Source organism: Saccharophagus sp. K07 (assembly GCF_014336955.1).
In the GTDB taxonomy this organism is placed as follows: domain Bacteria; phylum Pseudomonadota; class Gammaproteobacteria; order Pseudomonadales; family Cellvibrionaceae; genus UBA5868.
In genome coordinates, this window is record NZ_QRAI01000001.1 from 692,059 (window position 1) to 748,890 (window position 56,832).

The following is a 56,832-nucleotide window of genomic DNA, read 5'->3' on the forward strand; positions in this document are numbered from 1 at the left end:
GGCGCGCGTCTATCCGAATGGCGAAGCCGACGTTAACCACTTCCACGAAGCCGGCGGCATGTCTTACTTGGTGTACGAACTGCGTCGTGGCGGCTTGTTGAATGAAGATGTAGTTACTGTAATGGGTGACCAGGGGCTCGCCAGCTACGAGAAAGCGCCCAAACTCAACAGCGCGGGTGAGGCAGTCTGGGAAGATGTGATTTCTGCTTCGAATAATACCGACGTATTGCGCAGCTTTGATCAGCCTTTCTCACCCGAAGGCGGCTTGCGTCTGATGCGCGGCAACCTCGGTCAGGGCGTTATCAAGGTTTCCGCCGTTGCGCCACAAAACCGCGTTGTCGAGGCGCCTTGTATTGTGTTCGAAACACAAGAAGAGTTGATCGATGCGTTTAAACGCGGTGAGCTGGAAAAAGATTTTGTCGCCGTGGTGCGTTTCCAAGGGCCTGCTGCCAATGGCATGCCGGAACTGCACAAGATGACTCCTCCGCTCGGCCTGCTGCAAGACCGGGGCTACAAAGTTGCGCTGGTAACAGATGGTCGTATGTCGGGTGCATCCGGAAAAGTGCCTGCTGCGATCCACATTTCACCGGAAGCCTGCAAAGGTGGCGCGCTCGGCAAGCTGAAAACTGGTGACGTCATTCGTTTCGATGCCGATCAAGGCATCCTGGATGTGCTGGTTGATCCTGCTGAACTGGCTGCCCGACCTGCCGCTCAACTCAAGCGCGAACCGCAAAACCTGGGACGCAGCCTGTTTGGCGGCTTCCGCGAGCTCGCCGGAGTTTCCGAAGAGGGCGCATCCGTTTTTAATTCATTCATCGATTTCAATAAGGAATCTCTGTGAATATCACACGCGAATTTTTGCAACCCATCGGCGTTATGCCGGTGATCGTGTTGGACAGTGTTGATCATGCCGTTCCAGTCGCTGAAGCGCTGTATAAAGGTGGAATCAAAGCGGTAGAGATTACCCTGCGCACGCCAGTGGCTCTCGAGTGCATCAAGGTCATTAAAAAAGAATGCCCACATTTGATAGTCGGTTCCGGCACTGTGATCAATGAGAAAAACGTTGAAGAGTGTGCTGATGTTGGGGTGGATTTTGCGGTTTCTCCCGGAATGACACCTGCATTGGTGCGCAAAGCGCAGGAGTGCGGCGTCAAACTGCTTCCTGGAGTGGCGACGTGCTCTGAAATCCTGACGGGAATGGAGTTGGGGCTGAGCTGTTTTAAATTGTTCCCGGCAACCGCTGTGGGCGGTTTACCCCTGCTGAAGTCCATTAATGGTCCTTTGCCGCAAGCGACTTTCTGCCCGACCGGTGGCCTGACGATCGACGATTTTGATCAGTATTTGGCGCTGCCGAACGTGGCGTGCGTCGGTGGGTCTTGGTTGGTGCCTAAGGCTGCGGTGGACGCCAAAAACTGGCAGGCCATTACGGACATAGCTGCCAAAACCATGGCGAAAGTTCAGCTTTAATCTCCTCTTAAACACTCAAAGGCCAGGCTTGTTCTGGCCTTTTTATTTCCCCTTCCTTCCTCTAAATGAACTTGGGTATCTCACCCAACTGGCGGGACATCAGCATCAATTCCTGCATAACTTCAGCAAGACTGAAAGAGGTGCCACTGCGCAGCTCCTGGCGAATTTTGTGAATCATCAAAGAGCCTTCTTTGATGGGGTTCTCTGGGGTAGGGGCATTGCGCGGAGCAGAGCTCAACACCAGAAATCCCCGGTGACTGAGCACAACCTGGTCCAGCGCTTCCTGGCGAACCGCTTGGTCATAGCGCAGATAATCTGCACTCGCGAGCCACATCATGGTGTGAAAGCACGCCTGATGTCGCGGACTGTGCAGGCCGAACTCATCCGGCGTGTCCGGGCCGCAGATATCTTCGACGTATAAGGTGATCTTCTTGGGAAATTGACCGTAGAGCGCAACCAAAATTTTGGCTGCGTCCCGGTAGAAGTCATCGATGTGAATGTCCGACAAAACGATCTCGCTATCTTGCGTAACGTTGCAGGAATTGACCGAGGCGGTCGATGGCTTTGGTCAGTTCGTCCACTACAGGCAAGAACACTATGCGTGCATGGTCCGGCTCTGGCCAGTTGAATGCAGTTCCTTGAACCAGCAACACTTTATGCTGAATCAGGAAGTCGAGAATCAGCTGCTGGTCGTCGTCAAACTTGTAATAGTTCCGATCGATTTTCGGGAACATGTAGAGAGCCCCTTTAGGTTTGACGCAGCTCACCCCGGGAATGGAATTCAGGGCAGACCAGGCGGCGTTGCGCTGCTCCAGCAAGCGCCCGCCGGGCAGGATCAGTTCATTGATACTCTGATAGCCGCCTAGAGCTGTTTGGACTGCATACATGGCCGGAACGTTGGCGCACAAACGCATGGAAGACAGCATCTCGACACCCTTGATGTATTCCCGAGCCAGATGCTTGGCGCCGCTGAATACCAGCCAGCCAGAACGGAAGCCGGCGAGACGATAGGTTTTGGAAAGGCCGTTAAAGCTGACGCAGAGCACGTCCTGAGCCAAGCGGCCCATAGGAATGAATTTGGCGTCGTCGTAAACGATCTTGCTGTAGATCTCATCAGAAAAGATCACCAACTTGTGTTCTTGCGCGACTTTCACGATTTCTTTCAACAAGTCTTCGCTATATACCGCGCCAGTGGGGTTGTTGGGGTTGATTAAAACGATTGCGCGGGTTCTGCTGGTGACCTTGCTGCGAATGTCGTTGATGTCGGGAAACCAGTCGGATTGCTCATCGCATAGATAGTGCACAGGCTTGCCGCCAGCCAGAGTGACGGCCGCAGTCCACAGAGGGTAGTCCGGAGCGGGTACCAGCACTTCGTCATCGTTATTCAGCAGAGCTTGGCAGGCCATGACAATAAGTTCGCTCACGCCATTGCCCAGGAAGATATCGTCAATCTCGACGCCGGGGATTCCCAGGCTCTGGCATTCCTGCATGATCGCTTTGCGCGCGGGAAACAGGCCTTTGGACGCGGTATAGCCTTGGGCAGCGCGGAGGTTCAGGATAACGTCGGCGATGATTTCGTCCGGCGCGTCAAAGCCAAAAGGAGCGGGGTTGCCGATGTTGAGCTTGAGGATGCGATGGCCTTCCTCTTCAAGACGGGTAGCGTGATCTAACACTGGGCCGCGAATGTCATAACACACGCCATCCAGTTTTCTGGATTTATCGATGAGTTGCATTGTCAAGTGGTTACCTTTTTAATCCGATGTTCCGGGCGAGCATGTTCGCCCTTTGCCGATAATGAGTTCTGGCCTGGTGTGCGCCGGAAGGAGACGGCAATTTTCGGAAAACGAAATGACCCGTCAGAATCAGGGGCGCGTCGATTCAAGTCATTGATATCAAGATTAGCAGGTGAGCGATTATGTCAGATAGCACTGTAAAAAACGATGAGCGTTGGCGCGAGGAATTGAGCCCTGAGGAGTATCGGATCTGCCGTGGCAAAGGCACTGAGCGACCCTTTACTGGCGAATATTGGGACTGCAAAAAAAGTGGTGTTTATCGCTGCCGCTGTTGCGGAGAACCGCTGTTCTCATCCCGTACCAAGTACGACTCTGGCTCCGGCTGGCCGAGCTTTTATCAGCCCATAAATCCTCAGTCAGTGGCGGAAGAGCGCGATCTCAGTCATGGGATGATCCGCACTGAGATTCTTTGTGAAAAATGCGGCGCCCACCTCGGCCATGTCTTTCCGGATGGCCCTGAGCCAACGGGGTTGCGCTACTGCGTCAATTCCGCGTCTCTCAGATTGGATGAGGATGCGGAAGCATAAGAGGCGGGGCCAAAGTGCCCCTCAATCATAGATCTGCTTCTTCTTCCAGTTCTGCTGCTCTTGCGCGAACTTGTCCCATTCACTATTGATTGCAGATGAATCTGCTTCCTCAGCGGAGTTCTCCTCTGTTGCAGGAGATTCATTGACCAGACGCTCCAACTCGCTGCGGGTCGCGCGCAGTTGTGCGATTTGATTGTCCAGCCGACCGCCGTTGCGCTCTTTGAGAGCCAGCTTCAACGCGAGTTCGACATAATGTAACGCCAAACGGGGTTTGCCTTTATCGCGCGCCAGACGGCTTTGCAGCGCGTATGAGTCGAGTGTCAGCTGAATAACCAGCTGGCGGATCGTGTTGCGGTAGGCTTCCGCTTGTGAGCCGGTCAGCTGTTTTTTTCCTTCCAGTTGAAAAACGTACTTGTAGAGCTCCTCCAGGCTGGTTTTGATCTCACGAGCCTGCTTGGGGTTTTCGATAGGGGAGGAGGGCTGGTTTTGTTGTAGGCGCTGAGTCTCCGCCATTTGCTGGACGATCGTTTTTAAGTCCTCTTTATGGCCGGGATGATTAGGTTCCATTTTGGACAGCTGATCCAGGAGTTGCGCGAGGCTCTTTTGAACCAGAAGGGTCAGCTCCTTCGGCAAAAAGCCGGGAGGAAAGCCGCTCAACATAAATTTGAAATTGCGGATGCGACTTTTCAGCGCCAGCAGGAGGCGTTCTTTCTGCTGCTTCTTTTGCGACACGGTTTGCGCAATAAATGCGTAGCAAACCAAGCCAGCCAGAAGGACGACAATTGCGATAATAACGGGGACGGAAGACATGTGTGCGCACCAAATACTCTCATAAAGGCTAGCAGCCCTGACCGCGGATGCAACTTGGCTGGCCGAAGGTTTGGGTTCGATCTCCACGTACCTCTGGCAGAGATTTTAAGGTCGGACCTATGTTCTTGATTTAATGGTGTTTAATTTTTCATCAGCAAAAAACAGATCAAAAGAAATTAATAAAAATTTTTTTATAAAAGTGTTGACAGCTTTCTGGGTCACCAATAGAATGCGCCCCACTTCTGGCGACAACGCAAAATGTTGAAAAGCCTGAAGAAAATAGGTCCCCATCGTCTAGAGGCCTAGGACACCGCCCTTTCACGGCAGTAACAGGGGTTCGAATCCCCTTGGGGACGCCAATTTTGCGGGAATAGCTCAGTTGGTAGAGCACGACCTTGCCAAGGTCGGGGTCGCGAGTTCGAGTCTCGTTTCCCGCTCCAAACATAAAAAAGGCAGCCAGAAAGGCTGCCTTTTTTATTTCTGTATTTTCAGTTTTGCAAATTCCTCTTCATCAGCATTTATAAAAACCAAATCTTTCGCACCACTGCTTTTTTGCGGTTGCAGCATTCGTTTTATCGGATTTTATTTTTGTCGAGCCAAATTTGATAAAGTGGCATCCCTCGTTTGCAGGCTGGAATTTATCCCCATGACGATACAGTCGACTGCTCTGTCCATTCGCGCTTTGAGCAAGGTTTACGGAAATGGCAAAGCTGCCCTTAGCGGTGTAGATCTGGATGTAATGCCGGGAGATTTTTTTGCGCTGCTCGGCCCCAACGGTGCTGGAAAATCCACCATTATCGGCATTATTTCCTCTCTGGTTCGCAAAACGTCCGGATCTGTCTCTATCTTCGGTCACGATATAGATGCGAATTTTTCCGTTGCGAAGCAGCATCTCGGGGTGGTTCCACAGGAATTCAATTTCAGCGTGTTTGAGAAGGTCCAGCAAATCGTCGTGAATCAGGCGGGTTTCTACGGTGTGCCGCGCAAAGAAGCTTTGCAGACCACTGATCAGCTCCTGCATCAATTAAATTTGTGGGATAAGCGCAACGAGCCTGCCAGGAACCTTTCCGGCGGTATGAAGCGCCGTCTTATGATCGCGCGTGCGCTGGTTCATAAGCCGAAGCTGCTTATTCTCGATGAGCCTACTGCGGGAGTGGATATAGAGCTGCGCCGCTCCATGTGGGAATTTTTGACGGAAATTAATCAAGCTGGAACCACTATCATCCTGACGACGCATTATCTGGAAGAGGCTGAGAATTTGTGCCGCAATGTCGCCATTATCAATAAAGGCGAGATTATCGAGAATACCAGCGTAAAAAATTTATTGAAGCAATTGAACCGCGAAGTATTTGTCCTCGATGTGCGAGATGAGCTAATGGCATGTCCCGAGGTGGAAAATTATCAATTGCGCTTGCGCGACGCTCACAGTCTGGAAGTGGAGGTGGAAAAAGGTAAGCCCTTAAATGATTTGTTTGCGCAGCTCGCTGCAAAAAATGTTGCGGTCGTGAGCATGCGCAACAAAGTCAACCGCTTGGAGGAATTGTTTGTGACGCTCGTGAAAAATCACGAGAAGCGGGATGGTGCCGGAGGTCGCGTATGAAGATTCAGCATCAGTGGGTGGCCTTTTATACGATCCTCCGCAAAGAAGTCACGCGCTTTTTACGTATTTGGGTGCAAACTCTTATTCCGCCTGTGATTACCATGGGACTCTATTTCGTGATTTTCGGTCATTTGATCGGCGAGCGGATTGGTCAGATGGGCGGTTTTGATTACATGTCATTTGTTGTTCCCGGTTTGGTCATGATGGCGGTAATCAATAATTCTTACGCCAATGTCGTTTCGTCATTTTTTAGTGCGAAATTTCATCGCAGTATTGAAGAATTGTTGGTGAGTCCCACTCCTAGCCACATTATTCTTCTCGGCTATGTCGCTGGTGGTATTCTGCGCGGTTTGGCGGTAGGCGCTATAGTGACTTTCGTTTCGACGTTTTTTACCAACTTTATTATTGAAAATCCCTTGTTGACGATTTTGGTGATTTTTTTGACCTCAGCATTATTTTCGGTTGCGGGTCTTATCAATGCGATTTTTGCCAATTCGTTTGACGATATATCCATTATTCCGACGTTCTTATTAACTCCCTTGACCTATTTCGGCGGCGTTTTTTATTCGATAAGTTTGTTGCCGGAATTTTGGCAGGGTGTATCTCAATTAAATCCAATTCTTTATATGGTTAATGCCTTCCGTTTTGGGTTTTTGGGGGTGTCGGACGTCAATGTGGGCTTGGCGATTGGCGGTATCGCAGGGATGTTGGTGATTGCCTACATCTTTGCTTGGTATTTGTTGCACAAAGGGCGGAAATTGCGTTCCTGAGGTTCGGTATATGAATGATCAATTAAGTGAATTGAAACTTGGGAAGCAACAAGCCTATCCCGATCATTATGATGCGGGGTTGCTGCAACCCATTCCTCGCGCTTTGTCGCGCAGTCACCTCAACCGACAGTCGTTTTATGGTTCTGATATCTGGACAGGTTATGAGCTGAGCTGGCTTTGCCCCGGCGGCAAGCCGCAGGTCTGCATCGCAGAATTCTCGATTCCTGCGAATAGTCCAAATCTGATTGAATCAAAATCATTCAAATATTATTTGAATTCATTTAATCAGACTGAAATTGCTTCTAAAGACGAGTTGCTGAAAACAATGGAGCGCGATTTGTCGGCGGTTGCCGGCGCGCCTGTTGCAATACGGCTGTATGGGCTGGAGGAATACCGAAAACGCGCTGAGGTAGCGCCGGAAGCGGTTTTATTGGACGATATAGAAATACAAGTAAACGGCTATCAACCAGATGCAAATTTACTGCGACCCGTCGATGGCGAATTCGACGGGATTTGGTGCAGTCATTTATTGAAGAGTAATTGCCCGGTCACCGGTCAACCGGATTGGGCATCGATTTGGATACGATGGCGGGGCAGAGCGCTCGATCAGGCTGCGCTTTTGCAATATATCGTCGGCTATCGCCAGCACCAGGATTTCCATGAAAATTGCGTCGAGCGTATTTATGTGGATCTGGAAGCTGCGGGGAGTCCGAGTGAGCTGTGGGTCTACGCTCGCTACACAAGAAGAGGTGGGTTGGATATCAATCCATTCCGCAGTTCGCATCCTATGGATGCGCCTGTATGGCTTGCCCCGCGGCAATAGCGGGGCGATTAATGGATGATTTTTTCGCGCAGTTTTTCAGACGCTTTTTGTAACGCATCCAAGATGCGTTCTTTGTCGTAGTTGCGGATTTTTTCCAAGTCTAGATGCATGGAAAATCCATCTGCATTTTCTTCAAACCAGCTCTGATCTTTGCCTAGGTCTTTACGAAAATCGATGACCTGGTGCACCCGGACGGGCTGGCTAAAACCTTTTACGGAAATCTCACCCTTATCCCGACACAGAACCACATCCTTTACCAGCGCCCAGGAGTCGTGGGAAATAAGAATCTCCCCGGGGTCAGCCGCGGATTCCAAGCGTGAAGCCAGGTTTACATGGGTGCCGAGCACTGTGTAATCCATGTAATGGCTGGTACCGAAAGATCCCACGGTGCAAAAACCTGTGTTGATACCCATGCGAATCAGCAAAGGTTTTTTGATGCCTTGGTTATACCAGCGCTGTTGCAGCTCTTTCATTTTCTTACGCATCTCGATCGCCATGGAGACGGCGCGCAAACAATCCGCTTTGACACCCTCACTCTGTGAATCGCCGAAAATCACCATAATGGCATCGCCCATGAATTTATCGATGGTGCCTTTGTGCTTATTGGCAATGCGGGCCATTTCAGTGAGGTAGGAATTCAGCAGCTCAGTGAGCGTCTCTGCCTCTAGCTCTTCCGAGAGCGAGCTAAAGCCCTGAATATCAGAAAAAAAGATAGTGACGCGTTTGCGCTCAGTGGTAAGAGCTTTCTCCCTTCCGTCGTTAATTGCTTTCCAGACTGTCGGCGTCAAATAGCGGGACAGTTTATAAGTCCGCAGTTTGTACATGGTGTGCTCGTTGGAGAGCTTTTTGATGTGCATCTCCATCTTGCGGATCTTTTTGTGGGCGTAGAGTGCATAGGCGCAAAAGTAGGTGAAGATGCCGACAAGGCTGATGCTGCTGATTTCCAGTTTGTCGGAAAAAACCCACTTGGGCTCGCGAATAAAGATGCTGAGAATAATGCCGGAGATCAGGGCAGTATTATCAATCGCCCACTTGCGAATACCGCCATTGATCAAGCTGTTGAACTGGACCATGGTGATAAAAAGGATGGTCGGCAACAGATTGAATTCAGACAGGCTCAAGACTATGCCGATAACCCCGGCATCGGCAGTCATAAAGCGGTCGAACGCTTTGCTTTGATTGATGGCGCGACGCTTGATAAACCAATAACTGAAAAAGGTGTACAGAAATACACAGGCGGTTATGGCCGCCACCAGCCAATCGATTTGCTGCCAGTTGATTTTGGCTAACGCGGTGCCCGCCGCAGCTAGGCAAATCAAAGCCCGAATATCATGCTGGCGCAAGGAAAAGTCTTGTGTATCCTCTGTTTTGGAGCCAGAGGCATCGTTCATAGATATACCTTGTTCTTACATAAATATTGTTTTGTAGTAGCTCTTTGCTGGACCGGAATGCGCTTCCGGACGGCCAGATTTCCATAAATGCGCGGCCATATTGGAGTACTCAAGGTCTTTTTTCACTGTTTGCTGATGGTGCCGCCCACCCGCTTTACCTAGATGCGGCTCCCATTCTCTTATTCTTGTTGGTTGTGCATTAAACGATTTTTGTTCCATAAAGTCCATGACCCCCGCTGAAGCGAAGCTTATCCTTTGATTTTAGGCTCCGGCTTTATAGGAGGAGGCCTGGCAATGAATGCTGTTGATGACCTGTCGATCGCATCCTAAGTCTTTGATAATGCAATTATGTTTTAGAGTGGCATAATGCATCACCTGGTGGCTAGCGCATCAAAAAAAATCTTGGTTCGACGATTGCCTTTGCCTCCTTACTTGTGTAAAGTTTGCCGCCTTTGCAGGACGGCCCCTACGCCATCAATCCTGCACAAATATTAGGTGAGGTGTCCGAGTGGTCGAAGGAGCACGCCTGGAAAGTGTGTAAGTCGAAAGGCTTCGAGGGTTCGAATCCCTCCCTCACCGCCAAACAAAAAAGCCCCAGATTTGGGGCTTTTTTTTTGAGCGCGGTGAGGGAGGGTGAGAACCCTCGCGGTTCGACCAATCGTCTGGAACGATTGGGACCGACCAATGGGAGCCCGAAGGGCAAAGCGCAGGAGCGCTTTGGTCCATCCCGACCCCGGACATGCCACATTCGGCGAAAGAAGCTGTTTGCCTTCCAGTACCGACAAAAAAGCCCCAGATTTGGGGCTTTTTTTTTGAGCGCGGTGAGGGAGGGTGAGAACCCTCGTGGTTCGACCAATCGTCTGGAACGATTGGGACCGACCAACGGGAGCCCGAAGGGCAAAGCGCAGGAGCGCTTTGGTCCATCCCTCCTCGGACCTGCCACATTCGGCGAAAGAAGCTGTTTGCCTTCCAGTACCGACAAAAAAGCCCCAGATTTGGGGCTTTTTTTTTGAGCGCGGTGAGGGAGGGTGAGAACCCTCGCGGTTCGACCAATCGTCTGGAACGATTGGGACCGACCAACGGGAGCCCGAAGGGCAAAGCGCAGGAGCGCTTTGGTCCATCCCTCCTCGGACCTGCCACATTCGGCGAAAGAAACTGTTTGCCTTCCAGCACCGACAAAAAAGCCCCAGATTTGGGGCTTTTTTTTGAGCGCGGTGAGGGAGGGTGAGAACCCTCGCGGTTCGACCAATCGTCAGGAACGATTGGGACCGACCAACGGGAGCCCGAAGGGCAAAGCGCAGGAAGCGCTTTGGTCCATCCCTCCCCGAATGTGGCCACGTTTTTGCGAAAAGCTTGTTTTAGGCTTTCCCTCACCCTAACCCTCCCAGAGGGTGAGGGGATTTGGTCCACCCTCTGGGACAATTGGTGCGCCCAAGAGGGTGCCAAACAAAAAGCCCCTTATGGGGCTTTTTGTAGAGGCGCGAAGGTAATAAGGGGGCTTCAGTCCCTATGCCGCCCAATCTGCTCCAAATCCTCCTCGGATACCGTTTCCCCCGGAATCCTATGCCCCTCAGAAGCCCATTCCCCCAAATCAATCAGCTTGCAGCGGCGCGAACAAAAAGGCCGCTCCGGGAACGCAGGAGTCATTAATACTTCTTTTTTGCAGGTAGGGCATTTGACGGAAAGAGTTTTGATAGTCATGGATCTAGCCGGAAAAATTCATCATCTGGAGGTAGTGCTGCAACAGGGTATCGCCCCATATAAAAGCAATAAAACCAGCGACCGCCAAGTAGGGGCCAAAGGGCAGAGGTTTGGCTTTGTCGCGGCCCATAAGTGCTATAGCTCCCAGGCCAAGCAGGGCACCTACGGCGGAGGAAAGCAGAATAATCAGTGGCAGATATTGCCAACCCATCCAGGCTCCCAGTGCAGCAAGAAGCTTGAAGTCTCCGTACCCCATGCCTTCTTTACCAGTAATCAGTTTAAACGCCCAATACACCAGCCATAGTGACAAATAGCCAGCAATAGCCCCTATAACGGAGCTTTCCAGATCGGTATAGGTGTTAAAAAGATTGGCAATTATGCCCAGCCACATAAGTGGCAGAGTGATGGAGTCGGGTAGCAGGTAATGATCGGCATCGATCATGGTCAGGCAGATCAATGACCACAAAAACACAAACCCAAACAAGGTTTCAGTGGTTGCCCCAAAATGCCAGAAAACCAGTGCTCCGAGTGCAGCTGTGGTGGCTTCTATGATGGGATAGCGAGGGGAAATCTTTGTTTTGCAATTAGCGCAAGCGCCCTTTAAAAACACATAGCTTAAAACAGGAATATTTTGCCAGGGCTTTATCGGTGTATTGCACTTAGGGCAACGGGAATTGGGATAGGCAAGATTAAATTTTTCTGCTTTTTGTTCGGATTTTTTTGCTGCTGGATGACCTTGTTCGCGCAGGTATTCATCGCACTCCTGCTTCCAGTCGTTTTGCATCATCACCGGCAGGCGATAAATCACGACATTCAGAAAACTGCCGACGGCAAGCCCCAAAAAAACAACGCCAATCCATATTGTGATTGGCGCTGCTGCGTAGAATTCGGCAAAAGACATTAAACAACTTGACCCAATTGGAAGATTGGAAGGTACATGGCCACCATTAGGCCTCCCACCAAAATGCCCAAGACTGCCATGATCATGGGTTCGAGAAGAGATGTCAGGCTATCCACCAAATTATCAACCGCTTCTTCGTAGTAGGTTGCAACCTTGTCCAGCATTTCGTCCAAGGAACCGGACTCTTCGCCGATAGTGGTCATCTGTAGCAACATAGAAGGAAACATTTTTGTTTGCCGTAGAGCGACATTTAGCTGCGTACCTGTTGCTACTTCATCTCTCACGCGCAAGACGGCAGATTCATAAATTGCATTGCCGGTGGCGCCTGCGACTGATTCCAATGCATCAATTAAAGGTACGCCTGCAGCAAAGGTAGTTGAAAGAGTGCGGGAAAAACGAGCAACAATCGATTGGTAGACAATTTGTCCTATTACTGGAATGCGTAGAACCAGCCTGTCTAGTAGTACAGCAAATGATTTGTTTCTTTGTTTGAGTCTCTTGAAAATGAATCCCGCAGCAATGACAACCACTAACGCGCGGAGCCAATGTTCTTGTGCGATGTTAGACAATCCAAGAACGAATAAAGTAAACGCAGGAAGATCTGCGCCAAAGCTGCTGAATGTTTCGGCGAACTGAGGGACAACCTTAACCAACAAAATGCCGGTAACAACTATAGCGACCACAATAACTGCAATCGGATAAGTCATCGCCTTTTTAATTTTCGCCTTTAAACGTTCAGTCTTTTCTTTATAGGTAGCAATTCGATCCAGCATGGTTTCCAAAGAGCCTGATTGCTCACCGGATTCAACCAAGTTGCAAAACAGATCGTCAAAATATTTGGGGTGCTTGCGCAAGGAAAGAGCAAAACCTGAGCCTGCTGCGACATCTTCGCGAATAGATCGAATCAATTCTGCCAAGGCTGGATTGTCAACACCATCTGCCACAATGTCGAAACTCTGCACCAGAGGCACACCAGCTTTCATCATGGTTGCCATCTGTCGGGTAAATATGGCGATATCCAGCGGTTTGATTTTCTTTTTGCCGCCAAACAAGGGTTTTGGTTTTTTGCGCACATTTTGCACGCGAATACCTTGCTTGAGCAGTTGCGCCTTAACGATCGCGGAACTGGTGCCGGTTATTTCTCCCTCTACCTTTTTGCCTTTTTTATCGACGCCTTTGTAGAGAAATACATCTGGAGCGTGTGTCGCCATACGTTAATCCTTGGTTACGCGGTTGGCTTCTTCTAGGCTTGTGAGGCCAATGGCCGCTTTGCGCAGTGCTGCTGTGCGCAAGTCAAAAAAGCCCTCGCGCTTGGCTGCTTCCGCAATTTGGATTGAATTTCCACCTTCCATTATAATCCGCGAAATTTCCGGCGTGATGCGAACTACCTCATAGACGCCGACCCGTCCCTTGTATCCATTTACGCATTTATCGCATCCCACAGGGTGGAATAGCGTCAGTTCCTCGCGCGGAATGCCGATATCAAAAAAGCCCTCCTCGCGCAGAATTTCTTCGGGAATATCGCGCGCTTCTTTTTTGCAGTGCGGGCATAAGCGCCGTGCCAGCCGCTGGGCAATGATCAGGCTCACAGTGGTAGCTACGTTAAAGGTGGGAACCCCCATGTTCAGCAAGCGGGTGAGGGTTTCCGGCGCGCTATTGGTGTGAAGTGTAGACAACACCAAGTGACCCGTCTGCGCGGCCTTGATAGCAATTTCTGCAGTTTCCAAGTCCCGAATCTCGCCCACCATCACAATATCCGGGTCTTGACGCAGGAAAGAGCGCAAGGCTTCTGCGAAAGTAAGGCCCACTTTGGTATTGACGTTAACCTGGTTGATCCCCTCAAGGTTGATTTCCACTGGGTCTTCCGCAGTGGAAATATTGCGCTCGGGAGTGTTGAGAATGTTGAGACCGGTATAAAGAGAAACGGTTTTTCCGGAACCTGTAGGGCCAGTAACCAGAATCATACCTTGTGGTTGCGCCAAGGCATCCAGGTACATCTTCTTCTGGAAATCCTCGTATCCCAGTGCGTCGATACCCAATTTTGCACTGGACGGGTCGAGAATCCGCAATACGATCTTTTCCCCAAAGAGCGTCGGCAGTGAGTTCACGCGGAAGTCAATGGCGCGTGTTTTGGAGATTTTCATCTTGATGCGACCGTCTTGGGGGACGCGCCGCTCGGAGATGTCCATTTGGGACATAACTTTTAGACGGGCTGCCAAACGAATAGCCAAGTTGGCTGGTGGCCGGGCCATTTCCTGCAAAATGCCGTCAATGCGGAATCTGACGCGGTAACTCTTCTCGTAAGGCTCAAAATGGATATCCGATGCCCCCATTTTGATTGCGTCCAGTAAAACTTTATTGACGAAGCGAACAATCGGAGCCTCGTCAACATCTGAAGAGTCATCGGCTTTGGCTTTGGAATCTTCTACTGCCTCAATGTCCAGTCCTTCCAGCCCTTCTTCATCCAATCCTCCGAGGGCATCTCCCAGGCTTTCTTCTGCAGCGTTTAGATATGCATCAATGCGAGGAAGAAGCTTGTCAGCCTCTACCAGAATGGCTTCTGTGGTCAGTCCGGTGTTGAACTTGATTTCATCCAAGGCGTGAAGATTGGTGGGATCCACTACTGCCACAAACAGGCGGTTACCACGTTTAAATAATGGTAACGCGTTGTGCTTTGAGACAAGTTTAGGATCAACCAGTTTGTTGGGGATATTAGCCTGGGGGATTGCGTTTAGATCAAAGACAGGAGTACCGAATTCGTCAGATGCCGCTTGGCAAATGGCCTTCGCGCTGACCTTACCGATCAGCTCAAACGGCAGCGGGTGGCCATTTTTCTGTGCATTGAGAATGGCCTGGCGAGCAAAATCTTCGTCGATAAGGCCGTCGCGCACCAAACGTCGGGCGAGGCCGCTGATAGTCACATTAGGGCTGCTCATGAAGCTTAATTCGGGGTTAGTAGACTGTGTTATTGCTTATTATAGTCGGGTCAGGCATTTCAACAGTTTTATTGCGTTTAGTCCAGCGCCTAGCGGAACTGGCGAAACCCGCCTTGGGTGACGCTAAATGTCACAATTTGCCTTGTTGTGTTGATGCTGAAACCGAATGCGCGCCAGTTTATGAAGAGATTTCTCGGGAAAATGATTAAATATCAAAGGGTTGCGCTCTTGGCATACGCTTTGTATCCCCTCGGTCACCATCCAACAAGGTTGAGGATTACCTCCATGAAAAAGCAACAAGGTTTTACATTAATTGAATTGATGATTGTGGTTGCAATCATTGGTATTTTGGCAGCCGTTGCGTTGCCAGCTTATGAAAACTACACGCGTAAAGCGCGGTTGTCGGAAGTTGTGCTTGCAGCAAGCGCTTGCCGCACTACTGTAACTGAGCGATATCAAACCGCTACTGCTGCTCCGGGCGCAGGCAATTGGGGTTGTGAGTCTGCAAGTGGTACGACTCAGTTTGTGAGTGGGGTTTCAACCAATGCGCACGGTGCTATTCGTGTTCAGGTAGATAATATCCACTCGAGTATTGATGGCGCTTACATCTATCTTGAGCCTTTAAAAGCTGATGGTACTGCAATGGTAACTACCACAGATTTGGGTGATGCGGTTCACCAATGGCAATGCGGTGGCTCTAGCGCAGCTTTGTTGGCGCTGCTCCCAGGTTCATGCTCTCATAATTACGCAACAACACCACCTACTGGAACGTTTGCTCCATAATTTTTGATTTTTTGAATAAAAAGGGCGCTTAGCGCCCTTTTTTTTTGGTGATTCTTTATGAGAATGCTCTATATAGTTTCTGGTTCGGTAATGATCTTGGCATGGGTTATTCCAGATCACTATTTGCCCTGGAGGGCATTTTATAACGAATTTTTTTCTTTTCTTGCCTTTCTTTTTCTTTGGGGTTCGCAGATTGCTAACAGGAAATATATTTCCTGTTTTGTGTTTGTAGGCATAATCGTACTCGCTTTCATTTTTATTCAATACGGCCTTGGCATTTACTTTTTTCGCTCCGATGCTGTGATGGCCGGAATTTATATCGGCTCCGCGCTATTGGCGTATCAGCTTGGATTGTCACTTAAGCGAAACAGCGAGATATTTTGGCTGGCAGTTGTTTTAGCTGTAGGGGGAGGAATAAATGCCCTGATTGGTATCGCACAATGGTTGCAAGTTGAGTCCTTCTGGACCATCCCGCAGTCTGGGGGGCGGTCTGAGGGGAATTTGGGGCAGGCTAATAATTATGCAACCTTGTTGGTTTGGGCATTGGTGGCAAACATCTATTTGTTTTTGAATCGCGCAACATCTTTTGCATTTTTCTTGTTTTTGGGTTTTTTGCTAATTGCAGGGATTTTGGTGTCAGAATCTCGAACGCCTATTGTTCAGCTTTGTTTTGTTTTTGTTTGGTTGTTTTGGGGGTGTAGAGGTTTTGTTTCTATAGACGAACGAATTAAAGCGAGTGTTCCGATCGTTATATATGGGGTTGCCTATCTGTTTTACCCAATGCTGGATGCGGTGTGGAATTTTTCGGATCCGGAAGGCGTCAGATTGGTTACTGGAAGCTACGGAAAACGAGTGGCGATATGGCTAAGTTTAGCTCCTGCAGTTTTGAATTCACCACCTCTTGGATATGGAGTTGGGCAGGTCAGTGTGGCGCAGTTTTCATATTTAAATGAATTTGCCGAAACAGTAGAGATGGTTGAGCATAGCCATAATTTAATAATTGATATGGTGGTATGGTTTGGACCGGTTTTGGGTGGGGGGCTTGCTCTTTTTATTTTGATCTGGATTGCCCGGCGGTATTTTCAGAGAATATCCGGGAATGAATGGTTTCTGTTGGCGATTATTGCTGTGGTGCTTATTCATTCCATGCTCGAGTACCCTATCGAATATGCATATTTTCTTTTGCCTGTCGCTTTTGTTCTTGGGCTTGCAGACAGAAATAAGGTGAAACTTGCTGAAATTGCGGTCGGCAGATTTTTTTATAGCGGAACCTTGCTGGTTCTAATGATCGTTGGTGCAGGAGTGATATGGCGAGAATATAGGGTTTTGGAAGAGGATCATAGGCTGATGCGTGGGCAGAATTTTGGCCTGCCTATAGATGGGAAGATTAATTTGTCCCAATCGGTCGCTGTTATAGATGGTGAAAGAGAATATATTCAATTCGCGAGAAAAAAAGCGCACGCGGATATGTCAGAAACAGATTTGCTTTGGATGAAGATGGTGGTGTATCGATATCCCTTCCCTGTTTTGATTTACAGGTATAGTGTGGCGCTTGCTTTAAATAACAGGGAGGCCGAAGGATATCTGGAGCTGCAAAAAATCAAACACCTATATGGAGAAACACTCTATGAATATTACAAGTATTTTATGGAGGGTTCTGTTGCTGCTGGTCGGGAGGTTTGAGTAAGTCATTGGAAATATTGATTGTCTGCGGGTTAGTACTTTTCTCTTAGTCTAGATAGCGACTACGGATGCCGCCCCGTGGAAGAGTAATTTCCCCAAGGAATTCTTCTGTTGGTGTCTGAATACGCTTGACATTGTCAAGCCGATTGGTAAGATGGCGGCCCTCCGCATGGGGGTCCTCCGAAGTATGGCTAGGTAGCTCAGCTGGTTAGAGCACGGCACTCATAATGCCGGGGTCGCGAGTTCAAGTCTCGCCCTAGCCACCATCACTTAAGACTTTCCGTCATAGCCCATTTGAAATCTTCAAAGCTATTAGCATTTTTAATTGCTGTGGGACCGTATTGCATTCTTGCGCTTTGTTAGAAAGCTTTAGTTGTTCTCCGCTTTAACCCTCGCCTCCCTCTGATTAACCCTATTCCAAATAAACTCAACCAAATGGACCAGGATATACCCCGTAACCAATCCCAATATATTGGCCACCATATCTCTAGGGTCGAAGTGGCGGCCGGGGGAGAGCCATTGGCCGAATTCCATGGCGATGGAGTAGGGGATTAGCAGGAGTAGAAGAACGACAAGTTTGAGGCGACCCATTAGGGCTACGCAGGCGGACAGCATTAGGAGAAGGTTGCCCATAAAGTGCAAGGATTTGTCGGATGTGGCAACGCCTTTGACGTATTCGGCGGGCATCAGGGCAAATGTGGAAAATACGGCTAGCGCTATGAGGAATTGGCCGATACGGATGCAAAAAAACAGGCGGCTTTTCAGGAAGCGGTCGATAAAGCTGATCATGATCTAGTTGGGAATCCGTATTGCGAAACCGGCGCCGCCCAGTTTGGACCGAAAGATGTCGATACTTCCACCGTAGCTGCTCAAGATATCCACCGCTACTGCAAGCCCAATGCCCTGGCCGGGTGTGGCGGTATCTGCACGCGTTCCGCGAGTCAAAATCGTTTGCTGCACCTCGGCGTTGACTCCCGGACCGTCGTCCTCGACGATCACCGCAAGTTCCCGACCTTGCTGTTGTGCAGAAATGGCCACGGAGTGTCGCCCGTACTTGCAAGCGTTGTCAATCAAGTTGCCGAGCAGCTCCATCAGGTCTGCCTCGTCGCCGTGAAAGTGGAGGTTGTCCGGAATCTTCTGGCTGAACTGCACCCCTTTGGTTTGATAGACCTTCTGCAGCGCACGCACCAGCCTCTCAATTAGGGGTTTTACAGGTACTGTGCTGGAGTGACTCGCTTGGGTTACTTGAGCGCTGGCGCGGCGCAATTGATGATCGACGATGGTGGACATACGGGACACTTGTTCGTCGACAATCTGGGCCAGAGCTTCAGGGCTGAGGTTTTGGTTATTTTCCAGATGACCGCGAATAACTGCCAAAGGTGTTTTGAGACTATGGGCGAGGTCTGACAAGGTGTTGCGATAGCGTTCCCGCTGGGCGCGCTCACTGCGCAACACACTGTTGAGGTTGTCGGTAACCGGTTGGATTTCGGCGGGGTAGGTGCCTGGCAGTTGTTCCAGGCCTTCCTCTACCCGCTTTAGGTCGGCGGCGAGTTTGCGCAGAGGGGATAGGCCCCACTTGGCGATTAGCGTTTGCACCAGGGCCAATAACAAGGCCATGCCGCCGAGCCATTTCCATAATCGTTTCTGGTAGGCCTCGAGCTCGTTGATCATGGGCTCCCGGCTGTGCATAGCGACAAAGCGATAGCCGTGTTCCTTGTTGTTGATATCCCAAACCGTGTCGTAACTGACAGCGTAGTATTCGCGCCCGTCGATCAGCGTGCTGAAGAACTGCATTCGGCCTGGGCTGAAATTGGTGGTCGGTGTGGGCAGGCTCTCAGGGGCAATCAGTTCGCTGGAAAGTGAACGCCATTGAAGGGCGCCTTGGGAGTTCACCACCCAACCCATCAAGCCTGAATTCACCGCGCTGTAGCGGGGTTCGCTCAGTTCTGTGGGCAGTTTTAAGCCTTTTTCGCTCGGTTCAGCGGCTCCGAGAAGGATATAGATTTGCCCGCTCAGTGCGTCGCGCTCGGCGGTACGCAGGCTTCTCTGATAGGCGTGATTGAGCATGGTTGCGCTGAACCCCAGCAGGAGCGGGAGCAGCAGCGCAGAGGCGAGGAAAAGTCGGGCGGTAAGTGATGTGGTGCGGGCGAACAGAGATTAATTTCCTTGTGCCTTGGCCATTGCCTGGAAGTCCGGATTGAAGCGGTAGCCCCGCCCACGCATGGTGGTAATCAGTTGCAAGCTGCCATCTGGATCGAGCTTTTTGCGCAGGCGACCGATAAATACTTCGATGACGTTGCTATCGCGTTCGAAATCCTGCTGATAAAGGTGTTCCGTAAGAACCGTCTTGGAAATGGCTTCGCCTGCGTGTACCGCCAGATACTCCAAAGTGTTGTATTCGTAGCTGGTGAGCTCAACGATTTCACCATTGCGGCTGACAGTTTTGGCGGCGGTGTCGATGACGATGGGGCCGAATTCCAGACGCGGAGAGGCATGCCCCGAGGCGCGGCGGATCAAGGCATTCACGCGGGCGCGCAGTTCTTCATTATGGAAGGGTTTGACCAGATAATCGTCTGCACCAGCTTCCAGACCTTCCACCTTGTCTTGCCAGTTGCCTCGGGCGGTCAGGATAAGAATCGGGTATTGCTTACCAACCCCGCGAGCTTTTTTGATCAGCTCTATGCCGTCCAGGAAAGGGAGGCCTATATCAATAATGGCCAGGTCGTAGTCGTATTCCTGGGCGAAATACAGTCCCTCGCGACCGTCAGCAGCCTGATCCACTGCGAAGCCTTGCTGCGTAAGAAAGTCCACCAGCTGCTTGCGAATTGATTCTTCATCTTCCACTACCAGCAAACGCATAGCCTGCTCCTTGATGATATGGGTTAGATAATTCTGCCGCTGTTGCCGTCCACGGTGACGATTTTGATTCGCCCACCATCCAGTAACAGCTTGACACGATAAATGGTTTTGCCGTCGGAGTTGACCTCTTCAACGGTCAGCACCCGGCCGCCGTGAGCGGAGCGCGCAATATCGGCAGCTTTCGATTTGTCCGTGCGGCCTTGCCCTTGGGCATACTGCATGGGCCCTTGGGTGTACTGCCTGGGTCCTTGGGCGTACGGCATGGATTCGCGCATGTGCTTGGGCGCTGCCCAGGAAAACACGGGCATCACTGCCAGTGACAGTAAAAAAGAGGCCAGCCTTCTCTTGGTTGTACTGATCATCATGTAGAAACCGAGTTAAGTCTCGTCATACGGGATTATGAAAGGCGTTTGCAGTAGAGCAAAGCCGCGCTTGCCAATGGACCGCATTGCCTTTTTTCTGTTCAGTTGTGGCGGACCTAGTTGTTTTGGTGATATGGCTTGGATGAAGACTAGGCTCGTTAACCTGAATATAGGCTGAAGTGTTTACTTGCTGCATTAGCCTATCGTGTTATCTGACTTTTTATCGGATTGCCCCTGTCTATTGATTATTGAGCTACAGCTGTTCGCTCAGCCAGTTTTGAATCGCCTCATAGCTCAAAAAGTGCTTGGCCGGTTGGTGGCTTTCTTCGTGCTGCTTTGTATTGGTATAGCGGAAACGAATGCACCGCATTCCAGCTGCTGTAGCGGATTTTTCGCCGTTATCGCTGTCTTCTATCGCGAGGCAATGCTCAACTGGCACGCCCAGGCGGTGGGCGGCGAGTTGGTAAACATCTGGGGCAGGTTTGTTTTGGGCGACATCATCCTTGCAAACCACCGTCTGAAAATATTCGCTCAATCCGTGAAACTGAATGCTGTGGGTAACTTCGTCTCTGCTCGCTCCGGTGGCGACAGCCAGTGGGATGTTGCGCAGGCGGAGGTGGCGCAGCAGGGCATCCGCACCGGGCATTAAAGGAAACCCCTGTTGTGTCAAGAAGGACTGCAGGTGTTTTTGTTTGCTCGAGAGTAGTGCGCCGGGCTCTATATCAAGGTTAAACTTAGCGGCTAACCACGTGGCGGAGTATATCGAGGGCATGCCCGACAAGTGGCGGCTGTATTCCTCTTCGGACAGATCGACTTTGTGATGCCGCAAGACGGCTTGCCAGCATTGCAAATGTACCGGTTCTGAGTTCACAAGCGTGCCATCGTGATCGAATATGACGGCGCGAATAGGAAGACTGGGCATGATCAATCAAGCTCGGTAAGTCGTGTAGAGGTTCAGCCGCGCGAAAACAGGCCATATTACACAGGCGAAACCGAGCGTTACAAATCTTGTCATCAGCTTATCTCGCCTTTTGTGCAACCTTTGCTGCCCGCTGTATTCGGTATCTGCTTTGCTGTTTTGGGATGACGAGGCATAAAAATAATCATATGAAATCCTGTCACATCATCATTTTGCCCCTTCTGGTCTTGTCGTTTACCGGCTGTGCTCAGAAGCGATTAATTGAGGCTCTGCAGGCGTCGCAGCAGACCTCTGAACAGCGAATCCTTGTCCAGGAGGAGCAGTTGGCGACGCAGCGTCAACAGATATCCTATCTGGAAGAGCGCAATTTGGACCTTGCCGATGCGCTCTTCGATCTCCAGCAGGAAATCGAAAATCTCAAATTCAGCCAAAAACACCAATCTTCTCAGGCCAAATCCATTTCCCCAAAACCTTCTCAAGCCACCTCAGAAAAACCTGCAATGCAAGAGCCGCAGGTGGATGAGTCGGGCAAGGTGATTCTCGGCACGGTAGAGTGGGTTTGGTTCGATGTCATGGGTGGTAGCGTTGAGGCCCAGCTCGACGATAAACTCCGGTCCTCCTCTATTTATGCCAGCAATATTCAGTTGTTTGAGCGCGACGGCGACCAATGGGTTCGTTTTCAGCTGGCGCCAGCTTCCTCGGACGACACCGGGGCAGGGCCGTACGAGTCTCCGCTATTGCGCAAAGTTCGTGTGCGTCCTGCCAACGGCGATGACCCTGAGAGCAGGCCGATTGTACGGCTGAAAGTGAAGTTGGGAACTTTGATCGAGGACACCGAATTTACCCTGGTCAACCGAGATACCGCCGAATCCCCCGTCGTTCTGGGCCGCTCCTTCCTGCGTGACATAGCTGTTGTCGATGAAAAACGCCAGCACACGCAACGCAAGCATTCCGAGAATTCCTCCCTATGAGTAAATCCGTCTCTTCCACCCGGGTTCCGCTGTACGTTTTGGTGCTCGGATTAATAGGTGCGGGCCTGTTTTTGACGTTCTATCGCCATTACACGTTTGACGTTCCGTGGTTGCCGGATGCCAAACGGCAGATCTGGTCCATCGAAGCCAAAGTCGAGTTTGAAGCGCTTGGACAACCGGTAAAGCTATCCCTGGCAGTACCGGATAATCAACCTGGGTTTGAGCGTGTATCTGAGCACACGGCGAGCCCCGGTTACGGCCTAGCGTTCGTAGACGAAGGTGTGAAGCGGCGCGCCGAGTGGTCCATTCGCGAAGCAAAGGGCCGGCAGACCTTGTATTACCAGGTCGATATGCTCTTTGACGAAGACTCTTTCAATGTCACCGAAGGTGTGCCCCCGGTTATAGAAACCGTAACCTATGCCGGACCGGAGCAGACCGCGGTAACCCAGCTACTGCAGCGAGCGCGGGCGCGTTCGGCGGATGCGTTCACTATGACGCGCGAGCTGATTGCGGAATTCAACAACGAAACCCAGTTGGCGCAGCTGCTGGTGCAGCAGAAGTCGCGCGAACGGCGTTTGGTGGAGATGTTGAACCTCGCCGGTATTCCGGCGCGAGTCGTACAGACCCTGTTTTTGGAAGACGGCCGACGGCGCCAGACCTTGGTGAGCTATCTGCAAGTATTCTCCGGAGACCAATACGCCTTGTTCGATCCGCAAACGGGTCAGCAGGGGCAGATGGAGAATCAGTTGCTGTGGGAGCAGAACTCAAGCTCATTGCTGGATTTGGTTGGTGGGCGTGATTCTGCGGTCACCTTTTCGATCATTAGTCAGGAAGTGCCGGCTTCCCGCATCTATCAGGAAAAAGTGGCCCACCTGAAAAACGCCATGGACTTCTCCATTCACAGTCTGCCGCTGGAAGAGCAGGCCATGTTCAAAGGCATTCTGCTGATTCCTGTGGGTGTTCTAGTGGTCGTAATCATGCGCATTCTGGTCGGTATCCGCACTTCGGGTACGTTTATGCCGGTGCTGATTGCGCTGGCGTTTATCCAGACGAGTTTGATTACCGGATTGGTCGGCTTTTTTCTGATCGTTGGCGTCGGTCTGATGATCAGGTCTTATTTGTCGCGCCATAACCTGCTGCTGGTGGCGAGGATATCCGCAGTAATCATCTCGGTCATTGTCATTATTGCGGCATTCTCCGTACTGGCTTATGGCTTGGGATTGGCGGAAGGACTAAAAGTCACCTTCTTCCCTATGATCATCCTGTCATGGACTATCGAGCGCATGTCCATTTTGTGGGAAGAAGAGGGCGCCAAAGAGGTGTTTATCCAGGGCGGTGGATCTCTTTTGGTGGCCGTCTTGGCCTATCTGGTGATGATCAATCCAATCGTCCGCCATCTGATGTTCAACTTTATCGGTCTGCAATTTGTCTTTATGGCGCTGGTGCTGATGTGCGGTAATTACACCGGCTACCGCCTGAGCGAGTTGCGCCGTTTCAAACATCTGGTCCAAGAGCGCTGATATGAATCTGCTGCAGTACTGGCGCGAACGCACCGTCTACGGCCGCTTGGCAGGGAAGGGCATCTTGGGCATGAACTGCCGCAATATCCGCTACATCTCCCGCTATAACCCGCGTACCTTGTATCCATTGGTGGACGATAAGCTCAAAACCAAAACCCTGGCACTGGAGCACGGCGTCAATGTGCCGGATCTGATCGGCGTGATCGACAACCAACACGACGTGCGCAAAATCGCCAAAATGACAGACGGCATTCCGGGCTTTTGCATCAAACCGGCGAAAGGCTCGGGCGGCAAAGGGATTCTGGTGATCGATCGAGTAGTAGACGGGGTCTACTACAAAACCAATGGCCAACCGATTTCGCTGCAGGATATCCAGCGCCATATCTCGAATATCCTGGCTGGTTTGTTCTCTCTCGGCGGTAAAACCGATTTTGCCTTGGTGGAATCCTTGATCAAGGTGGATGACGCGTTTCGCCAGTTTACCCACGAAGGGGTGCCGGATTTGCGCGTGATTGTGTTTCGCGGCTTTCCGGTGATGTCCATGATGCGGTTGTCCTGCGCGTCGTCCAAGGGCAAGGCCAATTTGCACCAGGGGGCGGTAGGCGTAGGTATCTCGATGGATACTGGCGGCGCGGTGCGCGCAGTGCAAAGTGGCCGGCCGGTAACGCATCACCCGGATACCAAACAGCCATTGAGTGAGCTGGTGGTCCCGCAGTGGATCGGCATGCTCGAACTCGCTTGCGCTTGCTACGACATGACGGGTTTGGGGTATCTGGGCGTCGATTTGGTGCTCGATAAAAACCGCGGGCCATTGTTGCTGGAGCTTAACGCCCGACCGGGATTATCGATCCAGGTTGCCAATAACGCGGGCCTTTTGCCGCGTTTGCGGCGCATCGAAAGCATAAAAAAGCCGGAAAAGTTCCCAATCGTTGAACGCGTCGCATATTCTCGCACTCATTTCGCTGCACAATCTGACCTTTGAGCGCCGCTGCTCGCCAATCTTTGGACACTGATGTCCGTTCAAATTTTGATCTAACAAGCCGAGCGCCCGCCTGATATAATGCCCGGCTCTTTTTTGTTCACTGCGAATACGCCGTCGATCTCATGAATGTACAGGACTATATGAATTTGGTCGGGCAACAAGCCCGATCTGCCTCCCGCCTGCTGGCAACTGCTAGTACTGCAAGCAAAAACGCTGCGTTAAATGCTATTGCGGAGCAACTCACCAAATCGCGCGCGCAGTTGGCGGAAGCCAATGCGACAGATTTGGCCAAAGGCCGCGAGCGTGGACTGGAGCCGGCCTTGCTGGATCGTCTGGAACTGACGCCGGCGCGCATCGACGCCATGATCGAAGGCATTCGCCAAGTGGCGGCGCTGGCAGATCCTTGCGGTGAAATCACCGATCTCAAATACCGCCCAACCGGCATTCAGGTTGGCAAAATGCGTGTGCCTCTGGGTGTGGTCGGCATTATTTATGAGTCACGTCCCAACGTGACCATAGACGCCGCAAGCTTGTGTTTGAAATCCGGCAATGCGGCGGTTTTGCGCGGTGGCAGTGAATCCATTGCCTCGAATATGGCCATAGCCGCCTGCATTCGCGCCGGTTTGCGTGAAGCAGGCTTGCCGGAAACGGCAGTGCAAGTCGTCGAAACCACGGATCGCGCCGCAGTGGGCGCCATGATCACTATGCCTCAATATATTGATGTGATCGTGCCGCGCGGTGGCCGCAGCTTGATCGAGCGCATTTCCACAGAGGCCAAGGTCCCCGTCATCAAACATTTGGATGGCGTTTGCCACGTTTATATAGATGTAGCCGCCGATCTGGATAAAGCCTTCAAAATCTCCCTCAACGCCAAGACCCACAGATACGGCGTATGCAACGCTATGGAAACCCTGTTGGTTAATGAAGCAGTTGCCGACCAGATTCTGCCCCGTCTGGCAGAAGCCTACGGCGCCAAAGGCGTAGAATTGCGCGGTTGCGAAAAAACCCGTGCACTTTTGCCCGATGCCAAAGTAGCCACGGAGGAAGACTGGTATGCCGAATATCTCGCGCCGATCCTCGCCATCAAAATAGTGAGCGGACTGGACGAGGCGATCGAGCATATCAATCGTTATGGCTCGCAACACACAGATGCCATAGTGACGGAAAACTACACGCGCGCGCGCCAGTTCATTACGGCGGTGGATTCCAGCTCCGTGATGGTGAATACATCAACCCGTTTTGCCGATGGCTTTGAATACGGTTTGGGTGCCGAAATCGGCATTTCCACCGATAAAATTCACGCCCGTGGTCCGGTCGGACTGGAAGGGCTGACCTCCCAGAAATGGGTGGTGCTCGGCGATGGGCATATCCGCCAGTGATGGCGACATTGCAACTGTTTCTGGGCGGCACATTTAACCCGGTTCATATAGGCCACACCCGCTTAGCGCTGGAATGCCATCTGCGCACCGGCGCTGGTGTGGCTTTTGTTCCCTGTGCGGACCCGCCTCACAAACCCCACCCAGAAGTGTCTATAGCTCACCGTCTGTCGATGCTCGAATTGGCAGTGGCGGAGCTGAATGCCGTGGTAGGAAATGCAACGACTTTCACGATTGATCGTTGTGAAATCGAGGACATCAGCGGACCGTCCTACACGTTTAACACCTTGCACCACCTGCGGCGATTGCGCCCGCAAGAGGTGTTGGTGTGGCTGATCGGCATGGACAGCCTCGTCAGTCTGCATACATGGTATCGCTGGCGCGAGCTGACCGATGTGGCGAATTTGTTGGTGATCAATCGACCCGGTTGGCAACGGCCACATGAAGGCGAGGTGGCGGAGTGGCTGAGCGAGCGGGAACGCAGTCTGGAGCAGTTGGACGCATATGGTGGTGTGGCCTTTTTGGAGACGACGCTGGTTGCCATCTCATCCACAGAATTACGCAGACAAATGGCGCAGGGCCTGACAGGTAAATATCTCCTGCCCGAGCCTGTGCAGCAGTACATCCAATCTCATCATTTGTATTTATCCCATTAATCTTTGAAGTAGCTTATGAATTTAGAACTCAACAAATTGATCATCGACGCGCTCGAAGATCTGAAAGGCCAGAAAATCGTTGAACTGGATGTCCACCAATTAACGGACATCATGGATCATTTGATCATTGCGACCGGTACCTCCAATCGCCACGTAAAATCCCTTGCGGATAACGTCGTCGAAGAACTGAAAAAAGCCAATCATCGGCCGCTCGGTATCGAAGGGCTGGAATTGGGCGAATGGGTTTTGATCGATTACGGCGATACGGTTGTGCATATCATGCTGCAAGCGACGCGCGATTTTTATGAACTGGAAAAACTCTGGTCGAAGGTACCTGCACATCGCGCCGAAGATCGTCAGTAAATAAAGAGAGATCGCAAAAGAGGTAGGCGCTAGATCATGAAGGTTCAGATGATCGCCGTGGGAACGCGTATGCCGGCCTGGGTGCAGGCGGGCTACGACGAGTACGCGAAGCGCTTGCCTAAGGAATTGACCCCGACCTTGGTGGAAATTCCGCTCGGTAACCGGGGTAAAAACGGTGCCGTGCAGGACGCAATGAAGCAGGAGGGCGAAGCTATCCTGCAGCATATTTCTTCAGCCACCACCATGGTCGCGTTGGATGTGCAGGGAAAATCCTGGTCGACTGAGCAATTGGCCGAGCAGTTGTCGCGCTGGCGTATGGACGGTCGCAATCTGGCATTTGTGATCGGCGGGCCGGATGGTTTCAGTCAGCAATGTTTGGCCCGCGCCGACGTGCGCTGGTCTCTTTCCAATCTCACGCTTCCTCATCCTGTGGTCCGCATTGTGTTGATCGAGCAGTTGTATCGCGCTTGGACTATTTGGCAGAACCATCCATATCACAAGTGAGTTTCTGCGAATTCGCAGCGGAGGATAAAAATCTGTCGCTGCGGAACGTCTTGCAGGTCTTTCTGGTCAGAGAATTTTTTCATGTGCGGCTGCGAACTGGTTTATTCTGCCGTATTTACCCGGCATACTCGCCCGCCCCGGTCCTGATTGCCGATACCGACTAGACTCAATAAAAGCTATTTCTTGAATTTAGCTGCCACGATTCATCAATTGCATTGAGATATGCCGTTTCGCGACATCGATAACGATCTTCACCGCTTAAAGGACATCAAGACGGAAGCCCGTCTGATTGGTTCGCGCATATCCGTTGCTTTTGTCGGCGTCTTGCTGCTGTTCGGCATTCTGATTTTCCGCTTTTACCACCTGCAAATCGTAAATTACGAAGCTTATGTGACGCGCGCGGAAAGCAATCGTATTCAAGTGCAACCCGTGCCGCCCAATCGCGGACTTATTTTTGATCGCAATGGCGTTTTACTAGCGGAAAATCGCCCGAGCTATACGCTCTCCATCGTTAAAGAGCGCACCCCTGACCTGGAAAAAACCCTTGTGGCTGTAGCGACGCTTATCGATGTCGGTGAGGACGATCTGGCGAATTTCCGCAAGGCCTTAAGCCAGCGTCGCCGTCCTTATGAGTCAGTTCCCCTGCGCTATCACCTCACTGAAGAAGAAATTGCACGTATCGCTGTGAATGAATACGCCCTAGAAGGGGTTGAGGTCGAAGCGCAACTGGTGCGCTATTACCCCTACGGCGAGCTGTTCGCCCATACCATTGGTTATGTCGGCCGTATCAGCGAACGCGAGCTTGCCAATTTCGACGATCAAATGTATCGCCGTTACAGCGGCACCCACAGCATCGGCAAAATCGGTGTAGAAAAATATTATGAGGAAGAACTGTTGGGAGAGGTGGGTTCTCAGCACGTTGAGGTCAATGCGCACGGGCGTGTGTTGCGCACTTTGGAGCGTATCGACCCGGTTCCGGGAAAAGATATTTATTTGAATCTCGATATCGAAGTGCAAAAGGCTGCTGCCGAAGCCATGGCTGGCCGACGGGGAGCGGTAGTGGCAATTGAAGTGGCGACAGGTGGTTTGTTGGCACTTGTGAGTACGCCGAGTTTCGACCCCAATTTGTTTGTGACAGGTATTAGCGTGCAGAACTATCGAGAGCTCAATGAGTCTCCAGATCTGCCGCTGCTCAACCGCACCATTCAAGGTCAATATCCACCCGGATCGACCCTGAAACCTATGCTCGGCTTGGGTGGTTTGGAAAGCCGCGTGATAACACCTCAATGGCGTATTCGCGACCCGGGCTTCTACATATTGGAAAACAGTGAACGACGCTATCGCGACTGGAAAAAATATGGTCATGGCAACCAAGTGGATTTGCATCAGGCGATCGTCGAATCCTGCGATACCTATTTTTACGATCTGTCGGTGCGCATGGGGGTGGATCGCATGCATCCGCTGGGCGCTGCCTTTGGTTTGGGAAGTCGCACGGGTATTGATATTCCCAGTGAGCGGGCGGGCAACTGGCCCTCGCGCATGTGGAAAAAAGCTGTGCGCGGGCTGCCGTGGTTCCCTGGTGACAGTCTGAACATGAGCATCGGTCAGGGCGATGTGCTGGCGACACCTTTGCAACTCGCCGTTATGACCGCCGGTTTGGCTACGCGGGGAATTATTCACGAACCGAGAGTCGTCGAGCGGGTTGGCAACGAGAAGGTTTTGGCTCCGGCCGAAGTTCGTTATGAAGCGCGTGAAGAGAATTGGGATTCCGTTGCACAGGCGATGGAAGCGGTGGTGCACAGCGCGCGCGGTACTGCAAAAGTGATCAATCGCGGTGTGACCTATCGCATCGCCGGCAAAACTGGGACGGCTCAGGTTATCGGGATTGCTCAGGACCAGGAATACGACCGGGACAAAATCCATGAGCGCAATCGCGACCACGCCTTATTTATTGCCTATGCCCCGGTGGAGAAACCGGAAGTGGCCGTGGCGATTGTGATTGAAAATGGTGAGCACGGATCGAGCGCAGCGGCGCCTGTCGCCCGGCAAGTGTTCGACACCTGGTTTGCCGTGGAAGCCGTCCGCCAGGCTCAACGTGAACAAGAAGCCGCATTGGGTTACAGGCCATGATGTCCAAAGGGCAGGATTTCGTCCGGCGCTTGCCGGATTCCAGTCATCACTTCAAGAGCGCCACCAGTTTTTGGCGCCTTATTCATATAGATCCAATCTTGCTGCTCGGCCTTTTGGCGCTTAGCGTTTACGGTTTGGTAGTGTTGTACAGCGCGAGCGGTCACAGCCAATTTATGGTGAAACGCCAGGTCGTATTTTTCGGCATGGCCTATCTCGCCATGTTTGCCGTTGCTCAGGTCAATTTGATGTTTCTCGAACGTTATGCGTTCTGGTTTTACGGCTTTGGGATTATTTTGCTGGTGCTGGTATTGGTGGTCGGCGTCGGTGCCAAAGGCGCTCAACGTTGGCTGAGTTTGGGATTTGTTCGTTTCCAGCCGTCGGAGATTCTCAAGCTGGCAGTGCCTATTTGTGTGGCATCGTTTTTCTCCGCGCGCATACTGCCACCGCGTTTTTCCCATATCGTGATTTGTCTTGTTTTTATCCTCCTGCCTGCCGCTTTAATCGTTAAGCAGCCGGATTTGGGGACGGCAATTCTGGTGGCGACTTCAGGATTGATCGGACTTTTTCTTGCTGGACTTCCCTGGCGCTATATCCTGGGCACAGTCGCTGCGGTTGCCGCTGCCGCTTGGCCCATGTGGCATTTTGTTATGCATGACTATCAGAAGCGTCGGGTGCTGACACTGTTGGATCCGGAAGCGGACCGACTTGGCGCAGGCTGGAACATTATCCAGTCCAAAACCGCTATTGGCTCCGGTGGTTGGGAAGGCAAAGGTTGGATGAATGGCACCCAGTCGCAGCTCGATTTTTTGCCTGAGAGCCATACGGATTTCATTATCGCGGTGCTGGCCGAAGAGTTCGGCATGATGGGAGTTTTATTGTTGCTCGCGGGCTATTTTTTCGTCATTAGCCGAGGCCTGTGGATCGCGGTTACGGCGCAAAGCACTTTCAGTCGCATCCTGGCAGGTAGCATTACGCTGACGTTTATGGTTTACGTGTTCGTTAACATTGGAATGGTGTCGGGTTTATTGCCTGTTGTTGGTGTGCCGCTGCCTTTGGTGAGTCTGGGGGGCACGTCACTCATTTCCTTGATGCTTGGGTTTGGCTTGCTTATGGCGGTTGCAACCGAACGCAAGCGAGTAACTGTCTGAACGGAAACGATTACTTATGATGAAAAAATTTTGGTCCGGCGCCATCTTGGCAACCTATATGGTGGGAAGTCAGGCAAACGCGGATTACAGCCGCCATGAAGAGGCCAAGGCCTTTGTCGACCGTATGGTGAAGCAGCATAAGTTCGACGCTAAAATGGTGGAGTCCTGGCTGGCTCAGGCGGAGAAAAAACAAGCCATTCTGGATGCGATTTCCCGTCCGGCCGAAAAAACCAAACCCTGGTTTGAATACCGCAAGATCTTTCTCGACAATGATCGGATTCAGCAGGGTGTCGCTTTCTGGAAAGAAAACGAAAAAACCTTGATCACTGTATCTGAACGCTACGGTGTCGATCCGGCGATTATCGTCGCCATAATCGGCGTGGAAACCCGCTACGGTCGCCATATGGGCAGCTATCGGGTAATCGATGCTTTAACCACGCTCGGTTTTGATTACCCACCGCGCAGCGAATTTTTCCGCAAGCAGTTGGAGGAATTATTTTTGTTGGCGCGCGAGCAAAAACAAAATCCGCTCGACTTAAAAGGCTCCTACGCCGGTGCCATGGGCTACGGTCAATTTATTCCCAGCAGCTACCGTCACTACGCGCGCGATTTTGACGGCGATGGAGTTGCGGATATCTGGACCAACAAAAACGACGCTATTGCCAGCGTTGCCAATTATTTCAAGGCGCACGGATGGCAGTCAGGGCAGCCGGTATTTGTACGGGCTAAAGTCAAAGGCAAAGTGGATGAAAGCCTGGTCAATTCCACCGCGCGACCAACTATGACGATTGCCGAATTGCGCAAAAAAGGTGTCGAACCAGCGTCATCGGTAGCAGCGGACCAGTCGGCCAGTTTGCTCAGTTATGTGCAGGAGGATGGCGACGAATATTGGCTGGGATTCAATAATTTCTACGTGATCACTCGTTACAATCGCAGCCAGCTTTACGCTATGGCGGTGTGGCAGCTTAGCGAAGCCATCAAGGAAGCGCGTAAGGCATAAGCAGAACTGACTTAAATGGGGGAAAGGTACGAAGTTATGTTTTTGCTTCGGTGGGGATTTATCGCGTTGCTGCTATCGGCTTTGTTCGGATGTGTCACCGTGACCAAGCCGAGTTCGACGACTGTCGTTCTGCAAGATAGTGCTCCGGATGAAGATGTGGATGTATCCGGTGTGGAGGATGCAGTGCCGCGTCATGAGCTGATTAAGGTGGCGGGTAACAAGACGCCTTATACAGTTCTGGGCAAAACCTACCATGTGAATTTCAATACCAAAGGTTTCACCGAGACAGGTTATGCCTCCTGGTATGGCAAGAAATTTCACGGCAATAAAACTTCCAATGGCGAAATCTACGATATGTACGCCATGACCGCCGCGCATAAAACTCTGGCGATTCCTGCTTACGTGAAAGTGACGAACCTGGAAAATGGGTCCAGCGTGGTTGTGCGAGTCAATGACCGCGGCCCTTTCCATGAAGGGCGCATTATCGATCTCAGCTACGCGGCCGCTAAAAAATTGGGCTTTCACGAAAAGGGCACAGCAAAGGTTCGTATTGAGGTGATCGAGCCTGATCTGCCGCCAGGGGCTCAACTTGCTTCTGCAACGCCCGCAGCGCCTGCGGTCTCTGCTGCCCCACCGGTAGCGTCTATACCTTCAGTAACTCCTTCTCCTGCAGCCGCAGAGGGTGTTGCTCCTGTCGTACAGCCTCCCGCCCAAAATATTCCGCAAGCCTATTTGCAGTTAGGTGCGTTTAGTAAACCGGAGAGTGCCGCAGACCTCAGTAACAAGGTGGCCGCCGCCGGTATGAAAGCGCACGTGCGTCCCGAGCCAGCAAACAATCTGTACAAAGTGCTGGTGGGGCCGATCCTGGATAACTTCGAGCTGCTGGATTTGCGCAAAAGACTTGCCGAGGCGAGTCTGCCGGAAGCGCACTTGGTGGAGTATTAAGAAGAGGCTCGTTTGCGTTTCGCTCGCGTCATAAAACGGTCAACCATTTGCCACATTTCTGTCACGCCGCACCTTTAAGGTCGCTCCCTAAATGTCATCCCTAGGAGAGATCTTAATGAGTAAGGCCACGTTCGACCCCACCCTTTATAACTCGAGTGACAACACGCCTTTCGCCACTGTTTTGGAGCGGCACATCCACCGGCGAACGTTGATCCGCACCGGCAGTGCTATGGCCGCCTTGTCGATTATGGCGAGCCTAGGACTGAGTGGTTGTGACAGCAATTCCGATAAACATCGCAGCAGCGGCGCGGGCAGTCCGGTGACATTGCCGGATGCAGAAAAGCCTCTTACCGCCTTGGGCTTCCAATCCATCCCCGGCTCGCGCACCGATGCCATAGTGGTGCCGGAAAATTACAAAGCGTCCATTCTCGCCCCCTGGGGCACGCCGCTAAATGATCGGGCGGCACCGTGGAAGCCGGATGGCACCAATACCGCCGAGGACCAAGCCAATTCTGTTGGTATGCACCACGACGGTATGTCGTTCTATCCATTGAATGGCAGTCATGAAGACGGCTTGCTGTGCATCAACCACGAATACATTGACCAAGACGCGCTGCACCCCAATGGTGTCACCCGCGACGCAACCACCAGGCGGCGAATCCTGGCTGATGAGGTGCGTAAGGAAATCTACGCGCATGGTGTCACGGTGGTACGCATTAAAAAGGTGGAAGGGGTTTGGCAGGTCGTGGCCAACGATCGCCATAACCGCCGCATTACCGGTGCCACTGAGATGGACATCAGCGGCCCTATGGCCGGTCACGATTTGCTGAAAACGCCGTTTTCGCCTGATGGCATCAGTGCGCGCGGTACCTTCAATAACTGCGGCAATGGCACATCCCCCTGGGGTACCTTTTTAACCTGTGAAGAAAATTGGCCAGGTTATTTTGCCAACACGGCGGAGCGCACCGCGGATCAAGCACGTATCGGTTTGGGCACCACAGGCAACCAGTATGGATGGAATGACCTAGCCGGGAATGAGAGTGAGAAAAACGACGAGTTTGCTCGTTTTGACGTGACCCCGCGAGCCGAAAGCGCCCTGTTGGACTACCGTAACGAAGCCAATGGGCACGGCTATATTGTTGAAATCGACCCCTATTCACCCGACAGTCGCCCTATTAAGCGAACGGCGCTGGGCCGATTTCGCCATGAAGCCTGCGAGGTGGGGAAGCTTGCGGCAGGCCGGCCAGTGGCCTTTTACTCAGGGCACGATGCTCAGGGTGAATATGTGTATAAATTTGTCTCGTCGGCTCTTTGGGATCCGGCGGACGCCAAACGCGAGGACCGTCTTGCCGTGGGCGATAAATATTTAAATGAGGGCACCCTTTATGTAGCGCGCTTCGATGAAGATGGTACGGGTGTTTGGTTGCCGCTGACATTGGAGAGTTTGGCGAAGGACGGCAAGCCTCTCAGTGAGTCCTTCGAAAGCTTGGCAGACATTATTCTCAATACCGCTGGTGCAGCGGATCTCTTGGGGGCGACGCCCATGGATCGCCCTGAGTGGGGAGCGGTTGATCCCATCACCGGCAGTGTCTATATGACGCTGACCAACAATACTGCTCGTCGAGAAGCCAATGCTGCAAACCCGCGAGTGAATAACAAATTTGGCCATATCATCCGCTGGGATGAAAGCGAGGATCACCGCAGTTTTACCTGGGATATTTTCTTATTTGGTGCACCAGCGGACGCGGAAGAGGGTGTTAATCTTTCCGGACTGACGGATCTCAACCAATTCGCCAGCCCTGATGGTTTGATGTTCGACGAACGCGGAATCTTGTGGGTGCAGACCGACAACGGCGCAAGTGAGGTGACGAAAAGCACCAATGATCAAATGCTGGCCGTTATTCCCTCGGCCTTGGTAGACGCGGGGGGCAACCAGCAAGTTATCAGTGGCACTAATCAAACTGAGCTACGACGCTTTTTGGTGGGGCCTAACGGGAGCGAAATTACTGGCTTGGCATTTACCGGTAATCACCATACGTTTTTCGTCAACGTGCAGCATCCGGACAATTGGCCATACGGTGATGACGCTCAGGAGCAAACCCCTGCAGGTGTGACCATCCGCCCACGCTCTGCCACTGTTGTAGTGGAAAAAGTACAGGGTGGTCCAGTCGGCGAATAGGTTGTACATGATGTCCGGGGCGCCAAGCCCGGGCATTTCTCGCGGGCGTGCGCATCCCTGCTCGTCGGCTATCAGGCCGGCCTTTGTTCTGTGGAACGTATTGCTTCAGGAGCCGCTATCGGCTAGAATTCGCGGCCTTTTGGCAGGTCTCTCTGCCATTTTTTGATACGGCGCAAGCTCTGTGGTCTTGGCAAATGGTTGTCCTGGCCTGAAATCTTGGAAGAGCTTCGAATCCCTAAGGGGTTGAAGTTCGGCTAAGTGCTTCGCGGCGTCCAATCTTTACTGGAGCATTAGTACATGTACGCAGTAATCGTATCCGGTGGTAAACAACACCGTGTTCAAGAGGGCGAAATTCTTCGTCTGGAAAAAATCGAAGCTGCCACTGGCGACACTGTAGAATTCGATCAAGTTTTGCTGGTCGCTAAAGACGGTAACGTTACCCTCGGCGCCCCGCTGGTTTCTGGCGCTAAAGTGAAAGCAGAAATTTTGTCTCACGGCCGCGCTGATAAAGTGACCATCATCAAGTTCCGTCGCCGTAAGCATTCTATGAAACGTCAAGGCCATCGTCAGTGGTACACCGACGTTAAAATTACCGGCATCAACGCGTAAGAGGATTTATCAATGGCTCACAAGAAAGCAGGCGGTAGTACCCGCAACGGTCGCGATTCCGAAAGTAAACGTCTTGGCGTCAAAGTTTTCGGTGGTCAGGCTATCAATGCTGGCGGCATTATCGTTCGTCAGCGTGGCACCCAGTTTCATGCTGGTGCGAACGTAGGTATCGGTAAAGACCATACCCTGTTCGCGAAAGTCGATGGCGCGGTTAAATTCGAAGTGAAGGGCCCGCGCAATCGCCGTTACGTGAGCGTTGTGACCGCCTAATCACGCGCAGCGTCGGACTAATCGAAAAGCCCTGTCCCAGTAGACGGGGCTTTTTCGTTTATAAAGTTTGCATCAAACGGTTCTGTTGATGACGATGGAGCCAGGTCAGAATTATGAAATTTGTCGATGAAGCCACGATTTTCGTCCAGGCCGGACGCGGTGGCGATGGTTGTTTAGCGTTCCGGCGGGAAAAATTCATTGCTAAAGGCGGCCCAAACGGCGGTGATGGCGGTGATGGCGGTTCGGTTTATCTGGTTGCCGATGAAAGCCTGAACACCCTGGTCGACTACCGCTTTACCCGCAGTTTTCAGGCGCAGAATGGTGAATCTGGCAAGGGTTCGAACTGCACTGGGAAATCGGGGGAGGATCTGGTTCTACCCGTGCCGGTGGGCACATCCGTTATCGACGATGAAACGGGTGTTGTGATCGGCGATTTGACTGCCCCTGGCGAGCGCTTGAAAGTGGCGCAGGGCGGCTGGCACGGCCTGGGCAATACTCGTTTCAAATCCAGTACCAATCGCACACCTCGTCAAACCACTCCAGGCAGCCTGGGGGAGGCACGCTATCTCCGCCTCGAACTTAAAGTTTTGGCTGATGTGGGCATGCTCGGTCTTCCCAATGCCGGAAAGTCGACCTTTATCCGTGCCGTCTCGGCTGCTGAGCCGAAAGTGGCGGACTATCCTTTTACCACCTTGGTGCCGAGTCTCGGCGTCGTGCGCACCAATCGCTTGCGCAGCTTTGTGATTGCCGATATTCCCGGTTTGATCGAGGGGGCATCAGAAGGAGCGGGTCTCGGTATTCGTTTCCTCAAGCATCTCACCCGTTGCCGTATCCTCGTGCATTTGGTGGATATGTGTCCGGTCGACGGTTCCGATCCCGTAGAAAATGCGCGCGCCATCATTGCAGAGTTGGGACGATTCAGTGAAACCCTGGCGCAACGTCGCCGTTGGCTGGTATTGAATAAAGCGGATTTGCTGCTGCCGGAAGAGGCAGAAGAAATCAAACAGCGCATGATTCAGGAGCTGCCGTGGGACGGTCCGATTTATGTCGTGTCCGCGGCGGAAAAGCAGGGCACAGAAGCTCTGACACGCGATTTGCAGAATGAACTGGATCAGGTTTGGGAAGCGGAGAAAAACGATCCTGAATTGGTTAAACAGGAACGCGAAATGCAGGATCGCATGCAGGCGGAAGCGCGTCAGCATATCCAGGCATTGCGCGAAAAATATTTGGCTGCTAAGGGCGGTCGCGTCGACGACGAAGATGACGATGATGACTTCGACGACGATGATTACGATGTTGAGGTCGAGTACGTTCGTTAGCGCCTTGTAAGGAAAATTTGTTTGAGCAACAAACGACATTTATTGCGTACCAGCCGTCGCTGGGTAATCAAAATCGGCAGCGCACTGTTGACCGATAACGGCAAAGGTTTGGACCGTACAGCGATCAAAGGCTGGGTTGGTCAGATTGCTGATTTGGTTAAGCAGGGGCATGAAGTGGTGCTGGTGTCCTCAGGCGCTGTTGCAGCTGGCATGACCCGTCTGGGCTGGAAAGAGCGGCCGCAGGCTATTCATGAATTGCAGGCTGCTGCAGCTGTTGGGCAGATGGGTCTTATTCAAACCTATGAAGACGCTTTCCAGTCCCACAATCTCTGCACCGCGCAAATTTTGCTGGATCACGATGATTTGTATCATCGTCAGCGCTACCTCAATGCGCGTTCAACCTTGCGCACTCTTACCAAGTTACACGTCATTCCGGTCGTTAATGAAAACGATACAGTGGTGACTGACGAAATCCGCTTTGGTGACAACGACACTCTGGGTGCTTTGGTTGCCAATCTGATTCAGGCGGATGTGCTGATGATCCTCACGGATCAATTGGGCATGTATGACTCCGATCCGCGCCAAAATGCGCTAGCCAAAATCATTGATGAAAGCCCTGCGACCAATGATGCTTTGTTTGCGATGGCTGGGGGTGGCGGATCACTGGGGCGCGGCGGTATGACAACCAAAGTTCGCGCAGCCCGTCTTGCTGAGCGCTCCGGGACCAGCACGGTGATCGTCGGTGGGCGTATTGATCGTGTGATTACCCGTGTTGCCGCAGGGGAATCTGTAGGCACTTTGTTGTACGCCGAGCATGAGCCGCTCGCCGCGCGCAAGCGTTGGTTGGCCGGACAGATGCAATCCAAAGGTGTATTGGTGCTCGATGACGGCGCTGTGGGTGTGCTGCGCGACAAAGGTAAAAGCTTATTGCCCGTCGGTGTTAAGGAAGTGCACGGGGAATTTTTGCGCGGCGATCTGGTGATTTGCCGCGATCTGCAAGGTCGGGAAATTGCTCGCGGCTTGGTGAATTACAGCAGTGATGAAGCGCGCAAAATTGCCGGTCAATCCAGTACTCATATATTGCAGCTGCTCGGCTACAAGGACGACGACGAGCTGATTCATCGGGACAATCTCGTATTGGTCTGACAGTCGTCAGATTGAGATTTTATCTGAGAGTAATTTATGTCGATTTTCAAAGCGCATATTGCCGCTATGAGCGCCTATAAGCCGCCCTTGGATGGACGCAATCCGCAGTCGCATTTGCTGTTGGATTTTAACGAGCGGACATTGCCCATAGGCGAGGTCGTGCAGAATGCCCTGATTGAATATATCCGCGGCGGGCGGCTGCAAATGTATCCCGCTTATGGTGATGTGGTGGATGTGATTGCGGGCTACTGCGGTGTTGCAGCAGATCAGTTGATGATCACCAATGGTTCGGATCAGGGAATTGATTTGATTATCCGAGCCGCCTGTAGGGAAGGGGATGAAGCCATTATTCCCGGCCCCAGTTTTCCCATCTACGTCCACTGCGCAAAACTCGAAAATCTCAAAATCGTCGAGCCCTTGTATACGCGGGAGCGAGGATTTCCCACCGATGAAGTCATAGCCGCAATCACACCTGCGACGCGTTTAATTTGTTTCGGCAATCCCAATAATCCCAGCGGTACAGTTGTCAGTCGCAGCGATATCATTCGTATTTTGGAAGCAGCACCGCACGCTGCGGTGTTGGTCGACGAATGTTATTACGAATATTGTGGTGAATCCGCGAGTGATCTGGTTGGTCGGTATCCGAATCTGGTGATTACTCGGACATTCTCCAAAACCTGGGGCATGCCTTCATTGCGTCTGGGTTACATCATTTCCCACGCTGACAATATTCGTGCTCTGTTGAACGTGCGAGGCCCGTACGACATCAACCAGATGGCGATTGTCGCCATCCGCGCGGCGCTGGCGCATCCGGAATATACGCAGACCTATGTTGCGGAAGTGGTAACAGAAGCGAAGCCGCTGCTGGAAACGTTTCTCGATGAAAAAGGCGTGGAGTATTGGCCCAGCGGAGCCAATTATCTCTGGACCTTCCCGCCCAATGCGGACGCCGTCAATCAAGAGCTGATAAAGCACAATATTTTGGTGCGTCCGAAAGCGGACTCTGATGGTCGGCCAGGTTTGCGTATCACGATTGGTACAGTGGAGCAGACCAAGCGATTAATTTCTGTATTGAAGACCGTTCTTTAATCCCTTCACGACTTTTGCGGTGCCGGTGTTCGGCACCCGAACTCCAGGATTTTTATTTCTTTCTTTATATGGGGCACGTCAATGATAGAAATCATTATTGGAGCAATTGCGCTCATCGCGCTGGTGAGTATCGCGTTGGAGGATGTATTCCACTTCAACAAAGCGAAAACCACCTTGTTTTTGGGATGTTTGTCCTGGGTAATTTTATTTATTCACGAAAGTTCTCTTGGAAGGTCAGAGCATATTCAGGAGGTGCTTAATGAAAACCTGCTGGATATTGCGAGTTTGTGGCTGTTTTTGATGGCTACCATGACGTTTGTGGCTTATTTGAATGCGCGCGGGATGGTGAGTGCAATCGTGCAGCGAATTTTGCCGACTGAGTTATCCTTCCGCCAGCTCACCATTTTATTGGGTGTGTTTGCGATGCTGCTCTCCATGGTGTGCGACAACATTACCGCGACTCTGGTTTGCATCGGTGTAGTGCAGGCTTTTCAACTGGAGCCCAAGGAACGTATACGTCTTTGCGTCATATTAGTGTTTGCGGTTAACTCCGGCGGCGTCATTTTGATTACCGGCGATGTGACTACCTTGATGATCTTCAGCGCGGGACATGTCACGATTGGTCAGTTGTTGAAGCTGGTAATGCCCGTTATTGGGGGGGTTGCTCTGTTAATCTTCTTACTTAGCATGGGAGCGAATCGCAGGGTCGTGGCAGAAAATGCAACCCATGATATTCAATGGTTGGATATGTTGATCGGAGGTATTTTTATCAGCACTATCGTGGCGACCATGGTTTTCAATCTGTTGTTCGATATTCCGCCAGTACTGACCTTCCTGTTTGGTTTGTCCATCATGTTTATGGTGGGGGGCATTGTTCACACCTTCAACGAACAAATTCATCTGCTGCAGTACATCCGCCAAATTCAGTTTGAAACTTTGCTCTTCTTCCTCGGCATATTGCTGTTGGTCGGCGCTTTAAAAGAGGTGGGTGTTCTTGTGGCCCTTACAGAGCTCTACGCGGCGGTGGATCCATCCTTCTCCAGTTATTTAATGGGTGTTATTTCCTCGATCATGGATAACGTCCCTCTGACCGCTGCTCTCCTAAAAGCCGAGCCCCAGTTGAATGCTACGCAGTGGCTGTCTTTGACGTATGCGGTTGGTATCGGTGGGTCGATCCTGGTGATTGGCTCTGCAGCCGGTATTGTGGCGATGAGCAAGGTGAAGGAGTTGACCTTTATGCAGTATGCGCGCTACGCACCGCATATCCTCGCTGCGTATAGTGTTGGTTATGGCCTAACATTGTTGCTCTAAGAACATTGTTGTTCTAGACAAAGAGAGAAGAGGCAGCTTGATACTGCCTCTTTTTATTTTCGGCAAACAAATATTGGTGAAGGCTAAGGGGTAAGAAGAAAAAGATGAATTGCAGACGCAAAAACACCAAAAGCCGACAGAGTCGGCTTTTGGTGTTAGTAAGAGCGGTTAAATCAAAGATTAAGCAGCAGCTTTTTCGCCGAGCGCTTTGATTTGAGCGTTCAAGCGGCTCTTATGGCGAGCGGCTTTGTTTTTGTGGATGATGCCTTTGTCGGCGATGCGGTCGATAACGGGTACTGCAACTGCGTAAGCGTTTTTGGCAGATTCGACGTCACCACTTTGAATTGCTTTCACAACATTCTTGATATAGGTGCGCACCATGGAGCGCAGGCTCGCGTTGTGAGCTCGGGCTTTGTCGTTTTGGCGTGCGCGTTTTTTCGCTTGGGCTGTGTTGGCCACCGTTATGCTCCTACTGTATTCAGGCTAAAAATCGGAATTCTGTTGGAATCGGCGGCATAGGCCGAATCCGGGACGCGGTATTATCCCGGTTTGGCGGCGGGTGTCAATAGAATTGTCCGGGAGCCTTAGTTCAGCATCCCGATTGCGGCCTTCATGGCTTCGTTCAGGTCTTTTTCGCCTCGTTGAGGGTTGCCTGGATCTATGTTGAGGCGGGTAAATGCCGTGACGGATTTGTAGTTCAAGTCAGGGAACTGCTCGGGGTGAGCCTCCAGCACGGCGATCGTTACCAAATCAGCGTAATCTGCCTGGGGCGCAGGGCGGGTGAAATTGAGGTGCGCTATAGGCACATTTTGCAGATCTTTGGGAAAGTCCCACGCGACAAGAATCTTGCTGCCGATTTTGGGGTGGATGGATTTGATGATGGCGTCGAGACTGATGCTGTCCTTGAGGATGCTCGGATGTTCTTCAGCATAGGACAGGATCGGCAGTACACCGATCTTATGCACGAGTCCTGCGAGGGTCGCCTGGTCGGGCCGCAGGCGGGTGTAGTGTTTGCACAGCACGGTACAAAGCCCCGCGATTTCACTGGATGCGGCCCAAACCTGACGCAGTCGCTTATCGACTATGTCGGTGGTGGCCTGAAACATCTGCTCCATGGCCAACCCGGTTGCCAGAGTGCTAGTCGTCGCCATGCCCAGGCGCATCAAGGCCATGTTCAAGTCTTGGATTTCCACTGCGCCACGATAGATAGCGCTGTTGGCAACTTTGATAATTCGCGCCGTTAAGGCTGCGTCACTGCCGATCACATTGGCCAGTTGTTTTACTGATGCGTTGGGGTTTTCGGCAACCTCGCGAACTTTCAGTGCCATTTCCGGCAGGGTTGGGAGTACCAGCTCATCGGCCTCAATGGCATCCGTTATGGCATAGGCAACTTTTTCCGCAAGCGTATTCATGACAGCCCATTTTGCTTCAACAATGAGAGACCCTCTTCGCCCTGCGGGCCTGGGTCGGCATATTGTTAAGGTATAGCATAGGGAAGAGGGGCCCAACTGAATTTCGCCCCGGAATTCTTATCGATCAGCCAGTCAGCGGTTTCCCGCGCTTCGTTGGTACACACTATCAGCCCGCGCCACGGCTCTTCTTTTTCAGAGACTGCGTTTGAAGTGCTTGCAACTACTATGGCAACGTCTTTATCTGGAGCGGAAGGCAGGGTCAGAGACGTACCAATGGCTGGGGTTGCTGTTCCGTCTCCACTGATCTGATAGGTGTGTTTTTTCAACTGACCGCGGTACTGCATGCGCGCGACGATTTCCTGACCTGTATAGCAACCCTTTTTGAAGCTGATGCCGTCGATCAGATGGTAGTTGAGCATCTGCGGGATAAATTCTTCGCTCGTGACAGCTTGAACCTCCGCGATGCCGTTGGTTACCCAGTGGCGGCTGAGAAGCTGCTGGGACGCCGGTTTGGCTTCGGCAGCCAGGGATTGCCAGAGTGAAACGGCTTGTTCGGGCGCGACCCAGACTTCCAGTTCACCCGCAGAGTGGTGGATAACGGTCAGTTCGTTGTGAATGGAAAATTTGCCGCGTTCTGGAATATTGCCGAGTGCAGGGAATTGGCCGGGCTTCCAACCGAGTATCGCTAAAGCGATTTTGTTGCTGGGCACCAATTGAGCTTTGGAAAAAACGATGTATTTCTTGAGCGTCGCCAGCGCTTTTTCGGCGATGCTTGCGTGGCAGCGCAAGGCGATGGCATCTCCTTGAGTTTTGGCGATCCAAAAGCTGCTGATCACTCGCCCTTTGGGGTTGCAATGAGCACCGAGCAGCGCGTCCTGATTATCCAAGCGGCGGATATCGCAGGTCAGTTGGCCCTGCAGAAACGTCGCTGCATCTTTGCCGCTAATCTCAAGCAGTCTGTGTTCCGGCATAGGAACTACGGCCGTTTCGGAGCTTCCGACAGTGTGGCTTAGAGACTGGTTGGAAAGAAATTCGAGCCATTCATTCATAGGCGATGAGCTACAGAATTGAGTCGTTAGTGAGGATCAGGGAGGCCGGTTTGATCAAGCCGCCGTATAATACGAACTTTTTTGCACCATAAGTAGAGTGTTGCCAGTGGAATACAATCGTTTGAGATGGGCCAGCCGCCGCGGGATGCTGGAATTAGATCTGATCCTGATGCCCTTCGTGGAGCAGGCTTATCCGTCGCTTGGTCCCGAGGATCAGGCGCTCTATAAGCGCTTATTGGAGTGTGAAGACCAGGATATGTTTGCCTGGTTTCTCCACCGGCAGGATCCAGAGGATGAGGAGCTGCGGCGTATCGTAGGAATTGTCAGGTCTTTCGCCCGTGAGCGCGCTGCAACTTGATATAACTCTGGCCCCGTCGCGAATCTATGCGGGAGGATTACTGCTGTTGTATGGCATATCCTTCCCGATCTTATTGTTTGCAAATTTGCCTATCTTCCTCCGACTGCTGCTGTTGTTGGCCGCAGCAGGTTTGTCGGTGCATGCTTGGCGCGCCTGGCGAAAGGTAATGTCGTTTCAACGCTTGCTGGTGCTGCCAGATGGGTTTCGCTTGGTCAGAGTGGATGGCGAGGAAATAGAGGCAAAGGGCGGGGCAAAATCCTTGCTCACCGGTCATTTGATCATTTTGCATCTTGTATCGGCGCAAGGTGTGTATTGGCTGCCTTTGTTGCTGGATTCAGCAGATGCGGAAGATTTGCGGCGGCTGCGAGTATGGTTGCGCTGCCGTTACTCCGATTTGTCCCTCAATAAACCCGATTTGTCCTTCAATAAAAAAGTATCGGCTAGACACAAGATCTAGCCGATACTCACCACCACTACTTCCTGTAACCCTGTTTCTTCGATTCTTCCTTCTTTTAATTAACTCGATTCACTTCTCGAGAAATTCGTTTATTGCGTCTCTACGCTTGTTCTGCGGGCCATAAAGTCGAGGACTTGGCGACGCAGTTGGATGATGCGGCCTTTGAGTTTTTCATTACCGGCAGTCAACTGTTGGCAAAGCGTGGTTTTGGCTGTGAGTTGCTCTCTCAGCACCTGATTTTCGTTGTAGATCTGATCCAGCAATTTGTTTTGGTCAGCGACCAGCGCTTGCAGATTGGCCAATTCATTGGTGGAAGGCAATGAGTCCGGTTTGACGTTGAGGCGTGCGATATAACGGCGCAATTTACTGGTTTTGGCTCTTTCAGCTTCCAGGGCGGCATTTAGACGGCGGCAACGCTCTTGGTATTTAGCCAACAACTCGGCATCGCTAAGAGTTTGAGATGCGATAGCGGATTGTATTTGCGGAGCTGCCATGATTCCTCCTGTGTTGTGCAAAATGCAACCAGTAAGGACAGTGTAGGTTGTGGCAAAGAGCTTCCATATCCTCCGGATGGCTAAATCCGGATCGGCGGGTTTGGTTAAGGGCTAGGCCGGATGGCCAAAAAAAGGCCAGTCATAAGACTGGCCTTTGACGAGGGCAGGGGTGTTGAGCTTTCTTAGCCCAGTACCACTTCCACGTTTGCTTCGCTTCCGGCTGGCAGGATTGGCAGTATGTTTCCGTCAATGGCTTCGCCGTTGACAGTGATGCTCTTGATGCCTTTGCTCACACCGTTCGGGTTGGAAACGTTGATGTGATAGGTCGCGCCGCGGAATTTACGGCTGACTTTGAAGCCTTTCCAGCCTTTCGGAATACATGGGTTGACGGACAAACCGTTGTAATCCGGCTTCACACCCAGGATGTACTGAGTGATCGCAGCGAAGTTCCAGGCAGCTGTACCAGTCAACCAGGAGTTTTTCGCTTCACCGGGTTTGTAGGCGTCTTTACCGGCGATCATCTGCGCGTACACATAGGGCTCAACTTTGTGCAGATCGCTGATTTCTTCCAGGTAGGCCGGAGCAATCTTGCTGTAGTACTCGAACGCGCGGTCGCCATTGCCCACGAGCGTTTCGGCGATCATGATCCATGGGTTGTTGTGGCAGAAAATGCCGGCGTTTTCTTTATAACCGGCGGGGTAGGTGGAGATTTCACCGTACTCGATGTAGTACTTGGTGAACGCAGGTTGTTGCAGAACTATACCGTATGGAGTGTCGAGCCACTTCTTAACGGATTCGAGCGACTTGTGTACCAAGCCGTCTTCCAGGCCGATACCGGCCATGCCGCAGAAGCCTTGTGATTCGATGAAGATCTTGCCTTCTTCGTTCTCGTTGCTGCCCACTTTGTTGCCATAGTAGTCGTAAGCGCGCAGGTACCATTCGCCGTCCCAGCCGTGTTTTTTCACTGCTTCGATCATGGCGTCGACGTGCTTCTGAGCTTCAGCTGCTTCGGCGTCTTTACCAACTTGTTTGCACAGTTTGACGAACTCTTTGCCATACAGAACGAACAGACCGGCGATCATCAAAGATTCGGCGGTACGGCCCATCTTGTTGTTGGTGGTCTGGAAGGACTCGTTGGGCTCGCTGGAGAAGCAGTTCAGGTTCAAGCAATCGTTCCAGTCTGCACGGCCAATCAATGGCAGGCCGTGGGGGCCCAGGTTGTTGACGGTGAAGTAGAAGGAGCGCTTCAAGTGTTCGAAGTGGCTGGTAGCCTTGCTCTCGTCGTTGTCGTAAGGAACTTTGGCGTCCAGGATGGAGTAGTCGCCGGTTTCCTTGATGTAATCGGTAGTGGACAGGATCAGCCACAGCGGGTCGTCGTTGAAGTTGCCGCCGATGGCGTTGTTACCGCGTTTGGTGAGCGGTTGATACTGGTGATACGCAGAACCGTCTTCAAACTGGGTAGACGCGATGTCGATGATACGCTCGCGCGCGCGCTCGGGAACTTGGTGCACGAAACCGATCAAGTCCTGGTTGGAGTCGCGGAAGCCCATACCGCGGCCGATACCGGATTCGAAGAAGGACGCAGAGCGGCTCATGTTGAAGGTCACCATGCACTGGTACTGGTTCCAGATGTTGACCATGCGGTCCAGACGCTCGTCGCCACTGTTGACCTGGTAAGTCTCCAGCAGGTTGCTCCAGTAGTTTTTCAGTCTTTCGAGTTCAGCGTTAACTTTTTCCACGCTGTCAAAACGAGCGATCAACGCTTTGGCAGGTTCTTTGTTGATAACGCCTTTGCTTTCCCATTTATTGTCTTTGTCGACTTCGATGTAGCCGAGCACGAACACCAGTTCTTTGGACTCACCGGGCTGCAGTTCGATTTCCAGGTAGTGAGAAGCAATGGGCGACCAGCCGTGCGCTTCGGAGTTGCGCGGCTTGCCTTCGAATACGGCTTGCGGACGATCGAAACCGTTGTACAGGCCGATAAAAGTTTCACGATCAGTATCGAAACCTTGGATAGGTGCGTTTACGCTGTAGAACGCGTAGTGGTTGCGACGCTCTTTGAATTCGGTTTTGTGATAAATCACGGAGTCCTGGATTTCCACTTCACCGGTAGAGAAGTTGCGCTGGAAGTTGGTCATGTCGTCTTCCGCGTTCCACAAACACCACTCTACGAAAGAGAACAGCTTGAATTTTTTCGCTGCTTTGCTGGTGTTAGTGAGGGAAACTTTTTGCACTTCTGCCCAGGTGCCGAGCGGAATAAAAAACAGGGCTTCTGCTTTGATGCCATTGCGCTCGCCAGCGATTTTGGTATAGCTCAAACCGTGACGGCAGCTGTAGTTGTCCAGTTCGGCTTTAACAGGTTTCCAGCCGGGTGACCATACGTCGCCGCCGTCATTGATGTAGAAATATTTACCGCCGTTGTCGATGGGCACATTGTTGTAGCGGTAACGGGTCAGACGACGGAATTTTGCGTCTTTATAAAAGGTGTAGCCGCCAGCAGTGTTGGAGATCAGCGAGAAGAAATCTTCGTTGCCAAGATAGTTGATCCACGGCCATGGCGTTTGCGGATTCGTGATGACATATTCGCGGGCAGCGTCGTCAAAATGACCAAATTTCATATTGTCTATACCTTTGTGGACTTAAATTAAATCGTTCACCATCCCTGGAAGTTCAATCAATGCTTAGGCCCTGGATCGAAGGGCTTTTTCTCGTGCAACTTGTTCTGCCGGCCACGATAAATTGGCGTACCAGGTGTTTCGCAGGACAACAGCTCTCACTGCGATGATCCCGATAGCCTAGATAACATTGGCTAGCATCTTGATCACGATGAAAATGGGTAGGGCAACCGGCGCGGTTTGCCGGCAGGTTCCCGTCGGAATATTGAATACGTCGCGTATGAATGGGGATTGGCGGTGAACGTTGGATCGTCCTTTTGCACCTGTGCCAGAACGGGTCCCCTAAATCCCCACGGACGAACACCCAAAAAAACGCGGGCATCATACTACAGATCTGGGCTGTATTTGAGCGTTTTAGCCCCGTGGAATAAAGAAATGGCGGATTTGACCATAAATATTGGACAAGGGACACAAAAGGTGGCCTTCACTGCCAATTCCCGGGGCTGGCTTGCGGCCAATCCCGGCCGGTGTTAGCGTTGGCGCCTCAATGGTGCAGCGCGGCAATGCAATCTGACCATAACCGTTCGCCCACCACCTATAACAACTCAAACCGGTTGAACAGTATCCATGGCAAGTCTCGTGCTTTTTCTTGAAGAAGGTCCTTTTCGTGTCGGCGTCGACCCCAATTTTGGCGGTCACATCATCGAATACAGTATCAATGGCAAAAACTCGCTTGTTGAGAACAAGCCGGCGATTGGCTCCACATTTTGGCCCAGTCCCCAAAGCACTTGGGGCTGGCCTCCATTGCATGCCTTGGATAAAGGCCCTTACTTCATCGTCAGCGATGGCAAAGGCGATGATGGTCGCGGAATAGTTGTGCGCAGTGCTGTGTGCCAGCAGACAGGCCTGCAGGTGGAAAAGCGGTTTCATTTGCGCCAGGGTCGGTTGACAGTGACCTACGTCATGAGCAACCAGTCGGAAGTCGCTGTGCAATATGCACCTTGGGAAATCAGCCGGGTTGAAGGGGGCATTACGTTTTACGCGAGCATGTTGGCACCTCTGCCGCAATCCACTGGCAAAGTGCAAAGCATCGACGGCGTTTACTGGCACACCTATCACCCGGAACAAATGTTGCCGAACGCCCACGAAAAAGTATTCGCCAATGGCTCTACCGGCTGGTTGGCAAACGTCAACAAGGGGCTGTTGTTGGTCAAACAATTTGAACCGGTTCCGGCTGAGCTTACCGCGCCCGGTGAAGCGGAAGTGGAGATCTACAGCCACGCTGACGTGTTCAATAGTTATATCGAAGTTGAGCAGCAGGGCTCTTATGAAGTCATACCGCCAGGTGCAGCCATAGAATGGCAAGTTGTATGGCATCTGACGGAATGGAATGACGACACTGTGCAACCTGGGGATTCCCGCTTGGTGCACGAGGTGAAAGCGCTGTTAAGCGACTACAAGCCTTAATCTCGAAGCGCACAGGGGCTTGCCAAGTGGTTCGGTGGCAAGCCTTTCGCTTTGGCTGTCCATGTTGATCTATCTGATGAAGGGGGATGTATGGCAGTAAAAAGAACCGCATTGGTTACAGGAGCAGGAAGTGGCATAGGGAAAGCGGTCGCGACTGGATTGGCGCGCGATGGCCACAAAGTTCTGGTAACCGACCTCAATCTCGACGCCGCCGAAGCGGTTGCGACGGAATTGCGTAATGATGGATTGAACGCAGTCGGCCATAAGCTGGATGTTGGTCAGCAAGGCGACATTGATGTTATAGCCGCAAATCATGAGGTGGATATCCTCATCAATAATGCCGGCCTGCAATATGTCGCAAAACTGGAAGCCTTTCCGGCGGAAAAATGGCGTCAGCTGATCGATGTGTTGCTGGTGGGGCCAGCCATGTTGACCCGCGCACTGCTGCCGCAAATGAAATTCCGCGGTTTTGGGCGCATCGTCAATATAGGTTCCATTCACGCGTTAGTCGCCTCACCTTATAAAAGTGCTTATGTCGCTGCCAAGCACGGGTTGCTTGGATTCTCCAAAACCATCGCGCTGGAAACCGCGGGATTCGATATCACGATCAATACGATTTGCCCCTCTTATGTAAAAACTCCGCTGGTGGAAAATCAGATTCGTCAGCAGGCCCAGGAGCATGGTATTTCCGAAGCGGATGTGATTAATAACATCATGCTCGAACCTATGCCGAAAAAATCCTTTATTGAAATGTCTGAATTGAGTGCCAGCGTGGCATTTCTGATATCGGACGCAGCCCGCAATATGACAGGACAGACTTTAGTGCTTGATGGGGGTTGGACAGTCAAGTAAAGCGAATCCTCGCGATCATTAATCAGCAAGGTGAGTAAATCTATGACGCAGCAAGATACTGCGCAAATCCTTCAGCATTTGCACGAATTCAGCAACCGTTTCAACGACATGATGCAGGAGGTGATTAAGCGCCTGTTGTGTCAGCAAATTCCCGCTGCAATCAATCCGTTTTTGTCTGCTCCTTCTATGACGCAAGCCATGTCTGGCGCGATAAAACTGGATGCGCGTACTTTTTTACAGCAACAAATCCAGTTCCTCGAAAAACAACAACGCCTTTGGCACAACGCCACGCAAGCGTTTATGGGAAAAAATCCCGAGCCGTTGATCAGCGAACCCGCAGGCGACAAACGTTTTAGCCATCCCGATTGGCAGGGACATCCCGCATTTAATTACGTCAAACAAGCCTACTTATTAAATGCGGAATTTATGCAGCAAATGGTGGATGCGCTGCAGTTTGAAGACCAAAAATTGGGAGAGCAGGTACGCTTTTATACACGGCAATTGATTAATTCCATGGCGCCGACCAATTATGTGCTGACCAATCCGGAAGTCTGCCGCGAAATATTGACTTCGGAAGGTGAGTGCTTGGCTCGCGGCATAGACCGCTTTATTCGCGACCTTGAAAACAGTCCGGCGGAAGCGTTCAAAATTACTCAGGTGGAAATGCACGCATACCGGCTGGGAGAGGATTTGGCATATACGCCGGGGAAAGTGATTTATCGCAATCGGCTGATCGAGCTTTTGCATTATTCGCCGAAGATGGAAAAAGTGCACAAGATTCCGTTGCTGATCGTCCCTCCGTTTATCAATAAATTTTATATTTTGGATCTCGATGAAAAAAAATCCCTGGTGCGTTGGTTGGTGGAGCAGGGGGTTGATGTTTTTATGATTTCCTGGGTGAATCCCGACGCATCTTATCGCGATGTGGATCTGGTCGATTACATGTTCGAAGGGTTGATCGCTGCTCTCGATGTAGTGGAAGACGTCTCTGAAAGCAAAAAAATCAATGTGGCGGGCTATTGTATCGGCGGCACCTTGGTGGGAATGGCGCAAGCTTACTTACGTGCAAAAGGTGATTTGCGTATTCATTCGATGACGCTTTTGACCACTTTGTTTGATTTTTCGGAGCCGGGTGAAGTTGGCAACTATATGAATGAAAGCATGTTGCCGACCCTGGAAAAAAGCGTAAAAGCCAACGGTTATCTCGATGGGCGGATTCTCGCTTTAGGGTTTAGCTTGCTGCGGGAGAATAATCTGTTCTGGTCGTTTTTCGTAGAAAATTATCTGAAAGGCAAAGACCCGGTTCCATTCGATATTTTGTATTGGAACAGCGATTCCACAAATTTACCTGCGGCGGCTTATTTGTCCTATTTGAACAAAATGTATATCGAAAACCGCTTGCGCATACCTGGATCCATACAGATCGATGATGTGCCCTTGGATCTCGGAAAAATCGACACGCCCACCTACTGTCTGGCAGCGCAGGCGGACCATATCGTTTTGTGGCAGGCGGCCTATCGCAGCGCCCGATTATTAGGTGGAGATGTGCGTTTTGTGCTCACAGAATCGGGCCATGTGGCCGGTGTGGTCAATCCGGCGGAGCGGGGAAAATACGGCCATTGGGTGGCCGACGGGGGTTTACCCGAAAGTCCCGCCGACTGGCTTGCGCAAGCACCGCTGGTTACAGGTTCGTGGTGGCGGGATTGGAAAACATGGTTGGAGCATAGGTCCGGCAACTGGCGCGCCGCTCGCCAGCCGGGTAATAAACGCTTTCCTCCGCTTGAGGAGGCGCCGGGCCGCTATGTCACCGTTCGGTTGGAAAAACGTCTGGATAACGAAGAGCGCCAGCGTGCTACCGATACAACACCTGCTTAACCCGTTTTATGTGCGCAGGTCTGGGCAAGCAGGGCAGGGGAGCAAGACAGGGATGAACCCGATGCCTTTTTAATGAGCTGTTATACTTCAGACATGCATGTCCGATACGCGTCGGGCGCTTTTATATAAAACGGAAGAGATGTGCTGTGATTACCATTAAAAAGTACCCCAATCGACGTCTCTATGACACGTCCAAGAGCCAATACGTCAATTTGGACGCAATCAAAGAATTGGTCATGACGCATAAGGAATTCGAGGTCTTGGATTCAAAAACGGGGGAAAACCTCACCAAAAATATCCTGCTGCAAATTATTACCGAGCAGGAATCCAATGATCAGCAATCGCTGCTGACGCAAACGGTTTTAAAACAGTTAATTCGATTTTATGGCAGCGATATGCAAGGCTTTATGCGTCAGTATATAGAGCAAAGCATTGCCATGTTTCTGGAGCGTCAGGATGCGTTGCAAAGTGCAGTGTCGGAATTGATGGAGACTGCGTCGCCGTTGGCTGCGTTCAACAAAATGATGGAAACCAATATGAATTGGTGGCGCCAATTTACCGGAGTGGATCCCATGGCGGCTCACAAACCCAACGGTGGAAGCGGGGATAAATCCGCTCCTGAAGAACCAAAATAATTTTGTTTTGCAGACGACCAACCTCCTTAACGACCAGTCTCTTATAGCATAGGCGTGTTCCTTTATAGCAAAAGAGTCTAAAAGGATTCTTTTGCGGCGCAGCAAGTCGTTGACCCTCCGTGTTTTCCCGTCCTAAACTAAAGTCATATTGCAATGCAGCAATGTGGCGGTTTGAGTCTTTCATCCATCGGAGATCGGTCATGTACGAGAAATTTTTCGAGCAAGCGCAATCAAGTCTGAAGCCCATTAGCGAATTGGTAGCTCTCAACGCCAAGATTTTTGAGCAGGCAGCGGAGAAGCAAGCGGCGTTCTTCAAAGATTTCGTTAATGACAGCATCGCTTTCACCAAGGAACTCAGTTCGCAGAAAGACTATTCCGGTATCTACCAAACTCAAAAAGCCTATTTGGAAAATCTGCAAGAGAAGTGGATTGCTGCATCTACAGACGCTTACGAAACCTTTACTGCCAACCAAGAAAAAATTGGTGAAGTCTTTAAACGCACAACCGCGGTTTAATTGATCGGTAATCTTCAGTTAATTCTGGTAACTGATGATTGGATCCATTGGAAATTGTTGTTGGGTAAGTCCTCATCCTACGGGTTCATCCCCGGAAGCCTGACAAGAGTCAGGCTTTTTTATTGAACAATCGGATTCTATTTACTGATTTTATTGCAGCAGCGGATGAATTTTTATTGCAAAGGATAAAGAAACTAGCGGAATTTTAAGTTTCTGAGCAAATCCTACGAAATCACGCAGGTGAAATAACCGCGTCCAGTGAATGTCAACGAGGAGCTGTGACTATGTACGAGAAAGCATTCGAACAAACCGAGCGACTATTTAAGCCACTAAGCGAAATATGGGCAGTACAGGCGCAGACGGCCGAAACGCTGGTAAGGCGGCAGTCTTCTGTCATGGTCGATGTTTGGAATCAAGGCGTACTGGCGTTGCAGAGCATTCCAGGGCAGCGCAACATCGAAGATGTTTTGAAACTCCAGAAGGATTACTGGGAAAATTTAAGTGGAACCGTGCGTGAGTTGGTGGAAGATACGCAAGGCATTTTGTTGGAGACGAATCAAAAAATTACTGAGATTCTGCAAAGCGCTGCACCGGAAGCTGGCAAAGCGGTAAAAGAAGCCGCCAAGACGGTTGCGGATAATGTGATTGATGCTTCCAAAAAAGCTGCTCCTGCAGCAAAAAAGATCGCTGAAGCAAGTGCACCAATTGCTGGTGCTGTTTCCGCACCTATCGCTAGTTCTGCGTCTGCTGCCAGTCCCGTTCCTCCAACGAGTGTGGCAGCCGCGGTGAATGCAGTTTCGAGCGAGAAAAAGCCTGAGACACCTGCGGTGAGCGCGGCGGCTGCCAAATTGAGTGGGAAGGATGAAAAGAAATCCCCTTCGAAAAGCATAACTCCGCCGAAAACCGCCGCATCTACAAAAGCGATTGATGCCAAATCGGCAGCGAAAAGTGCTGACGGCAACAAATCTGGCAAGTTGTTGTGATCTTAGGTTTTCTTAAATCGATCTGAAATTTTATTAAATCCAAAATAACCCCGACCCAAGCCGGGGTTATTCTTCTGTCAGCACATATATTGCCCGCCGTTAACCGATAGAGTGGATCCAGTAATAAAACCGGATTCATCCGCCACCAGAAATTCCACGCAGCGAGCCACTTCATCTGCTTCTCCCAATCGACCCGCAGGAATTTTGGCAATGATTTTTTCCAGAATTTTTTCTGGAACTGCGCGCACCATTTCGGTTGCTATATATCCCGGTGCAATGACGTTCACGGTAATGCCTTTGCTGGCATTTTCTTGTGCCAAAGCTTTGGCAAAACCAACCATACCCGCTTTGGCGGCGGCGTAATTGGCTTGGCCGAATTGTCCTGCCTGGCCGTTGATGGAGCTGATATTAATGATGCGTCCGAAGTTGTGTTCGCGCATTTGTTCTATGACCAGGCGACTCAGATTAAAGCAGGAATTGAGATTGGTATTGATTACGTTGTGCCACGCCTCTTCAGACATTTTATGCAGAGTGCTGTCGCGCGTAATGCCCGCATTATTGACTAGAATTTCGATATGCCCCAGATCGCGATTCACTTGATTAATCGCCTCCTGGCAAGCCGCAAAATCAGAAACGTCGAATTTTAATACCGGAATATCATGCTGCTCCCGGAACGCTTCCGCTGCGGTGTCATTTCCAGCGTAATTTGCCACGACTCGATATCCGGCTCGTTTCAAACGCAAAGAAATGGCTGCGCCTATACCTCTAGTGCCTCCAGTGACTAATGCGAGTCTACCCATGATGTACTCTCCTGTTCAGTGTGAGGGATTGACCTTGTTTCTTCGTTTGGTGTGACGAAATTTTTATTGCGCGTGGGCATTGCCCGGAAAAAGTGGGCATAGCCCTAAAGAAGTGCTGCACGTTTTGAAACCGGTGTTTTAAAAACCGATTTTAAGGTCGTTTCCATACGGCCGTTTATTCGCGGTTGTGCAGAAACCGGATGATGAAAATTGATGATTTAGTGAATGGCAGCTGCGGTAAAAACAGTAATTCGAAGGCTATGCTTATGCGACATAGTTCGCAATAGCGCTGTGTCGATTTAAGTGTAAAGACGCAAACGTAGCGGCCAGAAAATTGAATTCGCGCCAAGATGCCCAATATAGAAATGATCAACTGTGCGGAAACCAACCTAATTCTATTAATTGAATTTGCGCTTGGCTTTTCGTAACGTGCCGGGCCTCGGCCGATTGAAATTGATATGAGGGGGTAGATACGTGCAGACCTATAAAGTAGATATCACAGAAGCCAACGCCCGTGAGCAATTGATTGACGAGTCGTTCAAGCGCCCGGTGCTGGTGGATTTTTGGGCGGACTGGTGCGGCCCCTGTAAGTCATTGATGCCGATTTTGGAAAAACTGGCGGAAGAGTACGCTGGGGATTTTCTGTTGGCCAAGGTCAACGCCGACGAAATGGGCATGATTGCCGCGCAGTTTGGCGTACGTAGCCTGCCGACAGTTATGATCATCAAAGATGGTCGTCCGATAGATGGATTTGTTGGCGCCCAGCCAGAGACCGAAGTGCGCAAGCTGCTCGACAAATATTTGCCGAAACCTTGGGATAAACAACTCGCCCAAGGGCACGACTTGTTGGAAGCGGGTGACGCTTCAGCTGCGCTGGCCCCTCTTAAAGAAGCCTATGAGTCATCTAATCAAAGAGCGGATATCGCCTGCGCTCTGGCGGACGCCTATATCCAGCTCAACCGCATCCCCGAAGCGCAAGCGGTGCTCGATAAGATTCGTTTGGCCGATCAGGGACATGAATATGAATTAGTGAAAGCCAAACTGGAGTTGGCGCAAAACGCCCAAAAGGCGCCTGAGATTCAGGCGCTGGAAGAGCAATTGGCGGCGGATCCGGAGAATGGCGACGTCAAATTCCAACTGGCTGTCCAGTACTCGCAGCACGGTTATCACCGGGATGCGCTGGAGCTGCTGCATCAACTGTTGCAGAAAAATCTCAATGCCCGCGATGGTGAGGTGAGAAAGATTTATACCGATGTCATCGCGGTGCTCGGTAAAAAAGATCCGCTCGCCGTCGAGTACCAGCGCAAGCTTTATTCCCTTCTTTATTAATCGGCTAAGCCGCTCATTTGGGAAGCTTCCATTGGGCGGCCCGCTATCCTGCTCTCTGGGTTATTTGTCTTGATGCTGGCATAATGCGTCGCCTTGCGATGCCGGCGCCTGCCGCAGCGAATCGCAGAGAGATCGGTCGCTCCGGTCGAGTTTTCGTAATCACCAACTATTGCCGAGGATGCGCATGCAACCGCACGTAAAGCCCGCCAACCCGAATTTTTCCTCAGGACCCTGTAGTAAACGCCCTGGATATGATGTAAGCAAACTTTCTCTCGACGTTTTGGGACGGTCTCACCGTTCGAGTCTGGGCAAGGCAATGTTGGAGAAAGCCTGTGTGGAAACCGCTGAACTGCTGGGTCTGCCACAAGGTTATCGCGTTGGTATAGTGCCGGGTTCCGATACCGGTGCTGTCGAAATGGCTCTCTGGTCTCTGTTAGGACCGCGTCCGATCGACGTACTCGCCTGGGAATCCTTTGGTTCCGGCTGGGTAACGGATATCACCAAACAATTGAAACTGAAGGACGTAAGAGTTCTGCAGGCGGATTACGGCTATTTGCCTGACCTCACCAGCGTCGATTTCAGTCATGACGTGGTGTTCACCTGGAACGGTACAACGTCCGGCGTGAAAGTCCCGAACGGGGACTGGATCCGCGATGATCGCGAAGGTTTGACCATCTGTGACGCGACTTCCGCTGTATTCGCCATGGAAATGCCCTGGTCGAAGCTCGACGTTGTGACTTTCTCCTGGCAGAAAGTGCTCGGCGGTGAAGGTGCGCACGGCGTATTGGTCCTGAGTCCGCGCGCCGTTGAGCGCCTGGAATCCTACACACCACCCTGGCCGATGCCGAAGCTGTTCCGCATGACCAAAGGCGGCAAATTGGAAGAAGGTATCTTCCGCGGCGAGACTATCAATACGCCTTCCATGTTGTGCGTGGCGGATTATATCGACGCTCTGTCTTGGTTGCGTTCTATCGGTGGCACTGCTGGCGCGATCAAAAAATCGCTTGAATCTCTGCGCGTATTGCAAGATTTCGTCGCTGAGAACGACTGGATCGAGTTCCTGGCAAAAGATCCGGCAACCCTGTCCAACACCAGCGTGTGCTTCACCCTGAAGGCGACTCCAGACCAAGTGAAAGCTCTGATCAAAC

At 51.5% G+C, this 56,832-nt stretch carries 56 protein-coding genes and 4 tRNA genes (2 of these 60 cut by a window edge); 40 read left to right on the plus strand and 20 right to left on the minus strand.

Annotated elements, in window-relative coordinates; translation table 11 throughout:
- Both edd and eda read left to right on the plus strand, forming a co-directional pair.
- Nucleotides 1–841, plus strand: partial view of a phosphogluconate dehydratase gene (edd, locus tag DWB84_RS02860; protein WP_187408237.1) — the final stretch only. It extends 998 nt beyond the left edge of the window; 841 of the gene's 1,839 nt are visible here — the last part of the coding sequence; its start codon lies off the left edge, out of view; its stop codon occupies nt 839–841.
- On the plus strand, nt 838–1,467 hold the full coding sequence (gene eda / locus DWB84_RS02865) for a bifunctional 4-hydroxy-2-oxoglutarate aldolase/2-dehydro-3-deoxy-phosphogluconate aldolase (protein ID WP_187408238.1): 630 nt from the start codon (nt 838–840) through the stop codon (nt 1,465–1,467). The genes edd and eda overlap by 4 nt, the downstream gene beginning before the upstream one ends.
- 61 nt (nt 1,468–1,528) lie before the next feature.
- Here eda and DWB84_RS02870 read toward each other — a convergent pair whose 3' ends face one another.
- Nucleotides 1,529–1,975 (minus strand): hypothetical protein, encoded by a 447-nt coding sequence (locus DWB84_RS02870; RefSeq protein ID WP_187408239.1) that lies wholly within the window; start codon nt 1,973–1,975, stop codon nt 1,529–1,531.
- A 10-nt stretch (nt 1,976–1,985) separates the two neighbouring features.
- The gene (locus tag DWB84_RS02875; protein WP_187408928.1) at nt 1,986–3,200 is read right to left on the minus strand and encodes a pyridoxal phosphate-dependent aminotransferase; all 1,215 of its coding nucleotides are present in this window, start codon (nt 3,198–3,200) and stop codon (nt 1,986–1,988) included.
- Between the two features lie 182 nt (nt 3,201–3,382).
- Here DWB84_RS02875 and msrB point away from each other — a divergent pair, with 182 nt between their 5' ends.
- The gene (gene msrB, locus DWB84_RS02880; RefSeq protein WP_187408240.1) at nt 3,383–3,787 is read left to right on the plus strand and encodes a peptide-methionine (R)-S-oxide reductase MsrB; all 405 of its coding nucleotides are present in this window, start codon (nt 3,383–3,385) and stop codon (nt 3,785–3,787) included.
- A gap of 21 nt (nt 3,788–3,808) precedes the next feature.
- Here the strand turns inward: msrB and DWB84_RS02885 are convergent, their stop codons facing one another.
- A complete protein-coding gene (locus tag DWB84_RS02885; RefSeq protein ID WP_187408241.1) occupies nt 3,809–4,597 on the minus strand; it encodes a hypothetical protein in 789 nt (262 codons plus the stop codon).
- Between the two features lie 283 nt (nt 4,598–4,880).
- Between DWB84_RS02885 and DWB84_RS02890 the strand changes: the two genes are divergently transcribed.
- From DWB84_RS02890 to queF, 5 genes are all read left to right on the plus strand, one after another.
- Nucleotides 4,881–4,956 (plus strand) — tRNA-Glu (locus DWB84_RS02890).
- A gap of 5 nt (nt 4,957–4,961) precedes the next feature.
- Nucleotides 4,962–5,037 (plus strand) — tRNA-Gly (locus DWB84_RS02895).
- Nucleotides 5,038–5,243: 206 nt separating this feature from the next.
- The gene (locus DWB84_RS02900; protein ID WP_187408242.1) at nt 5,244–6,197 is read left to right on the plus strand and encodes an ABC transporter ATP-binding protein; all 954 of its coding nucleotides are present in this window, start codon (nt 5,244–5,246) and stop codon (nt 6,195–6,197) included.
- Nucleotides 6,194–6,967 (plus strand): ABC transporter permease, encoded by a 774-nt coding sequence (locus tag DWB84_RS02905; RefSeq protein WP_187408243.1) that lies wholly within the window; start codon nt 6,194–6,196, stop codon nt 6,965–6,967. The genes DWB84_RS02900 and DWB84_RS02905 overlap by 4 nt, the downstream gene beginning before the upstream one ends.
- A gap of 10 nt (nt 6,968–6,977) precedes the next feature.
- Nucleotides 6,978–7,790 carry an NADPH-dependent 7-cyano-7-deazaguanine reductase QueF gene (gene queF / locus DWB84_RS02910; protein WP_187408244.1) on the plus strand — a complete coding sequence of 271 codons (813 nt, stop codon included), beginning with the start codon at nt 6,978–6,980 and terminating at the stop codon, nt 7,788–7,790.
- 8 nt (nt 7,791–7,798) lie between these two features.
- On the opposite strand, the gene DWB84_RS02915 is transcribed toward queF, so the two are convergent.
- Together DWB84_RS02915 and DWB84_RS02920 are read right to left on the minus strand one after the other, a co-directional pair.
- Nucleotides 7,799–9,181 carry an adenylate/guanylate cyclase domain-containing protein gene (locus DWB84_RS02915; protein ID WP_187408245.1) on the minus strand — a complete coding sequence of 461 codons (1,383 nt, stop codon included), beginning with the start codon at nt 9,179–9,181 and terminating at the stop codon, nt 7,799–7,801.
- Nucleotides 9,182–9,196: 15 nt separating this feature from the next.
- A complete protein-coding gene (locus tag DWB84_RS02920; RefSeq protein ID WP_187408246.1) occupies nt 9,197–9,409 on the minus strand; it encodes a hypothetical protein in 213 nt (70 codons plus the stop codon).
- A 266-nt stretch (nt 9,410–9,675) separates the two neighbouring features.
- On the opposite strand from DWB84_RS02920, the gene DWB84_RS02925 reads away from it, so the two are divergent.
- Nucleotides 9,676–9,763: transfer RNA gene (locus DWB84_RS02925), tRNA-Ser, on the plus strand.
- 918 nt (nt 9,764–10,681) lie between these two features.
- Here the strand turns inward: DWB84_RS02925 and yacG are convergent.
- The 4 genes from yacG to pilB are packed head-to-tail and all read right to left on the minus strand — an operon-like array spanning nt 10,682 to nt 14,719.
- Entirely contained in the window at nt 10,682–10,882 is a 201-nt protein-coding gene (gene yacG, locus DWB84_RS02930; protein WP_187408247.1) for a DNA gyrase inhibitor YacG, read from the minus strand.
- A 4-nt stretch (nt 10,883–10,886) separates the two neighbouring features.
- Nucleotides 10,887–11,783 carry an A24 family peptidase gene (locus DWB84_RS02935; RefSeq protein ID WP_187408248.1) on the minus strand — a complete coding sequence of 299 codons (897 nt, stop codon included), beginning with the start codon at nt 11,781–11,783 and terminating at the stop codon, nt 10,887–10,889.
- Nucleotides 11,783–12,994: a type II secretion system F family protein gene (locus DWB84_RS02940; RefSeq protein ID WP_187408249.1), complete on the minus strand. Its 1,212-nt coding sequence runs from the start codon at nt 12,992–12,994 to the stop codon at nt 11,783–11,785. Before DWB84_RS02940 ends, DWB84_RS02935 begins: the two co-directional genes overlap by 1 nt.
- A gap of 3 nt (nt 12,995–12,997) precedes the next feature.
- A complete protein-coding gene (gene pilB, locus DWB84_RS02945; protein ID WP_187408250.1) occupies nt 12,998–14,719 on the minus strand; it encodes a type IV-A pilus assembly ATPase PilB in 1,722 nt (573 codons plus the stop codon).
- A 285-nt stretch (nt 14,720–15,004) separates the two neighbouring features.
- On the opposite strand from pilB, the gene DWB84_RS02950 reads away from it, so the two are divergent.
- The 3 genes from DWB84_RS02950 to DWB84_RS02960 all read left to right on the plus strand — a co-directional run bounded on the left by DWB84_RS02950 (nt 15,005) and on the right by DWB84_RS02960 (nt 17,451).
- On the plus strand, nt 15,005–15,502 hold the full coding sequence (locus tag DWB84_RS02950) for a prepilin-type N-terminal cleavage/methylation domain-containing protein (RefSeq protein WP_187408251.1): 498 nt from the start codon (nt 15,005–15,007) through the stop codon (nt 15,500–15,502).
- 57 nt (nt 15,503–15,559) lie between these two features.
- A complete protein-coding gene (locus DWB84_RS02955) occupies nt 15,560–17,185 on the plus strand; it encodes a PglL family O-oligosaccharyltransferase (RefSeq protein ID WP_187408252.1) in 1,626 nt (541 codons plus the stop codon).
- Between the two features lie 189 nt (nt 17,186–17,374).
- Nucleotides 17,375–17,451 (plus strand) — tRNA-Met (locus DWB84_RS02960).
- Nucleotides 17,452–17,554: 103 nt separating this feature from the next.
- Here the strand turns inward: DWB84_RS02960 and DWB84_RS02965 are convergent.
- The 5 genes from DWB84_RS02965 to DWB84_RS02985 form a co-directional block, all read right to left on the minus strand.
- Nucleotides 17,555–17,974: a VanZ family protein gene (locus tag DWB84_RS02965; RefSeq protein WP_187408253.1), complete on the minus strand. Its 420-nt coding sequence runs from the start codon at nt 17,972–17,974 to the stop codon at nt 17,555–17,557.
- Nucleotides 17,975–17,977: 3 nt separating this feature from the next.
- Complete coding sequence (locus tag DWB84_RS02970; RefSeq protein WP_187408254.1) at nt 17,978–19,252, minus strand: ATP-binding protein; 1,275 nt, start codon at nt 19,250–19,252, stop codon at nt 17,978–17,980.
- 90 nt (nt 19,253–19,342) lie between these two features.
- On the minus strand, nt 19,343–20,044 hold the full coding sequence (locus tag DWB84_RS02975) for a response regulator transcription factor (RefSeq protein ID WP_187408255.1): 702 nt from the start codon (nt 20,042–20,044) through the stop codon (nt 19,343–19,345).
- A gap of 23 nt (nt 20,045–20,067) precedes the next feature.
- Nucleotides 20,068–20,409, minus strand: a complete 342-nt coding sequence (locus tag DWB84_RS02980; RefSeq protein ID WP_222867994.1) for a PepSY domain-containing protein — start codon at nt 20,407–20,409, stop codon at nt 20,068–20,070.
- 250 nt (nt 20,410–20,659) lie between these two features.
- Nucleotides 20,660–21,328, minus strand: coding sequence for an HAD family phosphatase (locus DWB84_RS02985; RefSeq protein ID WP_187408256.1), 669 nt, complete (start codon nt 21,326–21,328; stop codon nt 20,660–20,662).
- A 185-nt stretch (nt 21,329–21,513) separates the two neighbouring features.
- Between DWB84_RS02985 and DWB84_RS02990 the strand changes: the two genes are divergently transcribed.
- The 18 genes from DWB84_RS02990 to nhaD all read left to right on the plus strand — a co-directional run bounded on the left by DWB84_RS02990 (nt 21,514) and on the right by nhaD (nt 40,843).
- Nucleotides 21,514–22,296, plus strand: a complete 783-nt coding sequence (locus DWB84_RS02990; protein ID WP_187408257.1) for a RimK/LysX family protein — start codon at nt 21,514–21,516, stop codon at nt 22,294–22,296.
- Nucleotides 22,293–23,816 (plus strand): inactive transglutaminase family protein, encoded by a 1,524-nt coding sequence (locus DWB84_RS02995; RefSeq protein WP_187408258.1) that lies wholly within the window; start codon nt 22,293–22,295, stop codon nt 23,814–23,816. The genes DWB84_RS02990 and DWB84_RS02995 overlap by 4 nt, the downstream gene beginning before the upstream one ends.
- 1 nt (nt 23,817) lies before the next feature.
- Nucleotides 23,818–24,798, plus strand: coding sequence for an alpha-L-glutamate ligase-like protein (locus DWB84_RS03000; protein ID WP_187408259.1), 981 nt, complete (start codon nt 23,818–23,820; stop codon nt 24,796–24,798).
- A 122-nt stretch (nt 24,799–24,920) separates the two neighbouring features.
- Nucleotides 24,921–26,177, plus strand: a complete 1,257-nt coding sequence (locus DWB84_RS03005; RefSeq protein WP_187408260.1) for a glutamate-5-semialdehyde dehydrogenase — start codon at nt 24,921–24,923, stop codon at nt 26,175–26,177.
- Between the two features lie 8 nt (nt 26,178–26,185).
- On the plus strand, nt 26,186–26,830 hold the full coding sequence (gene nadD, locus DWB84_RS03010) for a nicotinate-nucleotide adenylyltransferase (RefSeq protein WP_187408261.1): 645 nt from the start codon (nt 26,186–26,188) through the stop codon (nt 26,828–26,830).
- Nucleotides 26,831–26,845: 15 nt separating this feature from the next.
- The gene (gene rsfS, locus DWB84_RS03015; protein WP_187408262.1) at nt 26,846–27,193 is read left to right on the plus strand and encodes a ribosome silencing factor; all 348 of its coding nucleotides are present in this window, start codon (nt 26,846–26,848) and stop codon (nt 27,191–27,193) included.
- A gap of 36 nt (nt 27,194–27,229) precedes the next feature.
- Complete coding sequence (gene rlmH / locus DWB84_RS03020) at nt 27,230–27,697, plus strand: 23S rRNA (pseudouridine(1915)-N(3))-methyltransferase RlmH (protein ID WP_187408263.1); 468 nt, start codon at nt 27,230–27,232, stop codon at nt 27,695–27,697.
- A 222-nt stretch (nt 27,698–27,919) separates the two neighbouring features.
- Entirely contained in the window at nt 27,920–29,827 is a 1,908-nt protein-coding gene (mrdA, locus tag DWB84_RS03025; RefSeq protein ID WP_187408264.1) for a penicillin-binding protein 2, read from the plus strand.
- On the plus strand, nt 29,827–30,975 hold the full coding sequence (rodA, locus tag DWB84_RS03030; protein ID WP_187408930.1) for a rod shape-determining protein RodA: 1,149 nt from the start codon (nt 29,827–29,829) through the stop codon (nt 30,973–30,975). The genes mrdA and rodA overlap by 1 nt, the downstream gene beginning before the upstream one ends.
- 16 nt (nt 30,976–30,991) lie before the next feature.
- Complete coding sequence (mltB, locus tag DWB84_RS03035) at nt 30,992–31,975, plus strand: lytic murein transglycosylase B (RefSeq protein ID WP_187408265.1); 984 nt, start codon at nt 30,992–30,994, stop codon at nt 31,973–31,975.
- 36 nt (nt 31,976–32,011) lie between these two features.
- A complete protein-coding gene (locus DWB84_RS03040; protein ID WP_187408266.1) occupies nt 32,012–32,920 on the plus strand; it encodes a septal ring lytic transglycosylase RlpA family protein in 909 nt (302 codons plus the stop codon).
- A gap of 115 nt (nt 32,921–33,035) precedes the next feature.
- Nucleotides 33,036–35,099: a PhoX family phosphatase gene (locus DWB84_RS03045; RefSeq protein ID WP_187408267.1), complete on the plus strand. Its 2,064-nt coding sequence runs from the start codon at nt 33,036–33,038 to the stop codon at nt 35,097–35,099.
- Nucleotides 35,100–35,396: 297 nt separating this feature from the next.
- Complete coding sequence (gene rplU, locus DWB84_RS03050) at nt 35,397–35,708, plus strand: 50S ribosomal protein L21 (RefSeq protein ID WP_187408268.1); 312 nt, start codon at nt 35,397–35,399, stop codon at nt 35,706–35,708.
- 12 nt (nt 35,709–35,720) lie between these two features.
- Nucleotides 35,721–35,978 (plus strand): 50S ribosomal protein L27, encoded by a 258-nt coding sequence (rpmA, locus tag DWB84_RS03055; RefSeq protein WP_187408269.1) that lies wholly within the window; start codon nt 35,721–35,723, stop codon nt 35,976–35,978.
- Nucleotides 35,979–36,091: 113 nt separating this feature from the next.
- Complete coding sequence (gene cgtA / locus DWB84_RS03060; RefSeq protein WP_187408270.1) at nt 36,092–37,297, plus strand: Obg family GTPase CgtA; 1,206 nt, start codon at nt 36,092–36,094, stop codon at nt 37,295–37,297.
- A 21-nt stretch (nt 37,298–37,318) separates the two neighbouring features.
- Complete coding sequence (gene proB, locus DWB84_RS03065; RefSeq protein ID WP_187408271.1) at nt 37,319–38,443, plus strand: glutamate 5-kinase; 1,125 nt, start codon at nt 37,319–37,321, stop codon at nt 38,441–38,443.
- A 36-nt stretch (nt 38,444–38,479) separates the two neighbouring features.
- Nucleotides 38,480–39,532 carry a histidinol-phosphate transaminase gene (locus DWB84_RS03070; protein WP_187408272.1) on the plus strand — a complete coding sequence of 351 codons (1,053 nt, stop codon included), beginning with the start codon at nt 38,480–38,482 and terminating at the stop codon, nt 39,530–39,532.
- Nucleotides 39,533–39,598: 66 nt separating this feature from the next.
- Nucleotides 39,599–40,843, plus strand: a complete 1,245-nt coding sequence (nhaD, locus tag DWB84_RS03075; protein WP_370589676.1) for a sodium:proton antiporter NhaD — start codon at nt 39,599–39,601, stop codon at nt 40,841–40,843.
- Between the two features lie 180 nt (nt 40,844–41,023).
- Here the strand turns inward: nhaD and rpsT are convergent, their stop codons facing one another.
- The 3 genes from rpsT to DWB84_RS03090 all read right to left on the minus strand — a co-directional run bounded on the left by rpsT (nt 41,024) and on the right by DWB84_RS03090 (nt 43,226).
- Nucleotides 41,024–41,302, minus strand: coding sequence for a 30S ribosomal protein S20 (gene rpsT / locus DWB84_RS03080; RefSeq protein WP_187408274.1), 279 nt, complete (start codon nt 41,300–41,302; stop codon nt 41,024–41,026).
- A gap of 125 nt (nt 41,303–41,427) precedes the next feature.
- On the minus strand, nt 41,428–42,255 hold the full coding sequence (locus DWB84_RS03085; protein ID WP_187408275.1) for an HDOD domain-containing protein: 828 nt from the start codon (nt 42,253–42,255) through the stop codon (nt 41,428–41,430).
- A 65-nt stretch (nt 42,256–42,320) separates the two neighbouring features.
- Nucleotides 42,321–43,226 (minus strand): folate-binding protein YgfZ, encoded by a 906-nt coding sequence (locus DWB84_RS03090; RefSeq protein WP_187408276.1) that lies wholly within the window; start codon nt 43,224–43,226, stop codon nt 42,321–42,323.
- A 184-nt stretch (nt 43,227–43,410) separates the two neighbouring features.
- Here DWB84_RS03090 and DWB84_RS03095 point away from each other — a divergent pair, with 184 nt between their 5' ends.
- A complete protein-coding gene (locus DWB84_RS03095) occupies nt 43,411–43,662 on the plus strand; it encodes a succinate dehydrogenase assembly factor 2 (protein ID WP_187408277.1) in 252 nt (83 codons plus the stop codon).
- Nucleotides 43,643–44,119 (plus strand): protein YgfX, encoded by a 477-nt coding sequence (locus tag DWB84_RS19315; protein ID WP_370589659.1) that lies wholly within the window; start codon nt 43,643–43,645, stop codon nt 44,117–44,119. The genes DWB84_RS03095 and DWB84_RS19315 overlap by 20 nt, the downstream gene beginning before the upstream one ends.
- Nucleotides 44,120–44,208: 89 nt before the next feature.
- Here the strand turns inward: DWB84_RS19315 and DWB84_RS03105 are convergent, their stop codons facing one another.
- Complete coding sequence (locus DWB84_RS03105) at nt 44,209–44,613, minus strand: hypothetical protein (protein ID WP_187408279.1); 405 nt, start codon at nt 44,611–44,613, stop codon at nt 44,209–44,211.
- Between the two features lie 182 nt (nt 44,614–44,795).
- A complete protein-coding gene (locus DWB84_RS03110; RefSeq protein WP_187408280.1) occupies nt 44,796–47,231 on the minus strand; it encodes a GH36-type glycosyl hydrolase domain-containing protein in 2,436 nt (811 codons plus the stop codon).
- Between the two features lie 624 nt (nt 47,232–47,855).
- Here DWB84_RS03110 and DWB84_RS03115 point away from each other — a divergent pair.
- The 6 genes from DWB84_RS03115 to DWB84_RS03140 all read left to right on the plus strand — a co-directional run bounded on the left by DWB84_RS03115 (nt 47,856) and on the right by DWB84_RS03140 (nt 53,555).
- Nucleotides 47,856–48,695, plus strand: a complete 840-nt coding sequence (locus tag DWB84_RS03115) for a DUF4380 domain-containing protein (RefSeq protein ID WP_187408281.1) — start codon at nt 47,856–47,858, stop codon at nt 48,693–48,695.
- A 90-nt stretch (nt 48,696–48,785) separates the two neighbouring features.
- The gene (locus DWB84_RS03120) at nt 48,786–49,547 is read left to right on the plus strand and encodes a 3-hydroxybutyrate dehydrogenase (RefSeq protein WP_187408282.1); all 762 of its coding nucleotides are present in this window, start codon (nt 48,786–48,788) and stop codon (nt 49,545–49,547) included.
- Between the two features lie 42 nt (nt 49,548–49,589).
- Nucleotides 49,590–51,422 (plus strand): alpha/beta hydrolase, encoded by a 1,833-nt coding sequence (locus tag DWB84_RS03125; RefSeq protein ID WP_187408283.1) that lies wholly within the window; start codon nt 49,590–49,592, stop codon nt 51,420–51,422.
- A 146-nt stretch (nt 51,423–51,568) separates the two neighbouring features.
- Nucleotides 51,569–52,057 carry a polyhydroxyalkanoate synthesis repressor PhaR gene (gene phaR / locus DWB84_RS03130; RefSeq protein WP_187408284.1) on the plus strand — a complete coding sequence of 163 codons (489 nt, stop codon included), beginning with the start codon at nt 51,569–51,571 and terminating at the stop codon, nt 52,055–52,057.
- Between the two features lie 200 nt (nt 52,058–52,257).
- Entirely contained in the window at nt 52,258–52,572 is a 315-nt protein-coding gene (locus DWB84_RS03135; protein ID WP_187408285.1) for a phasin family protein, read from the plus strand.
- Between the two features lie 284 nt (nt 52,573–52,856).
- The gene (locus DWB84_RS03140; RefSeq protein ID WP_187408286.1) at nt 52,857–53,555 is read left to right on the plus strand and encodes a phasin family protein; all 699 of its coding nucleotides are present in this window, start codon (nt 52,857–52,859) and stop codon (nt 53,553–53,555) included.
- A gap of 77 nt (nt 53,556–53,632) precedes the next feature.
- Here the strand turns inward: DWB84_RS03140 and phbB are convergent, their stop codons facing one another.
- On the minus strand, nt 53,633–54,355 hold the full coding sequence (gene phbB, locus DWB84_RS03145) for an acetoacetyl-CoA reductase (protein WP_187408287.1): 723 nt from the start codon (nt 54,353–54,355) through the stop codon (nt 53,633–53,635).
- A gap of 474 nt (nt 54,356–54,829) precedes the next feature.
- Here phbB and trxA point away from each other — a divergent pair, with 474 nt between their 5' ends.
- Together trxA and DWB84_RS03155 are read left to right on the plus strand one after the other, a co-directional pair.
- The gene (gene trxA, locus DWB84_RS03150) at nt 54,830–55,684 is read left to right on the plus strand and encodes a thioredoxin (protein WP_187408288.1); all 855 of its coding nucleotides are present in this window, start codon (nt 54,830–54,832) and stop codon (nt 55,682–55,684) included.
- A gap of 184 nt (nt 55,685–55,868) precedes the next feature.
- Nucleotides 55,869–56,832, plus strand: partial view of a phosphoserine transaminase gene (locus DWB84_RS03155; RefSeq protein ID WP_187408289.1) — the 5' portion only. The gene runs 155 nt beyond the window's last position; only the first 964 of its 1,119 coding nucleotides appear in the window; its start codon is at nt 55,869–55,871; its stop codon lies beyond the right edge, outside the window.

Coding starts and splice junctions, on each gene's coding strand:
- DWB84_RS03140 (WP_187408286.1), top strand. CDS start 52,857: ATGTACGAGAAAGCATTCGAACAAACCGAGCGACTATTTAAGCCACTA.
- DWB84_RS03085 (WP_187408275.1), bottom strand. CDS start 42,255: ATGAATACGCTTGCGGAAAAAGTTGCCTATGCCATAACGGATGCCATT.
- DWB84_RS02950 (WP_187408251.1), top strand. CDS start 15,005: ATGAAAAAGCAACAAGGTTTTACATTAATTGAATTGATGATTGTGGTT.
- DWB84_RS03105 (WP_187408279.1), bottom strand. CDS start 44,613: ATGGCAGCTCCGCAAATACAATCCGCTATCGCATCTCAAACTCTTAGC.
- rsfS (WP_187408262.1), top strand. CDS start 26,846: ATGAATTTAGAACTCAACAAATTGATCATCGACGCGCTCGAAGATCTG.
- yacG (WP_187408247.1), bottom strand. CDS start 10,882: ATGACTATCAAAACTCTTTCCGTCAAATGCCCTACCTGCAAAAAAGAA.
- phbB (WP_187408287.1), bottom strand. CDS start 54,355: ATGGGTAGACTCGCATTAGTCACTGGAGGCACTAGAGGTATAGGCGCA.
- mrdA (WP_187408264.1), top strand. CDS start 27,920: ATGCCGTTTCGCGACATCGATAACGATCTTCACCGCTTAAAGGACATC.
- msrB (WP_187408240.1), top strand. CDS start 3,383: ATGTCAGATAGCACTGTAAAAAACGATGAGCGTTGGCGCGAGGAATTG.
- pilB (WP_187408250.1), bottom strand. CDS start 14,719: ATGAGCAGCCCTAATGTGACTATCAGCGGCCTCGCCCGACGTTTGGTG.
- DWB84_RS02980 (WP_222867994.1), bottom strand. CDS start 20,409: ATGATGATCAGTACAACCAAGAGAAGGCTGGCCTCTTTTTTACTGTCA.
- cgtA (WP_187408270.1), top strand. CDS start 36,092: ATGAAATTTGTCGATGAAGCCACGATTTTCGTCCAGGCCGGACGCGGT.
- rpmA (WP_187408269.1), top strand. CDS start 35,721: ATGGCTCACAAGAAAGCAGGCGGTAGTACCCGCAACGGTCGCGATTCC.
- DWB84_RS02975 (WP_187408255.1), bottom strand. CDS start 20,044: ATGCGTTTGCTGGTAGTGGAAGATGAAGAATCAATTCGCAAGCAGCTG.
- DWB84_RS02885 (WP_187408241.1), bottom strand. CDS start 4,597: ATGTCTTCCGTCCCCGTTATTATCGCAATTGTCGTCCTTCTGGCTGGC.
- rplU (WP_187408268.1), top strand. CDS start 35,397: ATGTACGCAGTAATCGTATCCGGTGGTAAACAACACCGTGTTCAAGAG.
- DWB84_RS03045 (WP_187408267.1), top strand. CDS start 33,036: ATGAGTAAGGCCACGTTCGACCCCACCCTTTATAACTCGAGTGACAAC.
- DWB84_RS02970 (WP_187408254.1), bottom strand. CDS start 19,252: ATGCTCAATCACGCCTATCAGAGAAGCCTGCGTACCGCCGAGCGCGAC.
- DWB84_RS02965 (WP_187408253.1), bottom strand. CDS start 17,974: ATGATCAGCTTTATCGACCGCTTCCTGAAAAGCCGCCTGTTTTTTTGC.
- queF (WP_187408244.1), top strand. CDS start 6,978: ATGAATGATCAATTAAGTGAATTGAAACTTGGGAAGCAACAAGCCTAT.
- DWB84_RS03135 (WP_187408285.1), top strand. CDS start 52,258: ATGTACGAGAAATTTTTCGAGCAAGCGCAATCAAGTCTGAAGCCCATT.
- DWB84_RS02940 (WP_187408249.1), bottom strand. CDS start 12,994: ATGGCGACACACGCTCCAGATGTATTTCTCTACAAAGGCGTCGATAAA.
- DWB84_RS03090 (WP_187408276.1), bottom strand. CDS start 43,226: ATGCCGGAACACAGACTGCTTGAGATTAGCGGCAAAGATGCAGCGACG.
- DWB84_RS03000 (WP_187408259.1), top strand. CDS start 23,818: ATGAATCTGCTGCAGTACTGGCGCGAACGCACCGTCTACGGCCGCTTG.
- DWB84_RS03125 (WP_187408283.1), top strand. CDS start 49,590: ATGACGCAGCAAGATACTGCGCAAATCCTTCAGCATTTGCACGAATTC.
- rodA (WP_187408930.1), top strand. CDS start 29,827: ATGTCCAAAGGGCAGGATTTCGTCCGGCGCTTGCCGGATTCCAGTCAT.
- DWB84_RS03070 (WP_187408272.1), top strand. CDS start 38,480: ATGTCGATTTTCAAAGCGCATATTGCCGCTATGAGCGCCTATAAGCCG.
- DWB84_RS02995 (WP_187408258.1), top strand. CDS start 22,293: ATGAGTAAATCCGTCTCTTCCACCCGGGTTCCGCTGTACGTTTTGGTG.
- DWB84_RS03120 (WP_187408282.1), top strand. CDS start 48,786: ATGGCAGTAAAAAGAACCGCATTGGTTACAGGAGCAGGAAGTGGCATA.
- DWB84_RS02935 (WP_187408248.1), bottom strand. CDS start 11,783: ATGTCTTTTGCCGAATTCTACGCAGCAGCGCCAATCACAATATGGATT.
- DWB84_RS03110 (WP_187408280.1), bottom strand. CDS start 47,231: ATGAAATTTGGTCATTTTGACGACGCTGCCCGCGAATATGTCATCACG.
- DWB84_RS02920 (WP_187408246.1), bottom strand. CDS start 9,409: ATGGACTTTATGGAACAAAAATCGTTTAATGCACAACCAACAAGAATA.
- mltB (WP_187408265.1), top strand. CDS start 30,992: ATGATGAAAAAATTTTGGTCCGGCGCCATCTTGGCAACCTATATGGTG.
- DWB84_RS03040 (WP_187408266.1), top strand. CDS start 32,012: ATGTTTTTGCTTCGGTGGGGATTTATCGCGTTGCTGCTATCGGCTTTG.
- DWB84_RS03005 (WP_187408260.1), top strand. CDS start 24,921: ATGAATGTACAGGACTATATGAATTTGGTCGGGCAACAAGCCCGATCT.
- DWB84_RS02990 (WP_187408257.1), top strand. CDS start 21,514: ATGAAATCCTGTCACATCATCATTTTGCCCCTTCTGGTCTTGTCGTTT.
- DWB84_RS02875 (WP_187408928.1), bottom strand. CDS start 3,200: ATGCAACTCATCGATAAATCCAGAAAACTGGATGGCGTGTGTTATGAC.
- DWB84_RS02915 (WP_187408245.1), bottom strand. CDS start 9,181: ATGAACGATGCCTCTGGCTCCAAAACAGAGGATACACAAGACTTTTCC.
- DWB84_RS02900 (WP_187408242.1), top strand. CDS start 5,244: ATGACGATACAGTCGACTGCTCTGTCCATTCGCGCTTTGAGCAAGGTT.
- DWB84_RS02985 (WP_187408256.1), bottom strand. CDS start 21,328: ATGCCCAGTCTTCCTATTCGCGCCGTCATATTCGATCACGATGGCACG.
- DWB84_RS03115 (WP_187408281.1), top strand. CDS start 47,856: ATGGCAAGTCTCGTGCTTTTTCTTGAAGAAGGTCCTTTTCGTGTCGGC.
- DWB84_RS02905 (WP_187408243.1), top strand. CDS start 6,194: ATGAAGATTCAGCATCAGTGGGTGGCCTTTTATACGATCCTCCGCAAA.
- rlmH (WP_187408263.1), top strand. CDS start 27,230: ATGAAGGTTCAGATGATCGCCGTGGGAACGCGTATGCCGGCCTGGGTG.
- DWB84_RS02955 (WP_187408252.1), top strand. CDS start 15,560: ATGAGAATGCTCTATATAGTTTCTGGTTCGGTAATGATCTTGGCATGG.